Raw genomic sequence first — 57,671 nt, forward strand, 5'->3', positions numbered from 1 at the left:
ATATATAGAGCGTATTGATTTGTTGCCGGGCATTTTACAAGCCGCATTAACGCATCTCATTCTGACCAAAGCATTGTTTGATATTAAGACTAAAAAGTCAATCAATCTTAACTTTCGTCTGATTACCAGCTCATTGAAACCGTTAGAAGATTTAGTGCATGAACGACGCTTTTGCCCATCACTTTACTATTACCTAACTAGAGCATCACTCTGTCTACCAAATCTACAAAATCGTACTGAAGATATTGCTTTATTCGTTGACCGTAAACTGACGGAGCTCTACGGAGGACAAGACTTTGTCGATGAGAACTTTCGTCACTTTCTACTAAATCATGCACAAAATAGTATCTGGCGCGGTAATATTTCAGAGTTAATGAAATGGATTGAACATTCATTCTTAAATCGAGGCAATATATCGCAAAACACATCGGACGCAGATTCGGTGCCTGCTGTTGTAAGGCCGATTATGACTCTTGAGGAGATGGAAAAAAAAGAAATTGATAACGCACTTACATTACTTAATAGAAAGCATATTGATGTTGCATTTCACCTTGGCATTAGTCTTTCTACCTTGAGAAGGAAAATAGCCAAGTATGCGCTTTGATTAACTCCCTGTGAACTGTTAGTGCTATCTCTTCGAGAGTAGAAAAAGTCGCAAGTATCCAGTGGTTTCAACTTGAGTGAGTTGCAGGGCGGGAGCACGTTTTGCTTGTTATTTAACCAAAAGATAACTGAGCCCAGTAATTGGAGCCTGTAATTAAAATTGTGTAATTGCCTGTTTTTCTTATGTTCTTCCTAACAACGGAGACAGGCAAATTATGGACGAAAAGAAACTCAAGGCACTGGCTGTCGAACTGGTTAAAGTCATCCCAACTTGCCTTTTTTAGCTTATTTCTCTGACTCGGCGCACCACAATTGCTCTGCTTTATGATGTTCAGAACAAACTTCTGCCTCCGTGATTTTTCGGCTGAATACATCCTCCACCAGAAACAGATAATACCAACGGCCACGTACCACCGAAGGGATCCAGGTAATGTCCCAAGTCCACACCTAACAGGGCCCGGAAGCCGTGAATGTGGTCGGCGTTTTTACCCGGCTCGGCTTGAGGCGACGGCCACGGTGGTGAACTTCCCCATAACGGCGTAGCACTTGGTAGAAGGTCGACTCACTCGCCAGATAGACCCCTTTATCCGCCAACCGTGGCACGAGTTGTGACGGCGGCAGGTTGGCATACTCCGGTTGATGGCAGACAGCCATGTGTCGGGTGCTGTCAACAACAACCGAAAAGTGGGTCTTCCGCAACCTAGGTGGAAGAAAAACAATGAAACTTTTAGTTAACAAGGATCTAAGCTGTTTTAAGTTATGGATAACGAGATGCCCTCACTTAAGACACTTTTGCAGCTACCTTGTGGATGGCAATCCAGCCGACAAATTATTAGCTCTGATGGGCTCACCCTACATCTCCGTGCCACGCGTAAAACAGCGCAATGCCCTGAATGTCTTCAGCGCAGCAGCTCTGTTCATAGTTGCCGTCGACGACGGATACAGCATCTTCCATGCTCAGGCCAGACACTCTGGTTAATCTTTACCGTCCGGCACTGGTACTGTCGTAACCCATCCTGTTCACGCAAGATCTTTGCTGAATCGCTGGCTCCCTTTGCTGGCCCACAACAGCAGTCTTCGACATTACTGCAAAATATGCAGCATCAGTTGGGATTAATTGCTGGCGGAGAAGCCGGGAGACGAGCGGCAGTGGCATCAGGGATGCAGATCAGCGCAGATACTCTATTGCGCAGGGTTGTTCAGGCTCCAGAGCAGGTAGAGAACCGAACCCGGCATGTCGGTATCGACGAATGGGCATGGCACCGGGGCCACAGGTACGGCACGCTGATCGTTAACCTCGATACCCATCGTCCCCTGGTACTGCTGCCAGGCCGGGAGCAACGTACACTGGCGGCATGGTTCAAAAAATATCCGGAAATACAGGTCGTCTCACGCGATCGTGGCGGGATCTATGCTTTAGCCGCCCGCGATGGAGCACCACAGGCAATACAGGTGGCCGACCGTTGGCACCTGCTGAAGAATATCGGTGATGCGCTGGAGCGCATGATGTACAGACACATGCCATTGATACGGCTGGTTGCCGCTGAGTTGTCACCAAAAAAACAAAACTCTGAAGTGTCTACTGCACCAGCCTCAACGCTACGTCGTCCAGAAAAAATTAAACAACTTCGGCGTAACAAGCGGTATCAACGCTGGGCTCAGGTCGACTCTCTTCATAAAAAAGGTTGCGGGATCAGAGAAATATCACGTCTCACCGGGCTGTCCCGGGTGACGGTTCGTCGGTGGATACAGTCGAAAGCATTCCCTGAAATATCAACAAAACCACCAAAACCCGGGCTTCTTGGGCCATGGAAGGAATCGCTGGAGGAACAACGAATAAACGGCAACCATAATGCCCGGCAGCTATGGCGGGAGATGGTTGATGATGGTTTTACCGGGAGTGAAACGACTGTCAGGGATGCTGTAGCTAAGTGGCGTAGGCAGGTTAACGATCCGGTTGTCGCCCCAGGGCGGCTTCCCTCAGCATCCCGGGTCAGTCGTTGGTTGATGCCCTGGCGAATAATCAGAGGAGAAGAAAACTATGCTTCCCGCTTCATCGAATCAATGTGCCAGAAAGAACCGCAACTGAAAATGGCACAACAACTGTCACTCGACTTCTATCGGATGCTGAAGATGAAGAATAAATCCCAGCTAAATCAATGGTTCTTTGACGTCAGTCAGAGCGGTCTGGTTGACCTTCAGCGCGTTGCTGCCGGGATGGAGGCTGATGCAAAAGCAATACACGAAGCGATAAGCAGCAGATGGAGTAATGGTGTAGTCGAAGGCCATGTAAACCGACTGAAGATGCTGAAACGCCAGATGTATGGTCGAGCAGGGTTCGAGCTACTGAGGCGACGTGTGATGAGTCCCCTTGCATGAAAATCTCCACCCAAGTTGCGGAAGACCCAGCTTTGCATTGTTGGTAACAGGTGCTCCGTGTCGCCCGCAGTGGCTGGTATGCCTGGCGTCTACGTCATCATCAGATAACCCCGCGTCAGCAGTTCCGTCTTGTCTGCGATGAGGCCGTTGGAAAGGCATTCAGTGACGCAAAACAGCGGTATGGTGCGCCAAGTCTTTCTGATGAGCTTCCAGCGTACAACGTCAAAACCATCGCCGCTAGCCTACGTCGTCAGGGGGGGCGCGCAAAGGCCTCGCGCCGGTTCAGGCCGGTCAGTTACCGTGAGCATGGTTTGCCGGTGTCAGAAAACCTGTTGAAACAAGACTTTACCGCCTGTGGGCCGAATCAGAAATGGGCGGGTGACATTACCTACTTGCGTACAGATAAAGGCTGGCTTTACCTGGCGGTGGTGATTGACCTGTGGTCGCGAGCCGTCATCGGCTGGTCGATGTCCTCGCGGATGACGGCACAATTGGCGTGCGATGCGTTGCAAATGGCGTTGTGGCGGCGTAAACGCCCGGAAAATGTCATTGTTCATACAGACAGAGGCAGCCAGTACTGTTCAGCGGATTACCAGTCCTTACTGAAACGCCATAATCTGCGTGGCAGTATGAGCGCAAAAGGCTGTTGTTACGATAATGCCTGTGTTGAAAGCTTCTTCCACTCACTAAAAGTGGAGTGTATCCACGGCGAGCACTTTGCCAGCCGGGAAATAATGCGAACAACCGTGTTTAATTATATCGAGTGCGATTACAATCGCTGGCGTCGCCGCAGTGCCTGTGGTGGTCTTAGCCCGGAACAATTTGAAAACCAAAACCTCGCTTAGCCGTGTGTCCATTGTTCGTGGGTAAGATCACTTTTCTGCCCACCGCAAAAGGCCGTATCGCATTCTCGGCCAACGCATTGCTGATATTCGCATAGCCGTATTCACAATAACCAATCAGTGATGTCTGTTGATTTAACGTGTACTCCATCGCCTGGTGTCAGCGAGCGCGCCTCCTACATGGAGACGTGATTAGATCACAGACGATCTGCCCGTTCAAGTTTCATTAACAAAGTGCGATCCCGCCCTGGAGTGAGTTGCCTTATTGGTCAATCTGTTGGCGTTGGTTAAGCAAAGATATTTTTGTGAAGAGCAACAGTTCATCCAATTGGCCTTTCTCCCATGTTGGAAGATGGCTAAGAACGAAGTTTTACTTATACTTCGGCTGTTGTAGTCCGTCCTTAATCACTGAAAGGTTTCTTGGTCTTAAGTCCAACGCAGAGAAATGACGAGTGTTAGTACAATAAGCTGATTTTTTAGTCGAAGAGACAAAAAATGCGTTGATTACCCTTGCTTATCTCGGTTCGGTTGTATTATATTGCCGTCCGCGGAAATATAATGCCGCAAAAAATTTCGCCGGCTTAGCTCAGTAGGTAGAGCAACTGACTTGTAATCAGTAGGTCACCAGTTCGATTCCGGTAGCCGGCACCATATTAAAGAACCTCAGCAGATGCTGGGGTTTTTTTATGGGCGATTGGCACCGGATAGGGTAGTGATACTTTCAATTTTTGCACAAACGCCAGACATAAAAAAACCAACCGTAAAAGGTTGGTTTTTCTATAAAAAGTTGGTCGGCATGAGAGGATTCGAACCTCCGACCCCCGACACCCCATGACGGTGCGCTACCAGGCTGCGCTACATGCCGACGCAGTGGAAGCTATACTACCGTTTTTGGCACTAAATTCAAGTTGCCATCTTACTGATCGCTTTAGATTTAAGCAGTTAGTTAGCAATAAAGCGTTTGACATCGGTCAAGACCTGCAGCAGTAGGGCTAACTGTGGCTTTTCATCCTTGATTTCTTGATCGTCTTGGTCGTAAGCGTGATAACGCCCATTACCTTGTAATACCAGGGTTTGTGTCGGGGTGGTAATGACCAATTGGCTACCATTACCCGTGGCGACCCAGTTATTTTTACGCTGTGGGGTAAAGAGATCTTCACCTTGTGAGTAATCGTTAGCGCTGGTTTTTACATGTAGCAGGCGCAGCATCAGTGTGCGCATCACATCATTGTGGTTGGTGAGTTTATTGATGCTTTGTGCAGGTGTACCCGGCCAGCGGATCACCAACGGAACCTGTAATTGGTGGCGGTTAAAGCTATTGCCAGCCCCCCAGTTTCCTTTATCGGTATCATTGAACTCCATACCGTGCTCAGCCGTAATGACGATGACTGTGTTATCCAACATGCCTTTCTCATTCAGTGTCGTCAGCATCTGGGCAATCTGTGCATCAATCTTGTTTGCTCCAGTGCGATAGCGCTGGATAAAGGCATCTGCGGGTAAGGTTTTATTGGGCAATTCACTGCCACTGAAATTGACGTAAGAAAACCATGGGCTATCGTTGCTTCGATCGGCCAACCACTGTTGCCACTGGCGTGTGGTTTGCGCATCGCTCTGTGCCAATGGTGCGGGTGGTAATGAAAAGTCGGCAAACAACGCTTGGCGGTAAAGCGCGGCATTAAAGCCATCTGATGAGAACAAGCCAAATTGATAGCCTTGATCGCTTAATGCTTTAATCAAGGCGGAAGGTTTACGCCCAGCCAGAATACCATCCAGATAGGTAGGGGAAATGCCATAGAACAGGCCAAATAACCCGGTATCAGCTTGATTACCTGTGCTGTAATGATTGCTGAAGTGAATATTTTCCTGCGCAAAATGGGTTAGGGCTGGCATATCTTGCGCAATATCTTTATTGCGAATGCCATTGACCACAATCATCAGTAAGTTATAGCCGCTACCTTTATCCCTATAGGTTAAATCACTTAGCGGATATTCAACCGCCGCCGCATCTGGGTTGCCTTGTTGTATCAGACGACGTTGATACTCTTGTGGGTCGAGCAGACCATGCTTTTCCAGAAACTTACGCGCGGTCATCGGGTAAGAGAGGGGAAGGTTAGCGCGCTGCATGGTGATAGGACGGTAAAAATTAGCATCAGCCCAGATATAGAACAGGTGGGATGCAAAGAATGAACAGATAAACAATACCGCCAGGGGCTTGCCGAAGCTGTGTCGGTTAAGACTCCGTAATTTCTGCCAGCTCCAGGTGGCAAAGAGCATTTGGATCAGGAATATCACCGGGACGCTGATAAACATTAACTGCCAAGAGCGTGCCATTTCACTCTGCTCTGGGTTGATCACTAACTCCCAGACGACGGGGTTAAGGTGCAGGTGGAAGTGGGCAAAGATTGCACTGTCGACCAACAGTAGGGTGAGCCCGGCGGTAGCCAGCGCTGCAGAGATAAATCGCAATAGACGTTGCGACATCACGACAAAGGTCAGCGGGAAGATAATGAGCAGATAGGCCGCAAAAACAATAAAACTGAATTGCCCAATCAGGCTGACAAAGGCGTAGATTCGGCCCAGGAGTGATGACGGCCAGTCGCTGACAAACAGGTAACGGCTACCCAACCCAATGCTGAGCAAAATATTAAATAAGGCGAACCAGTGCCCCCAACTGATCATCTGGGAGACTTTTTCGCGATAAAGTTGACGGTTTGTCACCATAACTAACTATTAATGTGCTTTATCTTCATGGATAGAAGCCTGTAGAGCTTCAGCAAATGACCTGGCCAGCGACTGCCGCAGTGCGGGAGCGATACTGGTGTTGATCAAGTTGGTTACCATGTTACCCAGTACCATCAAGGAAAGGTCAGTGGGTGTATGATATTTTTCCAAAACATTGACCAGCTCAGAGAGCAGTAGTTCAACATGTTGGTCACTATAACGGGATGATTGTGGCATAAAGATTGAGCTCAAAGCCTGAAAATTTTTCTTATCTTACCGTATAGAGTCGTGATTTTCTGCTCTTTTATCAATGCTGCGCTCAAGTAGCCGCGGAGCAGGGCAAGTGGTATGAGGTTGAGTAGCGTGTTGAGGATTATTTAATGGCGTGGCTTTTGTGTTGCAGCGTAACCGCTTCAGTGCTTGAATACGCGCTCAAAGAACAGGAGAAATGATCATGAGTCTGGATATCGAGCAGATTGCACTGCACCAGTTGGTGAAACGTGATGAGCAGACGCTGGATGTGGTGTTGCGCGATTCCCTTCTTCCTACCAACGCGGCAGTGGAAGAGATGATGGCAGAGCTGCACCGCGTATACAGCGCCAAGAGCAAAGCCTACGGTCTATTCAACGAACAGAGTGAACTGGCGGATGCACTACGCCATTGCCGCAAGGGGGATGAGGATTTCCTGGCGTTTAGCCGTGCGGCCACAGGCCGTTTGCGTGACGAACTGGCTAAATACCCGTTTGCTGAAGGTGGTGTGGTGCTGTTCGGCCAATATCGTTACTTGGCCGTAGAGTACTTGCTGATTGCCGTGCTTAACAGCTGCAACAGTATGCATGTTAATGAAACGCTGGATATTAGCACCACGCACTATCTGGATATTAATCATGCAGATATTGTGGCTCGCATCGATTTGACCGAGTGGGAAACCAACCCAGAGTCAACCCGTTATCTGACGTTTTTGAAAGGTCGGGTGGGGCGTAAAGTTTCTGATTTCTTTATGGATTTTTTGGCAGCGGCGGAAGGGCTGGACACTAAAGCGCAAAACCGTGGCTTATTGCAGGCAGTGGATGATTATTGCACTGATGCACAACTGGATAAAAACCAACGCCAATCAGTACGCCAGCAAGTCTACAGCTATTGCAACGAACAATTGCAGGCGGGGGAAGAGATTGCGTTACAGGAGCTGTCTCAAGAGATTGCGCCTGTGGGGGACAAGGATTTTTTGCAGTTTTCCAGTGAGCAAGGTTACCAGTTGGAAGAGAGTTTCCCCGCTGATCGCAGCACATTACGCCAATTGACCAAGTTTGCCGGCAGTGGTGGTGGTATCAGCATCAACTTTGATGCCATGCTGCTAGGGGAGCGAATTTTCTGGGATCCAGCCACCGATACTTTGACGATTCGTGGTACGCCACCTAATTTGCGTGATCAGTTACAGCGCCGTTCTGGCAACGCTAAATAGGCTATCTCCCTGACTTCACACAATAAAAAACGCCGCGATTGCGGCGTTTTTTGCTTCGATATTCCGAAGGCACGACAATATGGCGATTAAGCGCGCATGAAGTCGATATGAGCCAGTTTAGGCTTGAATGGGTGACGCTGAACAGCCTGAACCTTAACTTTGGTTTCTTTACCATCGATAACCAGAATAATTGCTTCGTTGTAGAATTCTGGTTTTACTTCCATATTCTTCACTGAATCATGGTCTAATTCGATGGAGATTGCAGCTTCTTTACCACCGTAAACGATAGCGGGGAATTTGTTTGCTGCACGCAGGCGGCGGCTCGCACCCTTACCCTGGTCTTTACGTACTTGTGCATTGATAGTGAACATTGTTTTTTCTCTTTAAGAAAATGTATCCTGCTACAGGCGACCCAGTAACAGGCTCGATAACCTGCTTTTACCTTGGAAATAGCCAAGTAAAGCGGGCGGCATTTTAACGGAAAGCGGCGCTGTGGGCAATGGAAACCTGCCTGATGTCCTCAAGCTCAATCAAGCTGCCACCTGGGGATAACGAGAAGCAGTAAAGGTTAGAGCTCATTGGCACGGCGAAAACGCCCTTGATAATCAAAAATTTTTTCGCGAACTTGCCAAAACTGACCACGTTTGCGGGCAACAACAAAGTCAGGATGGCGTAATAAATCCTGTTTGCTGAGGATCTCCAGCGCGGTTTGCCAATGAAAGGGCACACCTGGGGCTCGTTGATGTGGGCGCAAGAACAGCTTATCAAAAACGTTACGCTGAGCCGGTGTTTGCAGGCGAAAGCGTTCGCTGGTGCTGCAGCCATCTTCATCATAATAGGTGGCTTGCAGCCATTCCCCTTTATTATCCTGACCGCTTTGTAATTCCATGCCGCTGCAGCGTAATACCAAGGCATCTTTCAGCTTGAGTGCGGCTTTCAGCATATCATCCGGGTCCACCAACAGCGCTTGGCACTGGCCGCAACGACGTGCGGCGATATCATTTTCTGCGCCACAGTGAGGGCAGCTTTTGAAGCGGAAGCGGTAATCACATTGTTCACGTTTCCCTTGGTCATCTTCAAACCACCCTTGGCAGCGGCGACCATAGTGCTCGATAATTTCACCGCTCTGGGTGCATTTGCCCCAAAACAGGTTGGCGAAGCCACAACCGGGGCAAAATACCTGAACAGGTTGGCTGTCAGCATGGGGTTTACTGCCACCTACTTCCGGGGTGAACAGATCATGGGGGTTACCCGCATAGTCGAGGATCAAACAATCGGTTTTGCCGGGAAACAGTCTCAACCCGCGCCCGACGATTTGTTGATATAGGCTGACCGATTCAGTTGGCCGCAAAATGGCAATCAGGTCGACATGAGGGGCATCGAAGCCGGTCGTCAACACGGCGACGTTAACCAAGTAGCGCAATTGCTGCTGCTTGAAGGCTTCAATCAAGGTATCGCGTTCGAGAGGCGGTGTTTCTGCGCTGACCAACGCGGCATCGCCATGGGGTAGCAAACCATATATTTCGCGCGCATGTTCCACCGTTGAGGCAAAGATCATCACCCCTTTGCGCGTTTGGGCATATTCCATAATCTGGTTGATGATCAGTGGAGTCACACGTTGTTGCTTTTTCAGTTCGCGGTTAAGATCGACTTCACTAAACAGACCGTGACTTCTGGCGGCTAATTGGCTGAAATCGTACTGCACGATAGGCATATCCAGCCGTTCCGGTGGCACCAGAAAACCGTGTTTGATCATATAACGTAGTGGTAGCTCATAGATACAGTCACGGAACAGGCTATTACTGTCTCCGCGTAGAGTGCCATGGTAGTGATATTGATAGATCCAGCCTTTACCTAGCCGATAGGGCGTCGCTGTTAGTCCCAGTAGGCGTAGCTGGGGATTGTTTTTTTGTAGGTGCCGGATAATTTGTTGGTACTGGCTGTCATCATCGTCGCTGATACGGTGGCATTCATCGATGATTAATAGCGAAAACGCATTATCAAATAGCGGCAGGTGGCGTGCGACGGATTGCACACTGCCGAAAACGACTTTGCCGTCACTCTCTTTTTGTTGCAATCCCGCAGCGAAAATGTCGGCTTCTAGCCCATAGGCGCAATATTTACTGTGGTTCTGTGCCACCAGTTCTTTAACATGAGCCAGCACCAACACTCGACCACGGGCGCGCTTTGCCAGCTCGGCAATCACCAGGCTTTTACCGGCACCGGTCGGTAGCACGATCAGCGCGGGTTCAGGGTGTTGGCGGAAGTGTCTGATGGTGGCGTCGACCGCCTCCAATTGATAAGGGCGTAGGGTAAAGCTCATGTATTAACACCATTGACGATAATGAGGAGTATACTCTTCATCCTTTAAGTTGCTTGGGGGTTGGCTGCGGTTACTCGCCTCGCTCCCGAGGTTCACCCTTTGGGCCAACGTTTGCCGCCAACAAGCAATTCGAATGATTTTGACTATAAATGTCCATTTAGCAACATAACCAATTGCAATATAACCAATTGCAATATAACAGCCGACTAACATTGTGACATTATACTTTCGGATGGGCGGAAAAGTTTCTATTATTATGCCCCTCGCGATAGCGTTGTCGCCAATGCTGCGGCAACGTGAAGAAAGAAGAGTATACCTCTCAAGCCTGTTTATCGGCCCTTGGCGCTGCATAAGCAGGACATCATGCTCAGACGAGCAACATGATCATAACAACCACAGGCAAAGCAGACTCAATGCGATTGGACAAGTTTTTATCTCAGCAGTTAGGTATCAGCCGAGCACTGGTAGTGCGTGAACTCCGTGCGAAACGTGTCACCGTAGATGGTGAGATAGTGAAGAGCGGCGCGATGAAACTCACCCCACAGCAGGAGGTGACGTTCGATGGCAACGTCTTAGTCCAACAGACTGGACCACGTTATTTTATGCTTAACAAACCGCAGGGTTATGTGTGCTCGACGGATGATCCCGATCACCCCACGGTGCTCTATTTTCTCGATGAGCCGGTGGCTTACAAGCTGCATGCCGCAGGTCGGCTGGATATTGATACCACCGGATTGGTATTGATGACCGATGACGGCCAGTGGTCACACCGTATCACATCACCAAAACATCATTGTGATAAAACCTATCTGGTGACATTGGAACATCCACTGGCTGCGGATACAGCAGAGCAGTTTACCCAGGGGGTACAGTTGCATAATGAAAAAGATCTGACCAAACCAGCCCGGTTGGAAAAAATCGAAGATAATCTGGTGCGTCTGACGATCAGTGAAGGGCGCTATCATCAGGTGAAGCGAATGTTCGCTGCTGTGGGGAACCGTGTAGTGGCATTACACCGGGAACGCATTGGCGGTATCGTGTTGGATGAAGATTTGGCACCGGGAGACTATCGCCCACTGACGGAAGAAGAGATTGCCAGCGCAGTAGCCCCGTAACAACCCAATTGATATTTTTATGCCAAGGAAGTGTTAAATATGCAACAAAACCGGCCGTCTCACCTCGGTTTAATTTTTATCCTGGGCCTGCTTTCCATGCTGATGCCATTGGCGATCGATATGTATCTGCCCAGCATGCCGATTATTGCCCAGCAATTTGGGGTGAGTGCAGGTCAGGTGCAGATGACGCTCAGTGCTTACATGTTCGGGTTTGCTATTGGTCAGTTGTTCTATGGGCCGATGTCAGACAGTCTCGGTCGTAAGCCGGTGATCTTGTGGGGAACCCTGGTTTTTGCTATTGCGGGTGGTGCCTGTGCGATGGCTCAATCGATAGATCAACTGATCATTTTGCGTTTACTGCATGGTTTGTCTGCCGCAGCGGCCAGTGTGGTGATCAATGCGCTGATGCGTGACATGTTCAGCAAGGATGAGTTCTCACGCATGATGTCGTTTGTCATTCTGGTGATGACGATTGCCCCTCTGTTGGCACCGATGCTCGGTGGTGCTTTGCTATTGTGGTTTAATTGGCATGCTATTTTCTGGGCCATGGGGGCGGCTGCATTGTTGGGCTCGGTGCTGGTGGCGTTCTTTATCAAAGAGACATTACCCAAAGAGCGGCGGCAAAAATTCCATCTGTACACCACACTGAGAAATTTCGGCTCACTGTTCCGCCACAAACGTGTACTGAGCTATATGCTGGCCAGTGCATTCTCATTTGCTGGTATGTTCTCTTTCCTCAGCGCTGGGCCTTTTGTCTACATTGAACTCAACAACGTGTTACCGCAGCATTTTGGCTATTACTTTGCGCTGAATATCGTATTTTTGTTCCTGACAACCTGGTTTAACAGCCGCTATGTCCGCCGAGTGGGGGCACTTAAAATGTTCCGACTGGGGTTGTTTGTGCAACTGGCAATGGGGCTGTGGCTGTTGCTAGTCAGTGCAGGTGGGTTCGGTTTCTGGGCATTGGTGCTAGGTGTTGCGGTTTATATCGGCTGTATCGCGATGATCTCTTCTAATGCGATGGCGGTTATTCTGGATGACTTCCCACACATGGCAGGGACTGCGTCTTCGTTGGCTGGTACGCTGCGTTTTAGTATTGGTGCATTGGTGGGGGCGATATTGTCACTGGCACCGGGTAACAGCGCATGGCCGATGGTCTCCTCTATGGCATTGTGCGGCATTATTGCCGTGTCGTTGTATTTATATGCTTATCGCTCCGGTCAGCACCCTGCCTGATTTGGCTAAGGTATTAAAGTCCTCCCATTGACTTGATTCAATGGGGGGATTTGCTTATCGATGGTCTGCCAGTCATTTGGTAGCCCCGAAGGCACAATAACAGTAAATAAATTGTGGGTTTATTGTTAATTTAACTCGATATTCCAAGTGAGAAGCTGTGTTTTAACCCGGAGGATATTGACAATTCTTTATCATGGTATTGATTTAATTTTGTTTTAAATCAAAGGGATTTATCATTCCAAATTCTGGGAGTAATTCAATTAATGACAAAATGTAAATATATTAAGTAATTTACGTGTCCATTTTGAAATAAAAATGTTGCCATGCGGGCTTAAAATAGGTAAATATAACGAAAAAATGTGTTGAAGATCACAAACATGATAAGGGTTTTTTTGCCGCCAGGAAAGCTCAGCCAGGGATAATCTGTCGAGTTGCTGCTGGTACATTGTACGTTTTAGTAACGATTTTGGCGGTGAAGCCTGGTGATTAAAGCTATAACTAGATAGCGTTTAATGTAAACGAAATGTTTAATTTTGAACTTGGGAATTCTATGTGAACAGTGTTCAGCTTTCGGTGGTACATCGCTTACCGCAAAATTATCGTTGGCTATCAGGGTTTACCGGCGTCAAGGTTGAGCCCACGGCACAGAGTGGCTCAAATGAAGGTAACCATTTGATTGGCCTGAAATTGCTCAGCCCTGATGGGCTGGATGCAGAGCAAGTCATGCAACAACTCAAGTTGTCGTTGCAAACGATTAAGATCGATTGCGCGGTGGTTGAATGGGAAGGTGAGCCTTGCCTGTTTGTTCACTGTCGTGATGAAAGTGCCGCGCTATGTCGGCTAAAAGATATCGGTGCCGCAATTGCCGAACAGATCAGTGAGATCTACCCCTTCTAAATGATGTTGTTAATCCACCAATTGTAACAATTGCTGTGTATAGCTCGCCGCAGGCGTATTGAAAATGGCTTGGCAGTCACCCTGTTCCACCACTTCACCTTGGCGCAAGACAATCACCTGATGGCAGAGTGAACGAACCACTTGCAGGTCGTGACTGATAAATAGATAAGCTAGATGATGTCGCTGTTGTAACGATTTCAGTAGCAGCAATATCTGCGCTTGTACTGATTTATCCAATGATGAGGTCGGCTCATCGAGGATCAGCAGTTGCGGTTGCAGGATCAAGGCGCGCGCAATGGCGATCCGCTGGCGTTGCCCACCAGAGAATTCATTGGGATAACGGTGCCGCAGTTCAGGATCCAGCCCCACTTCCTGTAGCGCTTCAATGACTCGTTGTTCACGTTGCTCGCTGGTTAACTGTTGGTGTACGGCCAATCCTTCGGCAATGATCTGCAGCACGTTCAAACGTGGATTCAAGGCGGAATAAGGGTCCTGGAAAACCATTTGTATTTGACTGCGATAGGGCAGCATTTGCTGGTTATTGAAGGTATGCAGTGGCTGGCCATTAAACCAGATGGTCCCTTTGGCGCTTATCAGGCGTAACAATGCCAGAGCTGTAGTGCTTTTACCGGAACCCGACTCACCCACCAGCCCGATACTTTCACCGGGTTGTAAGGTAAAACTCAAGTTTTTCAGCACGGTGTTTTGATCAACAACGCGCTGCAATAAACCGCGTTTGATGGGAAAGCTGACCTGCAAATTTTCCACTTTTAACAAGGGAGGGGCCTCTTCCGGCGTTTCAACCGATGGCAGTGGCAGCGGCTCCCCCAAATCTTCAGCGGCCAACAGTTGCTGGGTATACCGATGTTGCGGCAACGTGAACAACCTTTCCCGGCTGCTTTGCTCCACGCAGTATCCTTGGTGCATCACCGCTACGTTATCTGCCAGGCGGCGAACGATATTCAGGTTATGGGTAATAAACAGCAATCCCATGCCCAGTTCCTGCTTTAGCTCTTTTAATAGCGTTAAAATTTGTGCCTGAATGGTCACATCCAATGCGGTGGTGGGTTCGTCGGCAATTAACAGTTTGGGGTTGGTGAGTACCGCCATCGCTATCATCACGCGCTGGCGTTCACCGCCAGAAAGTTGGTGCGGGAAATCCTTCAACCGCCCTTTGGCATTGCGGATACCCACCCGATCCAGGCATTGAATCAGTTCACTGCGGGCGCTGTCGCGGCGCATCCCCCGATGCAGTATCAAAACTTCGCTCAACTGTTTTTCAATGGTGTGCAACGGATTGAGTGAAACCATGGGTTCTTGAAAAATCATTGATATCTGGTTGCCACGCACTTGACGTAGTTCAGCTTCCGTTGCGTGCAGCAGTGAATGACCGTTAAACAGGATATCTCCACCGGGATAAATCACTGGTGGGGAGGGTAACAGGCGCAGTACCGACAGCGCGGTGACACTTTTGCCAGAACCGGATTCACCCACTAGAGCCAGTGTCTCGCCCTGTTCAATTTGCAGCGAAACGCCATTAACCACCTGATTAACTGTCCCCCCTTGGCGGAAGGCAATGCAGAGATCCTCAATGGTGAGCAGCGGGGGAGTCATATCAGTGCACCTTGCTGGGGTCGAAGGCGTCACGCACCGCCTCGCCGATAAAGATTAACAGTGAGAGCAACACAGCCAGAACCAGAAAGGCGGTAATCCCCAGCCAGGGTGCATGCAAATTGTTTTTACCCTGTAATAGCAACTCACCGAGGGAAGGGGAGCCAAGGGGTAAGCCAAAACCAAGAAAATCCAAGGAGGTGAGTGTGGTGATCGAGCCACATAAAATAAAGGGCAGAAAGGTCAAGGTGGCGACCATGGCGTTAGGCAGCATATGGCGATACATAATCACCCTGTCCGGTACGCCCAGGGTGCGCGCAGCACGAATGTAATCGTAATTGCGCGTGCGCAGGAATTCAGCACGTACAACCCCCACCAGACTCATCCAACCAAACAGAATCGTAATCGCCAGCAACCACCAGAAATTGGGTTGTATAATGCTGGAGAGCAAAATGATAAGAAACAGAGTCGGCATCCCAGACCAGACCTCGATTAGCCGTTGCCCCCAGAGATCAATCCGACCGCCGTAATAGCCCTGCGTTGCGCCGACACAGATGCCGATCACGCTGGAGAACAGCGTCAGTGCCAGCCCAAACAGCATTGAGATACGAAAACCGTACAGTACCCGTGCCAACACATCACTGCCATTACTGTCTGTGCCCAACAGATTGTGCCGTGATGGTGGCGAGGGGAAGGGCACCTCAGTGGCAAAATTGATGGTGTTATAGCTAAAACGGATCGGTGCCCAAATGGCCCAGCCGTGTTTTTCAATTTGGCTGAGCACAAAGGGGTCCTGAAAATCTGTGGTGGTCTTGAACTGGCCGCCAAAAGTGGTTTCGCTATAGTTGACCATCAAGGGGAGATACCAGCGGCCTTCATAGCGCACCAGTAAGGGTTTATCGTTGGCAATCAGGTCGGCGGCCAAGCTGAGTATAAAGAAAATCAAAAAAATCCACAGCGACCAATAGCCACGGCGATTGCTACGAAAACGTGCCCAACGGGCTTGATTGATGGGGCTTAAGCGGCTCATTGGCGGGCCTCGAAATCAATGCGGGGGTCAACCAAGGTATAGGTGATATCACTCAGGATATTGAGCAGTAGGCCGATGAGGGTAAATATGTACAAGGTGCCGAACATCACCGGATAATCGCGCTGCAAGGTGGCATCATAGCCTAGCAACCCAAGGCCATTGAGTGAAAACATCACTTCAATCAGCAGTGACCCGGTAAAAAACATGCTGATAAAAGTGGCAGGAAAACCCGCAATCACCAGCAGCATGGCATTACGGAAAACATGTCGGTAAAGAATTTTTTTCTCATCCAGCCCTTTGGCGCGGGCGGTGACCACATATTGTTTGCGGATCTCATCAAGGAACGCGTTTTTGGTTAGCATCGTCAACGCGGCAAACCCGCCGATAACGGTAGCCAGTACCGGTAACGTAATATGCCAGAGATAATCAAGAATTTTGCCATGCCACGACAGGGTAGCAAAATTGCTGGAAACCAGCCCACGTAACGGGAACCAATCCAGATAGCTGCCCCCGGCAAACACCACAATCAGCAGAATGGCAAACAGAAATGCCGGAATGGCATAACCGATGATAATCAACGCACTGCTCCAGGTATCAAAAGCACTGCCACTATGAATCGCTTTGCGGATCCCCAGCGGAATCGACACCAGGTAGATAATCAGCGTACTCCACAAGCCCAGGGTAATGGAAACCGGCAGACTCTGGCCGATAAGTTGCATTACCGAGGCACCACGAAACAGGCTTTCACCAAAATCGAGGCGCATATAGTTCCACAACATGGTGAAGTAACGCTGATACAGGGGTTGGTCAAAACCATAGCGTTTGGTTATTTCTGCAATCACTTCAGGGTCGAGCCCGCGGGAACCGCGATATTGGCCTTCACCAACGTTGCCCCCCCCGGCTTTGGCATGCCCAAGACCGTCACTAGCACCGCCGCCACTAAAGCCGCTGACTTGCCCCAGCTCAATGGTGGCAATAGCCTGATCAACCGGGCCACCAGGTGCGATTTGCACAATGAAAAAGTTGATAGTGATGATGGCCCACAATGTTGGGATCACCAGCAGTAATCTGCGTATCAGATAAGCGGCCACGGCGTCTCCTTATTGGTGTTGCGACGGCAGGCGGGCAGCCTTGTTGACGTCAAACCACCAGCTATCAAAGCCAAGAGAATAGGTTGGGCGTTGTGGTGGAGAAGAGAACTTATCCCAATAAGCGTAGCGGTCATGGTTTGAATACCACATGGGTAGCATATACATGTTCCAGGTCAGCACGCGGTCTAGCGCACGGCCAAGGGAAAGTAAGGCATTTTCATCCCCTTGATGTTTGATGATTTGTCGGACTAATTCGTCAACCGCAGGGTCATTAACACCCGGTGTATTCCAACTTGAATCAATATAATTTGAATCCCAGCGTACTTGTAACGACGAGTCAGGGAAAGGCATCGCAGAGTAGACGGTTGGCATCATATCGAAGTCACGGGTTCTCAGGCGTCGCGTGAACTGACCGGAGTCAACTTCACGGATCTGCATATCAATACCTAAGCGCTTCAGATTGTGCTGAAAGGGCAAGACATACTGAAAGTTGCTGCCACTTAATAGCATCAGCTCAAAGGTGAATGGTTTGCCGGTTTTATTGTTGATCAGTTGCTGATTTTTCACTTCCCAACCAGCTTGCTGCAGTAATTCGGTGGCTTTCAGCAGGTTTTCACGATCATTACCACTGCCATCAGAAGAAGGGGGCTGATAAATGGTGGTGAACACCTCTTCAGGAACTTTGCCTTTTAATGGTGCCAGCCAGGTTAACTCTGCTGCGTCGGGGTAGTTTGTTGCCGCATAGGGAGTATTCTGGAAATAGCTATTAGTGCGTTGATAGGCCTCATAATAGAGCGCTTTATTCATCCAGTCGAAATCAAAGGCTAAGGTAATGGCTTCGCGTACCCGGCGATCAGCAAAGAGGGGGCGTTGGGTATTAAAGGCTAACCAACGGGCATTTTGTGCCGCTTGGTTGGTATCGTCCTGTTTAATAATAAAGTTGCGGGCAAAATTCCCCCCCTGATACTGCGAGGCCCAATTTTTAGGTGAGCTTTCCAGGCGGAAATCATAGGCGCCAGCTTTAAATGCTTCGAGCGCGACGTTATCGTCGAGATAGTAGTCGTAACGCAGGGTATCAAAGTTAAAACGCCCACGGTTTACTGGCAGATTCGCAGCCCAATAGTCGCGCACCCGCTCGTAGGTAATATATTGGCCTAAACGATAACTCCCCACTTTATAGGGCCCACTGCCCAACGGTGGGGTGCTGAGTGGTTCATTCAGCGGGTGATTTTTCCAAAAATTCTCTGCCAGGATAGGTAGCGTGAAAAGGCCGAGTAACTTGTCTTTATCGGGCTCGGGTAGTTCTATACGTACGGTAAGCCGAGAAAGGGCTTTTACCGTGACACCTTTGTAAATTGAGCGAAATTGCGGTACACCTTCGGTCATAAATTTGTTAAAGGTGAAGGCAACATCCGCAGCAGTGATCGCGCTACCATCATGAAAGCGGGCATGTGGATTGATATCCAGCTCCATCCAACGCATATCGGCAGGAAACCGCGCTGATTCAGCAATTAGCGGATAATAGCTGGAAGGTTCATCGTAGGAGGTGGTGAATAATGTATCGTAGAGTTCACCCGTTCGCTCACCTGGCACACCGCGTGAAGCAAAACGGTTGAAGTTATCATAAGTGCCAATGGCCGCCAGGCGCACATCTCCCCCTTTCGGGGCCGCCGGGTTGACATAGTCAAAATGGCCAAAGTCGCTGGAATATTTGGGTTCACCGAGTGCGGCGAACGCATAGCTTTCATTCAGTGTTTCAGCCTGCAAGCAGAAACTGAGGGCTGAAAGGGCCAGCGCGGCAAAAATGCGGATAGACATCTCTACGGTAAGCTCCTGCTGCAATTTACCCGTGTTATTCAAACTGTGGGGATGGCGGCCCTCAGTTATTGGGTTCATCCATTAGCCTCGCTGCGTTGCCGTATTTCAATCGATACTTTTGCGCAGTCACCTGGATGAATCTGGGTGTTAACTTATTGATTTGGCCGCTAGCATACCATTTTGCCCAGCGTTGCAGGGTAAAGAAGTTTAAAGGTCTGAGCGCGATTCGCTATTATTCAAGTTCCCTACTCAGAGGTAGCCTGGCAAAAGGCCATCAGATCCTCAATGTTAAGCGGTTTACTGAAATAATAGCCCTGTAGAAAATTAACGCCACGCTCTCGCAGGAAATTGACTTGCTCGATGGTTTCCACCCCTTCGGCGATGGTTTGCATTTTTAGTTTTTTAGCCAGTGAAATGACCGCATCTAATACTGGGACGGTAACGGTATCATGACCGATAAAACGGACGAAACCCTGGTCGATTTTCAGGTAATCCAGGGTGAAATGTTGCAGGTAGATCAACGCACTGTGACCGGTGCCAAAGTCGTCTACCGCGATCTCGACGCCATGGCGATGTAGCCAGTCAAATTCATCTTTAGCATTCTTCTCCTCTACCATGCCGCGTTCCGTAATTTCCACAACCAACGTCAAGTGCTCGCGCGGTAATTGTGCCAACAGGTTGAGAATATCATCACGAAATGAAGCGACAGCGAGATGAGAAGGGGCGAGATTGAGGCTGATTTTGGCCCCTTTGGGCAAAATTTCCACCAACTGCGGGGTGTCCGCCACGATCAGGCTGAACAGATGGCGCGTTAGCGGAATGATTAGCCCGGCACTTTCAGCATAGGGAATAAACAGCTCCAACGGGATCCGCCCTTCCGTAGGGTGTTGCCAGCGGATCAATGCCTCCAATCCAGCAAGAGAGCCCGTTTTACTGTGGTAGACCGGTTGGTACTCCACAAAGAACTCATTACGCTTGATGCCTCTGCGCAGTGCTCGGTCAGGGCTCTGGTTGAGTATCTGCAGAAAGTAATACAGTACGCTGACCAGCAAGGAAAGCGCCAGGCTACCGAGAACCGTAAAACGTATATTGTCAGCGGTTAGTTGCTGGTGGTAGAAAAGGAGGGTCAAGGGGTATTTTTCAATGTGCAGACTACTGGCATGGGTGGTGGGTAATTGCGTTACCGGCATCAGGTCTGGGCTGAAAGTGGTCATGGCATTTTTGCCCATCACAATGGCTAGTCCTTGAGCATCATCTTGATGAGCAGTGAGCAGCAGATAAGGGGTCAGGCTGAGATCCAGCGTTGCCAATACGCCAGTATTACCTGCACCTGGCTGCTGTAGCCACAACGCTATGGCGGGTCTTTCCGGTACAAAGGCGGTACCTTGTCGCAATTTTAGGTCCAGTGGTTTTTGCCAGTCGACTTCAGGGTAAAGAACCTGTGTCTCCAGCATCATGTTTCCGATGGCGGAAGAGCAGTAAGCAATACCATTACGTACCAGAACAAACGTGCGAACACCCGAAGTGAACGCAGCACGATAAGAGAGATCGTCTTGAGCGGTAGGGCAGGATTTATCCGCGAGTGGCATCAACTGCTGCATGATTTCTATCAGGTGATCGAAATAATCAACCGTAAATTTCTCTATGCGCATTTCAAGTTCATGTTGATATTGACTGCGCTGATGGCTAATCAGAAATAGCGTTGTGAACGTAAAGACAACAAAAAAAGCCAGAGCGGCAATACTGCTTTTAATCAGGCTACGTCGTTTGTGTGAAGCATGGCGTGCAAACGCCCGCTTTAAGCCCATAATTTGCTCCTACAGCCCCGGGTATTAAACCATCATTCTTCTATTGTCTGTATTATAGTCACCGCGGCTTTATAATTTGCAGCTAATATGCATGCAACGGGAAGTTTGACGAGTATAACTGCTGAATGGTCAAATTGAGTATAGCAAGGGGAGGCTTACAAAAAAAACGCCACCATAGGGTCGCGTTTTTATCTCGTTTGTTCGGGATTTAGGACTCAATCTGGTATGCCGCTATTAGCTAGAGCTCTTACTTAATACTCTACGCCCTTCATGATAGCGCTTGTTCCAATAGCTGTCATTCATACTGGAGATTGTCACACCAATGCTGGTAGAGGCATGAACGAACTTGTCGTTGCCTAAATAAATACCCACATGGCGGCCCGTAGAGCCAGCACGGAACAACACTAAATCGCCGACACGCAATTTAGCACGCTGGATTTTCTTACCCATGTCACTTTGTTGGTAAGTTGAGCGGGGCAAATCCATACCAAATTGTTCGCGAAAAGTACGCTGTACAAATCCAGAACAATCAATGCCGCGCTTAGTCTCACCACCTAAACGATAACGAACGCCTTTCCAAGCTGCATATTGGGTCATAATCTTTGACTTGACGTCAACATTACGCACCATGGCTTCGAATTCATCCTGAGAGGCTTGCAGTAAAAGACCATTTTTGTCATTAACTGCATGCATCTCAGTTTGTGAGCTATCTAACTTCGAAGTGTTTGTTGAGCCACAGGCTGAAAGCATCATTGCTACTGTGATTGCAGGCACGACCCGCAAAAAATATCTCATAAAAGGTTGAGACTTGACCATTGTAGTTATATTCCCTTGAAATCCTTAGCGATGAATCCGCTATCTAAAAATACCAAACTTTACGAGGGTAGCCTTCACTCATAAGAAGAACAATCAGTTATCGTCCCAGATGTGCTACAACGCACATTTTTAATCAGCGGGTTACTGACGCTCTTAGTTAGGCATAACGCGCTGAGACTACCGGAATGAGGTGATGATTGCGAGTTTTTTTTGGGCTTGATTGAAAAAAATGTAAGTGTTTACATAAATAAAACAATATGTAGTGCTTATGTTGGCTTTGTGTTAAATGGCGGAATCGGTATCGTTCCGCCAAGTGTGATAGTCAATTACTCACTCAAACGAATCTTTAATAGGGCAGATTGTAGGCTATTCCAATCTGCTTCGGCGCTATGGATTAATTCTACCCGGCTGTCCAACGGTGGCACTGGGCGTGTTTCAATACTGAGGTCCTGCCCTTGTCGATTGATCAGCAAGCACCCTTCGGCAATGCGTACTACGGCTTTTGCCCGTTCAACGGGGGCCAAGCGGATCCACTCCATCATGCCAACGGTATCAAACTGGGTTTGATGATCAAAAATCCAGCCGCAACTGGTAAATCCCTGGCCATGGTTAAGTGCTCTGCGCCAACGATCATTTTTAGTGAGACGCAGGGCGGCCAATCCCTTGGATTGAGCAGGGTGATTATGCTGCTGTGCATCGGCTAATTCGATGTGATTGGTGCGTGGCAGGTCTAACAATTTCAGGTCTATACGCCCCTGTTCGAGGGGATAAACAGGTCGTTGTTGCCCCTGCTGTGCTTGCCACTCGCTGAGTGCCTGGGCATCCTGGGGTTGCCAGGTATCCATTTTATTGGCGATGATGATATCGGCAGCCGCCAATTGGTCACGGAAATTTTCATTTTCGTAGTAACGAGGCTGACCCAATTGGCGAGGATCAAGCAAACAGAGCGTTGCCCGCAGGTCAATCCATCCGCCATAGGTCTCTTGGGTTAACAGCGCCAGGATCTGCTTGGGGTGCCCCAGACCGGTGGGTTCTATCAATAATCGGTCGGGCTTTGCTTGCTGGAGCAGCAGGTTAAGCCCCAGTTGCATTGGCAGGCCATTCACACAGCACATGCAACCGCCGGGGATCTCTTTTAATACCGCACCGCTATCTGCTAACAGAGCGCCATCAATACCAATCTCGCCAAACTCGTTCACCAGTACCGCCCAACGCTCATTTTCTGGCTTATTGGCGAGAAGATGACGAATGGTCGTGGTTTTTCCACTGCCGAGAAAGCCAGTGATTAGATTGGTTTTTGTCATATTTTCCTCTCAATAAGTCAGAGTTATTTCAATGATTCTTAAGGCATGTTGATTTATTAAGTACATCAATACTGAGCTGAAATCTACAGCAATATAAATTTGCAATTGAAAACAGTTCTTATTTGAGGCATCTGATTTTTATTTTAACGATCAAGATAAAAATACTTTCCTGATCAGTGTATTAAATCAAATCGCACTTTTGGTTACATAATTGTAATAAAAAATCACCTATTGATGACTCGTATTCCTAAAGAATGCACTATGTTTAAAGAGACTTAACAATAAATGTTTAAAGGGACTTAACACATGAGTGTAAAGTAACTTAACAAAAGTTGAGGTTACCATGAACATCTTACGGTTATTCTTAATCGCAGGAGTGTTGTCTTCATGGATGGCTGCAAGTCAAGCTGGCACGACGGGCGGAGTGATTAACTTTGTCGGTGCCATTGTTGAAAGCCCCTGTTTAACCAACGTGGACAATTCAACAGCTAATACTCAATGTTATCGTAATGGTCATAATTACACGTCGGCGCAGACTCTGGCAAATGTTGATGGTCGTAGTAAAGAGTTGCCGTTGAATATCGGCACTACCGAAATGAAATGGATAGATCAACAGCAGAAACTGGCCGTGATGACAGTCGTATATCGTTAGTGTATTAACTCATACCATGCCAGCGGGAAGCCTGGCATGGTATGTTATGCGATATCAATCAGCGCGGCCCATATAGCGACGCTCAGCGATATGGATGCGGATTTTGTCTCCAGCACTGAGATATTCTGGCACTTGAATAACTAAACCGGTGGCCATGGTGGCGGGTTTATTGCGCGCACTAGCAGAAGCCCCTTTGATACCTGGGGCGGTGTCAACTATTTCCATGTCCACAGTTTGTGGCAGTTCCAATGCCAATACTTGACCTTCCAACGTCAGTACCTGCATTCCTGGCAAGCCTGCTTCCGGAATAAACAGCAGCTCGTCTTCAATTTGATCTTTCTTGAAGATATACGAGCTGTAATCCTCTTCATCCATAAAGACATACTCTTCACCGTCTATATAAGAAAAGCTCACTTTTCGGCGGGATAGACTGATGGTATCGAGAATGTCATCACCTTTAAAACGCTCTTCTACCTTCAGCCCGGTACGAACGTCGGAAAAACGCATTTTATACAAAGTACTGGCCCCGCGGGCGCTTGGGCTCTGGATATCAATATCTTTCACCAACAGCAATTTGCCATTGTAGTTGATCGCCATACCACGCTTGATTTCGTTTGCTTTTGCCATGAAAAAAACCTGTCGATAGTGACCCGTTGTGATTCAAATGGCCAGGGCGCTATTTGTTCTTAATGCGCCTCTGGTTGCCAGTTGAAATCCGTAAGGGTAGAAATTTTTAAAAGTTGTCACACGTTACTCGTACCCTGCTTTTCAGGCAAGAGTCTGGTGTAAAAAGAGTGCGACAAATGGGCGGTGAGTACCGCCCTTGGTTTCTATTTAAACACTGGCAGTAAATTAAACAGCGTTAGCCCATGAGCGATAGCATTAATCAAACCAAAGAGCAGGATAAACAGGATCATACCCTGGCCACCTGGAGCACGGTATTTGGCTTGCGGGAATTGACGGCGGCTCGCCCGAGCCATCATTGCTGGCACAATCACCGCCCAAACCGTGGCCGCCAGGCCAGCAAAACCAATGGCATACAGGAAACCGTTAGGAAACAGAACTGCAGCTAACGCTGGAGGGACGAAGGTGAGCAGTGCAGATTGCGTGCGGCCAACGGGACTATCGCTAAATTTGAAGAAATCGGCGAGGAAATCGAACAAGCCGAGTGATACGCCAAGGAATGAACTCGCCAGTGCCATATAAGAGAACGCATTGAGTAACTGGCCGACAGCTTGGCTACTTGACGCATGCCCCATTTGTTTGAGCAGATTGCCAATATTACCGCCTTCAGCAATCACTTGTTTAAAGGCATCGCGGGGAATATTGCCTTGAATCACATACTGCCACAGGATGTAGATCACCAGAGCCAGTAGCGTGCCATACACCAGACTACGCACTACCGCGCCACTGTCTTTATGGTAATACTTCACTAACCCCGGGACGTTGCCATGATAACCAAATGAGGTCAGCAAATAGGGCATCGCAGCCAAAGCATAGGGCAGATAGCTGGGGTGAGTCTCATTGCGATTAAATAATAGGGTTGATTGAACATGAGTAAACATATCCCCAACGGACAGCACAAAAGTGATCACCATTCCACCGATCAGAATGGTGCTGAGGCGATCAACGGCACGAGTTGATAACCAGACAATAAAGGCCACGACCATGGCAAACACCAAGCCAGACACCGCCTGAGTGGTACCGATGATGTCCTCCAGAGTATGGGCAATGATCGAGCCGCCTGCCGAGATATAGGCGTAAGTCAAAATATATAAAACAAAGGTGATGGATAAACTATTAAGCGTATTCCACCCCTTACCCAGTAGGCTTTTTACCATCGTGGGGAAGCTGGCACCGGTAGGGAAATTAAGCGTCGCTTCCAGGATCATCAAGCCGGAAATGAGCATACAGGCCCAGGTATAGACCAGCAGCACGACGGAGCCACTGAACCATACACCAGAAGTGACAATAGGAATGGAAAACATCCCTGCGCCGACAGCGGTACCGGCAATAATCATCGCACCACCAAGGACAGAAGGGCGGGAAGGTTGATGAGTGGTGTTGGTTGGCATGGTGACTCCTGGCTAGCCATTGAAGAAGTATTGTTGTACTAGCTCAATAGTACATGCGGGAATTGTGCATGTAAAGCCGGTATATTGCTGTTTTATATCCATGGTTAGGGGAGTTACTGCATTACTTGGTTATCCGTACCTTCAGTCACCCAATCAAATCAACTTGGCTGCCATCTGTGGTGTGGATTGGTGTGGTGCGGATTGGCCCTACAAGTTAGCGCGGCATAACTGATTAACCGCACAACCGGGTGGTAACAAGCGCAGTGGACTGGTATGGTTCGCTACCTGCTTTTGCTGGCTTGCCAAGGGAATCGTTAATGGAATGCCGCTCTGACTGTGGTGCTTGCTGTATCGCACCCTCTATTTCCAGTTCGTTACCCGGCATGCCTGATGGCAAACCGGCCAATATTCGTTGTATTCATCTGGATAGCCAATGGCGTTGCGAATTATTTAACTCGCCGCTGCGTCCAAAAGTCTGTGCCAGTTTGCAGGCCTGCACAGAGATGTGTGGTACCCACCGTAATGAGGCCTTAATTTACCTGGCCCAATTGGAAGTGGATACCGCCCCTTAAGCTTTTTTGAGAAGCCATAAACATTGCGTGGCTGCCAGCATCATTGCCAGTGCGAAGTAAAACACCGCGTGGTAACTCCATATTTCGGCCACCGAACCGGCGATTGAACCGGCAATAATCCAGCCGACGCGCGTGGTATTGGTAAATAAGGTGGTTGCCGCGCCTGCTTGCCCGGGCATCAGATCCTGGAAATAGAGCATACCGATACCTGCCAGAATACCAATAAACAAAGCATTGAACAGTTGCAGAGCGATTAGTGCTCCACTGCCATTGATAAACAGCAATCCGGCATAGAACAGAACCCCGGCAATTACGGCACAGCGCATTAACAAGCGTTTGCCAAAGCGTTTGGCCACCATACCTGCGAGCAACATCATTGGGATCTCCAGCCCGGCAGCGGTCCCCATCAGTATCCCGGCCAGTTTCTCGGGCAGATTCAGTTCCCGGACCAGGTACAATGGCATATTAATCAAATACATCCCATTGGCTGTCCACATCAATGTGCAGGCGAAAAATAACAGTAGCGTATCGCGACGATTCTGGCGTGGGGCTTCTAATACTGCTGCGTCTTTGGCGGCGGGCACTTTAGGCATGGAAGGCAACATTTTCCAGACCAGCCCACCACAAAGAATAAAGGTCGCCGCTGCAGCCAGATACATCACCTTGAAGCCAAAACCCAGCGCCAAGGCAAACGCAATCGGCGGGCCAATCACCCAGGCTAGTGAGACCTGGGCACGCAGTATCGAGCTGAACATGACGGCTTCACGCCCGGTGTGTTCGGCGTGTTCTCGTGCCAAGGCAAACATCTGTGGATTGGCGGTAGAGCCAAAGCTACTTAACAACACACCAATAAACAGCAAGATATAATAGTTACGGTTCCAGGCAAATAACGCGCAAGCCAATGCGCCCAGTAAGCAGCAGACAAAAATCAGTGATTTCCGATCGCCTTGTTTATCCGAACGAGTAGCAAGAAATTGGCTGACTAAAATACCGATGACCGCGCTGCCGGTAAAAAACAGGCCAACCATTGCTGGGCGTGCATTGACTTCAGTGGACAGAAATAGACTTAGCGTGGGCATTTGTAAGGCACCGGTAATACCCGTGAGGAAAGCCACAATCAGGAAAGCCAGCGAAGTCGAATTAGGCAAAAACCGCGTTATTACTGAGAAGGTACTCATATAAACTGCCAAAGAGTGAGAGGTCGCCGGCATAATACGTGAAATGCAGGTTTAAAAAAACAAAACCATGACAGTCAGGTTGTTTCATTTGCCAGGTACCCATAGAGCAGAGTAGGGGGTATTCCCAGAACCTGAAGAACCAGAACTTGAAGAACAAGAACCGCGTGATTAATCAAGGCACCGCGAGTAACGGCAAATAAGTGAGTTGGTTACGCCATAAGTAAATTGCCGTTTTGCTGGCTTCAAAATGGGGTTCAGGGAGTTCATCGGGTGAACACCAGCGCCATTCAGCACACTTTTCCGGCTCTTTTAATTCAGCTTTGCCACCAGAATGATGAACCAGCATACAGATGGAGACGGTGTGCTTTCCCTCGGATTGCCAGGTTTGTAGATTATTGCTGATACCAATAAAGCACGGCGGTGCAATTTCTAGCCCGGTCTCTTCAGCAACTTCACGCTGAGCACATTGTTCAAAGGTTTCACCGGCCTCCAGATAACCACCGGGAATTGACCAGAAAGGGGCGTGGGAGCTGCACCGTTTCCCTAACAGGATTTGCCCTTGAGGATTAACGATGATGACACCCACACCGGTCAGCACTGCCATAATTACTCCTTCAGCTCGATTTCAGCAAAGTATGCCACTCTTCTTTTTATTCGCAGGTTTCTTACAATAAAGTGTGCGCAAGGTCAAAAATTTATCACCAGAGCAGTAACGGACCTTGCTTTTGTTCATCGCTAATCACAGACTGATTGAAACGTTTCAGCGCTGTTCCCCTTTGTAGAAAAAGAGGGGCAGCGCTCCTTTTAGTCGCTATAACTGAAACGATTCAACTCAGTAGGGGAGGAGAACTATGCTCCAGTTGTCACAGCAAAATATTCACCTGGGAGCCGCTGCCAGCGGTAAACAGGATGCCATCCGGCAGGTTGCGGCAGCGCTCGCCGCTGCCGGGAATGTCAGTGCCGGTTATGTGGACGGCATGCTACAGCGAGAACTGCAAACATCCACCTACCTGGGCAATGGCATCGCCATTCCACATGGTACGACGGAGACACGTGATCTGGTGTTGAATACTGGTGTCCAGGTATTTCAATTTCCACAAGGTATTGAATGGGGTGAAGGGCAAACCGCCTATGTGGTTATCGGTATTGCAGCCCGTTCCGATGAGCATTTGGGATTATTGCGTCAATTGACCCATGTGCTGAGTGATGACCGTGTTGCTAAATCATTAGCCACTACCACGTCAGCAGAAGAGCTGCGTAGCGTGCTGATGGGTGAGCAACTGACGGCTGAATTCCAGTTTGATGCTGCGTTGGTTGCCCTGGATGTTGCGGCAGATTCTTTGATGACACTGCAAGCGTTGAATGCCGGCCGTCTGCAACAAAGAGGTGTCGCCAATGCGCAGTTTGTCAGCGAGGTGATCACCCATAAACCCTTGAACCTGGGGCAGGGGATTTGGCTAAGCGACAGCACAGAAGGCAATTTGGTCAGTGCCGCTACCGTTAGCCGCCCCACGCAGCCATTTGATGAAAATGGTGAAAAAGTTGCGCTGTTACTGACGGTGTCGGTTGCCGATCAACAACCGCTGGAAGTACTGAATTACTTAAGTGATCTGCTACAGAGTCATAAAGCTGAAAGCTTGCTGAAGGCGGATGTCTCAGGGGTACTGGCCTTGTTAACTAGCGCCGTGGCTGAAGAGAATGATTTACTGAGTGCAGAATATGTGGTGCGCAACGAACATGGTTTGCATGCCCGCCCAGGTACCGTATTGGTGAATGTGATTAAGCAGTTTAATAGCGAAATTACCGTCACTAATCTCGATGGGAGTGGTAAACCGGCAAATGGTCGCAGCTTGATGAAAGTGGTGGCATTAGGGGTGAAAAAAGGCCATCGCCTACGCTTTACCGCCAGTGGTGAGGATGCGCAAGCCGCCCTAACAGCAATCGGTGAAGCGATCAGTGAAGGGCTTGGCGAGGGTGCAGCATGAGCAGAAGAGTCGCCACTATTACCTTGAACCCGGCTTACGATCTGGTGGGATTTTGCCCAGAGATTGAGCGTGGCGAAGTCAATCTGGTAAAAACCGCTGGGTTACATGCGGCAGGCAAAGGGATTAACGTTGCTAAAGTGCTGAAAGATCTGGGTATCGATGTCACTGTTGGGGGGTTCCTGGGTAAAGACAACCAGGATGGCTTTCAGCAGCTGTTCAGCGACCTGGGCATTGCCAACCGTTTTCAGGTGGTACCCGGGCGTACTCGTATCAACGTCAAGCTGACGGAAAAAGAGGGTGAAGTCACCGATTTCAATTTTTCTGGTTTTGAGGTGACCCCACAGGATTGGGAACGCTTTGTTACCGATTCTCTGACTTGGCTAGGGCAGTTCGATATGGTGGCGGTTAGCGGCAGTCTACCTAGCGGTGTGGCTCCAGAAGCCTTTACCGAGTGGATGATTCGCCTGCGTGCGCTTTGCCCGTGCATTATTTTTGATAGTAGCCGTGAAGCACTGGTTGCCGGTTTGAAAGCCTCGCCTTGGTTGGTGAAACCCAACCGTCGCGAACTGGAAATCTGGGCTGGGCGTTCGTTACCGACATTGGCAGATGTGGTTGAAGCGGCTCATGCACTTCGTGATCAAGGTATTGCCCATGTGGTGATCTCGTTAGGGGCTGAAGGCGCATTGTGGGTGAATGCTTCTGGGGCCTGGATAGCCAAACCGCCAGCTTGTGAAGTGGTCAGTACCGTAGGTGCAGGTGACTCGATGGTGGGTGGTTTGATTTATGGCTTGCTGATGCGGGAATCCAGTGAACATACCTTGCGTTTAGCCACTGCGGTGGCTGCCATTGCTGTTAGCCAGAGTAATGTTGGTATCTCTGACCGTCCACAACTGGCCGCGATGATGGCGCGTGTCGATCTGAAACCTTTCAATTGATAGCAGGAGGCAGAATGAAAACGCTGCTAATGATAGATAGTTCGCTGGGTCAGGCACGTAGTCACCTGGCGAAACGTATGCTCGAGGCCGCTGCGGCCAAAACTGGCCTGATACTGGTTGAGTCACTAAATAATGCGGAACTGGTGGTTGTCGCTGGGAATTCAATACCTGCTGAAGCCGAGCTGAACGGCAAGCGGGTTTATCTTGGTGATGTGGAACAGGCGGTGCGTGAAGCTGAGGCGTTTCTGGCCACTGCACAGGCAGAAGCCAAACCGTACCACGCCTCGGCGGCAGTACCGTTAAGCCCCGCTAGCCAAAAGCGGGTGGTGGCAGTCACCGCCTGTCCAACTGGCGTGGCACATACCTTTATGGCTGCAGAAGCGATACAAGCGGAAGCTAAAAAGCGTGGTTGGTGGGTGAAGGTAGAAACTCGCGGCTCAGTGGGAGCGGGTAATGCCATCACGGCGGAAGAAGTCGCGGCTGCTGATCTGGTGATTGTTGCAGCAGACATTGAGGTGGATCTCGATAAATTTGCTGGTAAGCCGATGTATCGCACTTCAACCGGTTTAGCGTTGAAGAAAACGGTACAAGAGCTGGATAAGGCCCTGGTTGAGGCAACGGTTTTCCAACCTCAGAAAAGCGGTGCCGCTACTAGCGCGAGCAAGAAAAAAGAGAGTACCGGGCCCTATCGCCACTTGTTGACTGGCGTTTCCTATATGTTGCCGATGGTGGTCGCGGGCGGTTTGTGCATCGCGCTGTCATTTGTGTTTGGTATCAAAGCGTTTGAAGTCAAAGGGACACTGGCTGCCGCCCTGATGCAAATTGGTGGTGCTTCCGCTTTTGCCCTGATGGTGCCGGTACTGGCTGGCTATATCGCGTTTTCTATTGCTGATCGTCCAGGTCTGACGCCGGGCATGATTGGCGGTATGCTGGCGGTTAGCACCGGGGCGGGTTTTCTTGGCGGTATTATTGCTGGGTTCCTGGCAGGTTATGTGGCTAAAGCCATCAGTGGCAAGTTACAACTGCCACAGAGTATGGAAGCGCTGAAGCCCATACTGATTATTCCGCTAGGTGCCAGTTTAATCACCGGCCTTATTATGATTTACGTGGTGGGCACGCCGGTCGCGAAAATTATGGAGGGGTTGACCGATTGGCTGCAATCTTTGGGCACCGGCAATGCGGTGCTGCTGGGGGCGATCCTGGGTGCCATGATGTGTACCGATATGGGGGGACCCGTGAACAAAGCGGCCTATGCCTTTGGGGTAGCGCTGTTAAGTTCATCTGTCTATGCACCAATGGCGGCGATTATGGCCGCAGGGATGGTACCACCGTTGGCGATGGGCCTGGCAACGATTCTGGCACGCCGCAAGTTCGAGAAATCTGAGCAGGAAGGTGGCAAAGCGGCGTTGGTACTTGGTCTTTGCTTTATCAGTGAAGGTGCGATTCCGTTTGCCGCACGTGACCCAATGCGAGTGCTACCGTGCTGTATTGCTGGTGGTGCGCTGACAGGGGCACTGTCGATGTATTTCGGGGCAAAACTGATGGCACCTCACGGTGGTTTGTTTGTTCTGCTGATTCCTGGCGCGATTTCACCGGTGCTGTTGTATCTGCTGGCGATTGTTGCCGGAACCTTGCTGGCTGGGGGATGCTATGCCGTCCTGAAGCGTTCTGAGGTATCGGCAGCGGCATAATAGCAAATTAATACCAGTCACCATCAAAACCGGCACTGAATCAGGTGCCGGTTTTACTTGAGGATAGTGGCGACTTATTGCTGCGCTTTTAACCAGGCGATTTCTTCAGCCCAGATATCTGGGTTTACGGTTTCCAGAATCAGCGGAATATTATCGAAGCGTGCGTCGCGCATAATATAACGGAACACGGTTTTGCCAATGTTGCCTTCGCCCAGGCTGTGGTGGCGGTCGACATGGCTATTAAATTCGCTCTTGGCATCATTAAGATGCATGCCACGCAAATAATTAAAGCCGACGATATCCCCCAGTTGCTGAAATGTGCGCTGGCAATCCTCTTCACTACGCAGATCATAACCCGCGGCAAAAGTATGGCAGGTATCGATACAAACACCGACGCGGCTTTTATCTTCCACTCCGTCAATGATCGCGGCCAGATGTTCAAATTTAAAACCCAGATTCGTTCCTTGACCGGCGGTATTTTCGATCACCGCCGTCACCCCTTGGGTTTTATCTAACGCAATGTTGATAGATTCCGCGATCCGCGCCAGACATTGCGCTTCATCAATCTGCATTAAATGACTGCCAGGATGGAAATTAAGTAGCGTCAGCCCCAATTGTTCGCAGCGCTGTATTTCGTCGAGAAACGCCTCGCGGGATTTTTCCAGCGCTTCGTTGTCCGGGTGGCCAAGATTAATCAGATAACTGTCATGTGGGAGGATCTGCTGTGGACCATAACCATATTGTACACAGGCACGCTTGAACTTATCGATAACCTCAGTGGTGAGTGGTGCCGCTTTCCATTGACGTTGATTTTTAGTGAACAGGGCAAATGCGGTTGCCTCTAGTTCATGGGCACGGAGTACCGCCTGGTCTACCCCACCTGAAGCACTGACATGTGCACCGACAAATTTCATTTTCATTCTCCTTTAGTATCGCAATCATTATGGCATTGATAACCGAAGGATTGAATGATTGCTTAAATCAGCGCGCAATAACGGCACACTGGATAAACAGTTAGCCGAGCGGTAAGGGTAAATCTTGCGGTAATTCACCGCTGTCACTGGGTTTTTCCCTTGTCTGTGGTACAGTTTATTCACTGTTGACCCTAAATAGCGGCGCGTAATAGTGCTAAAGGTGAGAATGAGGCAGGTTAGCCGACCGTTGAGCGCATGGACGCGCGATACGAGCCCCCAGGGAGGGGTTTACGGCGTGTCGGCGTTCCTGACCATTCCCACCGACCAAAAGCTTAAAGTGTAGCGGTATTAGGAACACTTATTTAGGTAATGGGAATTAACCTGGGTATAGCGGCTACCTTTTTACTCACTGAAACGTCGAAGGTTTTCTATGACATCACAACCTCAGGCGAAGTTTCGCCATGATTATCGTGCTCCAGATTACACCATTACGGATATCGCTTTGGATTTCGAACTGGATGCCGAAACTACACGAGTAACGGCAATCAGCCAGGTCAAACGGCAGAACAGTACTGATGGTGCTGCGTTGGTCCTTAATGGTGAAGAGCTGACGCTGGTGAGTATTCTGGTGGATGGGCAGCCATGGCATGCTTATCATCAACAGGATAATCAACTGGCCATTGAACAGTTACCGGCACAGTTTACCCTCACTCTGGTTACCGAGATTCATCCGGCAAAAAATAGTGCATTAGAGGGGCTATACCTTTCTGGCAGCGCATTATGCACTCAGTGTGAGGCCGAAGGCTTCCGCCATATTACTTACTATCTGGATCGTCCTGATGTATTGGCGCGTTTTACCACCCGAATCACCGCCAATAAAGCCGCTTACCCCTTCCTATTGTCAAATGGCAACCGCGTTGCTGCCGGGGAACTGGGCGATGGGCGTCACTGGGTAGAATGGCAGGATCCGTTTCCTAAACCCAGTTATTTGTTCGCCTTGGTAGCCGGTGATTTCGATGTGTTACGTGATACCTTCACCACACGTTCTGGTCGCCAGGTCGCGCTGGAACTGTTTGTTGATCGCGGCAATCTGGATCGTGCTGATTGGGCGATGACCTCACTAAAGAGTGCCATGAAGTGGGATGAAGTGCGTTTCGGTCTGGAATATGACCTGGATATCTACATGATCGTCGCGGTAGATTTCTTCAATATGGGCGCGATGGAAAACAAAGGGTTAAATGTCTTTAACTCGAAATATGTGCTGGCGAAGGCGGAAACTGCCACCGATAAAGATTACCTGAATATTGAAGCAGTCATTGGTCACGAATATTTCCATAACTGGACCGGCAACCGGGTGACTTGCCGCGACTGGTTCCAACTGAGTCTGAAAGAGGGGTTGACGGTATTCCGTGACCAGGAATTCAGTTCCGATCTGGGGTCTCGTTCGGTTAACCGTATCGATAATGTTCGAGTGATGCGCGGGGCTCAGTTTGCCGAAGATGCCAGCCCGATGGCCCATGCCATTCGGCCAGACAAAGTGATCGAGATGAACAACTTCTATACCTTAACGGTGTATGAGAAGGGGTCTGAAGTGATTCGTATGCTGCATACACTGCTGGGGGAACAACAGTTCCAGGCGGGGATGCAGCTCTATTTTGAACGTCACGATGGCAGTGCCGCCACTTGTGACGACTTTGTTCAAGCAATGGAAGACGCCTCCAACGTTGATTTATCGCTGTTTCGCCGTTGGTACAGTCAATCTGGTACACCTCAGTTGACGGTGCGCGACGAGTATGATGCCGAACTGCAGCAATACCGTTTACATGTCAGCCAGAAAACTGAACCGACAGCGGACCAGCCAGAAAAACTGCCATTACATATCCCGCTGGATATTGAGCTTTATGATAGCCAAGGCAAGGTGATAGCCCTGCAAAAAGCCGGCTCACCGGTGAAGAACATCTTGAATGTCACTGCGGCTGAACAGACTTTTGTGTTTGATAACGTGGCGGAGAAGCCCGTCCCTTCATTGTTGCGTGAATTTTCTGCGCCAGTGAAGTTGGATTATCCTTATAGCGATCAGCAGTTAACTTTCCTGATGCAGCATGCACGCAATGAGTTTGCCCGTTGGGATGCGGCGCAGAGCTTGCTGGCGATTTATATCAAGCTGAATGTGGCGAAATATCAGCAAAAACAACCGCTGTCATTGCCACATCATGTGGTGGATGCGTTCCGTGCGGTGTTGTTGGATGAGAAACTGGATCCAGCGTTGGCGGCACAGATCCTCACCCTTCCTGGGGAAAACGAAATAGCGGAATTGTTTACCACCATTGATCCGACGGCGATTGCAGCGGTGCATGAATCGATCACCCATTGCTTGGCACAGGAAATGGGTGATGAGTGGCTGGCGGTCTATTATGCCAATAAAACGCAAGGTTACCGAGTTGAGCATGGTGATATTGCCAAACGTTCATTGCGTAATGTCTGCCTGCATTATCTGGCCTTCGGTGAGGCGACGTTGGCAGAGCGATTAGTGACTCAGCAGTTCCATCAGGCAGATAATATGACTGATTCACTGGCTGCCTTAGCCGCGGCGGTTGCTGCACAATTGCCTTGTTGTGAGGCGTTAATGACCGAGTTTGACCAACGTTGGCATCAAGATGGCTTGGTGATGGATAAATGGTTTGTACTGCAGGCCACCAGCCCAGCAGCCGATGTGCTCAGCAACGTGCGCGCCTTATTACAACACCGTTCATTTAGCCTCAGTAACCCTAACCGCATCCGTTCGCTAATTGGTGCTTTTGCTTCGGCCAATCCTGCGGCTTTTCATGCGGTAGATGGCAGTGGTTATCAATTCCTGGTGGAGATCCTCAGTGATCTTAATCAGCGTAATCCTCAGGTCGCCGCTCGTTTGATTGAACCGTTGATCCGCTTGAAACGCTATGATGCTTCGCGTCAGGCACTGATGCGTCAGGCGTTAGAGCAATTGAAAGGGCTGGACCAGCTCTCAGGGGATCTGTACGAGAAGATCGCCAAAGCGTTAGCCGCATAAAAAAACAGGGCGGCGATGGTCGCCCTGCAATTAAAAACACGATTTATACCCTTCTTACTTCAAACTGCTTGGGTGTTAGCTGCGCGCTCTCACCCTAGTCACATAGTTGGCTATGCTCCTAGGGCTTCCATCGCTTGCTGCGTTACTCGGCCCAAGTAGGGCCTCGCCCTAAAGGGCCAGCGCAAGCGCTGTTCAAAACACGCAGCGTTTTGTCAAGCAACTCGAATTATTTTGGGTATATGCGGTTAATCAATTCCAATTACTGCCAGGATACCGGATAATATGCCCCCGGTTTGCAAGACTACTCAAGTTCATTCCAGTTTCATCCAGAAGCCCAATGATTCGGTTAAGTAGACACTGCCAACACCTATGCCACTTGACCAGTCTAACCGGAGAGCCTATGTACTATCCCATCATCAGGAAGGCGTTGTTTCAGCTCGACCCCGAGCGTGCGCATGAATTGACCTTTAGCCAACTCCGCCGTATTACCGGCACCCCATTAGAGTTCCTTATCCGTCAGTCAGTGCCGAGTAAGCCGGTGAACTGCATGGGGCTCAGTTTTAAAAATCCGTTAGGTTTGGCGGCAGGGCTGGATAAAAACGGAGAATGTATTGATGCTTTAGGTGCTATGGGTTTCGGTTTTGTCGAAATAGGGACCGTCACGCCACGTCCGCAGCCAGGTAATGACAAGCCGCGTCTATTCCGTATTATTGAAGCTGAAGGGTTGATCAACCGTATGGGTTTCAATAACCACGGGGTAGATAATCTGGTTGAAAACGTTAAAAAATCCCATTTTGATGGTGTGCTAGGGATTAATATTGGCAAGAATAAAGATACCCCGGTGGAGCAAGGAAAAGAGGATTATCTGATCTGTATGGATAAGGTTTATCCTTATGCTGGCTATATCGCAATTAATATCTCTTCACCCAATACGCCAGGATTAAGATCGTTACAGTATGGTGAAGCGTTAGATGATCTTTTGGCGGCGATTAAGAATAAGCAGAGCGAATTGCATGCCCGCCATCATAAATATGTGCCAGTGGCGGTAAAGATCGCGCCGGATCTTTCTGAAGAAGAGTTGATCCAAATTGCCGATAGTCTACTTCGTCATAATATAGATGGGGTGATCGCCACCAATACCACCCTTGATCGTAAACTGGTTGAGGGGCTGAATAATTGTGAACAGGCGGGAGGATTAAGTGGCCGCCCGATACAATTACGCAGCACTGAGGTTATCCGTCGTTTAGCGCAAGAATTACAAGGGCGCCTGCCCATTATTGGTGTCGGTGGGATTGATTCTTTGACCGCCGCCAGAGAAAAAATGGCCGCTGGGGCAAGTTTGATACAGATTTATTCCGGATTTATCTTCCATGGACCGGGTTTGATTAAAGATATTGTTAGCCACATCTAATATTTTTGCTCATTTTCTAGCCGGGGGTTTATTTCTTTCCCCGGCTAGTCTATATTTTGTTCGTTGGCACAAATACCGTTTTCAGACTTATCTGGTATTTAGGTTTTCCATGATGAAAGGTATATTGGGTAATACCACGTTTGCATGTGGCGGCAAGGATAACAAATGAAGATAAAACCTGATGACAATTGGCGTTGGTATTTCGACGCTGAGCATGATCGGCTGATGCTGGATTTAGCCAATGGTATGATCTTTCGTTCGCGTTTTCCGGCAAAAATGTTAACTCCGGATGCATTCGGTGAATGTGCTTTCTCCGTTGATGATGCCGCCCTCTATTTTAATTATGAAGAGCAGTGCAAGCAGATAAAACTCAGCCATGAACAACGTGCCGAGCTGGTATTAAATGCGCTGGTGGCTTTCCGTTTTCTGAAACCACTGATGCCTAAGAGCTGGCATTTTGCTCAGCAGCATTATCCATTGCGGCCAAAGAACGGTGAACTGGCCTTGGTGAAAGTGATGGAAAGCGGTGAAGATGCCTGTTTGCTGGTGGTGGAAGCCGGGGATAATGCCAGCCTGTGTTTGCTGGCACAGAATCAATTGTTACTGGCTGGCCGCAATATGCAACTGGGGGATGCCATCAAAGTGATGCATGACCGTTTGAAGCCTTGCATCACCGATGAGTTCTCAGCGCAGTTTTACGCCAAGGCGGTATAATAACCGCGATAGCACTAGGCTAATTGCAAATCGCTTTTGGGAATACAGCTACAGCAGAAAATGGAGCCATTGCTGTTCGCCGCATTCCCTTTTAATGCTGCCACTTCCCCTGCCATCAGGGTTATTTTGCAGCTACCACACAACCCTGCCCGGCAAGAATAGGGGATGCGGATCCCTTGTTGTTCCAGTTGCTCCAATAATATTTGCTGGTTATTACCGGTAAACACTTTCCCTTGATATTCAATCGTTACACTCTTGGCACTCTCTTTTGGGGGCGATAGGCTTTCGACTACCGCGCCTGCACCATAAGATGGCGGTGATTGGCGGGACAGTATCTCGACGTGATCGCCAACGCGGATAATACCACTGTTACAGGCAATCATATTTTGGCCGAAGTCGATAGCGCCATTCTCGGCTGTACGGAACTGTTGCAGCGTATTGAGTGGTTCGCCCTGTGGATGCTTGTGGCCACGCTCGGTGCTGACGGTGGTTAATACGCAGCGGCTGCAGGGCTTCACCAGTTCAAATACCACACTCCCAATGCGGATCGTTTGCCAGCTATCTTCTGCCCAGGCGGGGCTGCCGGTGACCACCAGATTGGGGCGAAATTGCTCTAGTTTGATACCAGCAGGGCAGCGTTTTTGCAGATCCTGGAATGAGGACTCATTAACCAGCAGATACGGGTAACCATCAGCAAAGGAGAGTGGAATCTCTGGGTGTTTTTTTACCCGACGAGTTAATTCCGGCCCCACCCAACGTAGTTGCACATCGCGCTGGAAATAGCCACTTAACCAGTGGTTGATTGCTTGTGGGGCAATTAACGCCGTGAAATGGTTACCCCAAACTTCGGTTGGCTGCGCGGAGGCGCTAAAATCGTTGAAACGGATGGTAGCACTTTCACCATCCGGGGCGGTTAAAAACAAGCCGTCGGTTAGCAACGCCGGGGTGAATAGCACCATCTGCGGATATTGGCGGGCGGTGATAAAAGTACCGTCAGGCTCAGTGATCATGAAAATACGATCGAAAGCGAGCCCACTACTGCCTACCTGGGCGTGGGATAACTGTAAGGCGCGTAACGATTTAACCGGATGAATATAGAGCCGAGAAAGGGTGGTCACTGTTACCTCCATGCGATAAATCAATTCAATAGCTGCGGGTCATCGCGCGACTGGTATGAGCGATACCGCTAGCCCATGGGGAATTACTCAGCGACATCTTGCAAGAAGTGGCTGACAGAATCGAGCAACTTTATGACAAGCGGCCAGGATTAGCTATAATGCGCCACTATTTTCTTTTTGGTGATAAGCACGATATGAACACTCTGTTTGCCAGCACATCCCGTGGACTGGAAGAACTATTAAAAAGCGAACTGGAGCGGCTTGGTGCCCATGACTGCAAAGTGGTGCAGGGCGGGGTCCATTTTCAGGGTGACGATCGTCTTTTGTACCAGAGTTTGCTATGGAGCCGCTTGGCTTCACGTATTCTGTTGCCGTTGAATGAATTCCGTGTGCACAGTGATTTGGACCTGTATCTGGGGGTTCAGGCTATCGATTGGCCTAGCGTATTTGGTGTCGATAAAACGTTTGCCGTCCACTTCAGTGGGGTGAATGAAGAGATCCGTAACAGCCAATATGGCGCGTTGAAGGTTAAAGATGCCATTGTCGATAGCTTCACCCGTAAGATCAATCAACGGCCCACGGTGGCCAAACAGCAGCCAGATATCCGGGTTAACGTCTGGCTGCAGCGTGATATGGCCAGTGTTGCCCTTGATCTGAGTGGTGACGGGTTACATCAGCGTGGTTATCGTGATGAGACTGGTTTGGCTCCGTTGAAAGAAAACCTGGCGGCAGCCATCATCTCGCGCTCTGGCTGGCAGCCAGGAACACCGTTGCTCGACCCGATGTGCGGTTCCGGTACGTTATTGATTGAAGCAGCGATGATCGCCGCCGATCATGCTCCTGGGTTACAACGCCATCGTTGGGGTTTTACAGCCTGGAGTGGTCATCAGGCTGAACTGTGGCGTGAAGTCCTCACCGAGGCTCAGGTGCGTGCCCGGCGAGGTTTGCAGGAAACAACGTCGCGTTTCTTCGGTTCGGATAATGATCGCCGGGTACTGGAAATGGCGCGCAGTAACGCACGCCGTGCGGGTGTTGCGGAGTTAATCACCCTTCAGGTTAGCGATGTCAGTAAATTGACTAATCCTTTGCCGCAAGGCCCGGTAGGTACGGTGGTCAGTAACCCACCGTATGGCGAACGTCTGGAGAGTGAACCTGCCTTGGTTGCCTTGCATAACATGCTGGGGCGTATCATGAAGAGCGCTTTTGGCGGTTGGCAGCTCTCACTGTTTAGTGCCTCACCTGAATTGCTCAGTTGTCTGCAATTGCGTGCTGAGCGCCAATTCAAGGCGAAAAATGGCCCATTGGAATGTGTGCAGAAAAATTATCAGTTGGCAGAAAATCCTCAGGGGATGGCTGCCGTGCAGGTGGCGGAAGATTTTGCCAACCGGCTGCGGAAAAATCTGAAAAAACTGGATAAGTGGGCAAAACAGCAGGGTATTGAATGTTACCGCTTGTACGATGCTGACCTACCGGAATATAACGTGGCAGTGGATCGCTATGGCAGTAAGGTGGTGGTGCAGGAGTACGCGCCACCCAAGCAGGTGGATGCACAAAAAGCGCGGCAACGCCTGTTTGATGTGATTAATGCCACTTTGGCGGTGCTGGATTTGCCCTCAAACCAACTGGTATTGAAAACCCGTGAGCGGCAGAAGGGTAAAAATCAGTATGAAAAATTGGCGCAGAAGGGCGAGTTCCTGCAGGTGACGGAATTCAATGCCAAATTGTGGGTTAACCTGACTGATTACCTTGATACGGGCCTGTTTCTGGATCACCGTATCGCGCGGCGTATGCTGGGGGAGATGAGTAAAGGCAAGGACTTCCTCAATCTGTTTGCCTATACCGGCAGCGCCAGTGTCCATGCCGGGTTGGGCGGGGCGCGGACTACCACCACGGTAGATATGTCACGTACCTATCTTGAATGGGCAGAGAAGAACTTGCGGGTTAACGGTTTGACTGGCAAGCAGCACCGGTTGATTCAGGCAGACTGTCTATCATGGTTGCATAACAGCGATGAACAGTTTGATGTGATCTTTATTGATCCCCCGACCTTCTCCAACTCCAAACGTATGGAGAATAGCTTTGATGTGCAGCGTGATCACCTGGAGCTGATGAAAGATTTAAAACGGTTACTGCGCCATAACGGGACCATTATGTTCTCGAATAATAAGCGTGGTTTCCAGATGGATTTGGCGGGTTTGAGTGCGCTGGGTCTGGAGGCGCAAGAAATTACGGCCAAGACGCAGTCACAAGACTTTGCCCGTAACCGTCAAATCCACAACTGCTGGCTGGTGACCCATGCTGGCGAAGGGAAATAATTGCTATGTCGTTAATCAGTCTGTCTGGTGCCTGGCTCTCTTTCAGTGATGCACCTTTGTTAGATAACACCGAACTTCATATTGAAGACAATGAACGCGTCTGCCTGGTGGGGCGTAATGGGGCCGGTAAATCGACCCTGTTGAAGATCTTGGGTAAAGAGACCCCGCTGGACGACGGGCGTATTATTTATGAACAGGACCTGATTGTGGCGCGTCTGCAACAGGATCCGCCGCGCAATATTGGCGGTACGGTATTTGATTTTGTGGCAGAAGGGGTGGCTGAACAGGCCGAGCACCTGAAGGCTTACCATGCTATTTCCCATCAAGTCGAACAGGATCCGAGCGAAAAGAACCTGGCAAGGTTGGCGAAGGTGATGGAAATTCTCGATCATCAGGGCCTGTGGCAGCTTGATAGCCGTATCAGTGAAGTGCTATTACAACTTGGCTTGGATGGTGATGCGGAGCTCTCTTCCCTTTCTGGTGGCTGGTTACGCAAGGCGGCCCTTGGCCGGGCTCTGGTCAGTTCTCCACGGGTGTTATTGCTTGATGAGCCTACCAACCATCTTGATATCACCGCCATCGATTGGTTGGAGGGCTTCCTGAAAGAGTTTCAGGGCAGCATTGTATTTATTTCCCATGACCGCTCATTTATTCGCAATATGGCCACACGGATTGTCGATCTGGATCGCGGCAAACTGGTGTCGTGGCCAGGGAACTACGACCTGTATCTGGAAAGTAAAGAAGAAGCATTGCGGGTGGAAGAGCTGCAGAATGCTGAATTTGACCGCAAATTGGCGCAGGAAGAAGTGTGGATCCGCCAAGGGATCAAGGCGCGACGTACCCGTAATGAAGGGCGCGTTCGCGCATTGAAAGCCTTGCGCAATGAACGCTCAGAACGGCGCGAAGTGATGGGCAGCGCCAAGATGCAGGTGGAAGAAGCGGTACGTTCCGGTAAGATTGTTTTCGAAATGGAAGCGGTTAATTACCGGATCGACGACAAAGTGCTGGTGCGTGATTTTAGTGCTCAGGTGCAACGTGGCGATAAAATTGCGCTGGTGGGGCCCAATGGTTGCGGCAAAACCACCCTGCTGAAACTGATGCTCGGTCAGTTACAGGCTGATAGCGGGCGAGTACATTGCGGTACCAAATTAGAAGTCGCCTATTTTGACCAACACCGCGCTGAGCTGGATCCAGAACGCACGGTGATGGACAACCTGGCGGAAGGCAAGCAGGAAGTGATGGTCAACGGTCGTTCACGCCATGTGCTTGGTTATCTGCAGGATTTCCTGTTTCATCCCAAACGTGCCATGACGCCAGTAAAGGCGTTGTCAGGGGGCGAGCGTAACCGCTTGTTATTGGCGAAATTATTTCTGAGGCCCAGCAATTTATTAATCCTCGACGAACCGACTAATGACCTTGATGTCGAAACACTGGAACTGCTGGAAGAACTGATTGATAGCTATCAGGGTACGGTGTTGCTGGTGAGCCACGATCGTCAGTTTGTAGATAACTCGGTGAGTGAGTGTTGGATCTTCGAAGGTGACGGTGTGATCGACATTTATGTCGGTGGCTATTACGATGCACATCACCAGCGGGCGACGGCCAAGCCGTTGCGCCAAACCGATGTGGAAAAACCGAAAGCCGCGGTAGAAAAGGCGGTTGAGCAGCCGAAGAAATCATCAAGCAAATTGAGCTACAACCTGTTGCGTGAACTGGAGCAGTTACCACAGCGTCTCGAACAGTTGGAAGCGGATATTGCGGCTTTGCAGGTGCAAGTTAATGATGGGGAGTTTTTCTCCCGTCCACATAACGAAACACAGCAGGTGCTGGCCGATCTCGCCAAGGCAGAACAGAGTCTGGAAGAGGCTTTTGCACGTTGGGAAGAGTTGGAAGCAATGAAAAACGCTTAATCGGTAAAATGTGATGCTAACCTTGTTGCATGAATGGCGACAGGGCGTTACCGATAGGCAGCACTATCAAGGAGTTATAGGGTGCCTTCCCAAGAAAATAGACTACAACATAGTCAACAACGACACAGCCAACAACATGGCCATGCGGTGCATCGCCCGCAGTCAGCAGATCGTCTGATGTTGTGCCCGCAATGCGATATGTTAGTGGCGCTGCCGCCTTTAGCCTTTGGCTTAAAGGCAGTTTGCCCCCGTTGTAAAACAACACTGAGTACTTGCTGGGCTGAACCACGTAAACAACCGGTTGGCTATGCTATCAGTGCATTGTTTATGCTGTTACTGGCCAATATATTCCCGTTTATTAATATGCGCGTTGCAGGCATAGTCAGCGAGATAAAACTGCTGCAGATCCCCCAAGTGATGGTGGCGGAAAATTACACCAGTCTGGCGACGCTGTTTTTGGTGTTGGTGCAGCTGGTTCCGACATTTTGCATGTTGGCGATTATTCTGTTGTGTACCAGAGCGCCGTTACCACTGAAACTGAAAGTATGGATGGCCAAGATCCTGTTCCAGTTTAAAACCTGGTGCATGGTGGAAATTTTTCTGGCAGGTGTGCTGGTCAGTTTTGTCAAACTGATGGCCTACGGTGATATTGGTATTGGCACCAGTTTTATTCCCTATTGCCTGTTTTGTCTGCTACAAGTGCGAGCTTTTCAGTGTATTGACCGGCGCTGGCTGTGGCAAGATATCGCCCCAGCACCCCAATTGGCTCTACCGTTACAGGTTGGCCGCACGGGTTTACGCCAAGGAGTGCGATCTTGCTCCTGTTGTACAGCCATTTTACCGGCAGACCAAACAAGATGCCCCCGTTGTGATAGCGTGGGGTATGTCCGCCGTCGCCATAGCTTGCAATGGACCTGGTCGTTATTGGTGACCGCGATAATGTTATATATTCCATCCATGCTGATGCCCATTATGATCACCGAAGCTTTGGGCAATAAAATGCCCTCTACGGTGATGGCTGGGGTGATCCTGCTATGGGGGGAGGGCTCGTATCCGGTGGCGATGGTGATTTTTATTGCCAGTGTGATGGTGCCTTCGCTGAAAATGCTGGCGATTGGTTGGTTATGTCTGGATGCCAACGTTAAAGGTAAGAGTAGAGCGGATAGTGAGCGTATGCACTTAATCTATGAAGTTGTCGAATTTGTTGGCCGCTGGTCGATGATCGATGTCTTTGTTATCGCTGTGCTTTCAGCGTTGGTACGTATGGGGCAACTGATGAGTATTTATCCTGATATTGGTGCACTGTTATTCGCCATGGTGGTTATCTTCAGTATGTTTGCAGCGATGACGTTTGATCCCCGTCTGACTTGGGATCGTGCAAGTGAAATAGTCAACAAGGAGTCACAAGGTGACTGAAAGTAATCATAGCGTCGCGGAAATCGAAAAGATCAAACGCTGGTCGCCGGTATGGATTGTTCCCATTGTCACCGCTTTGATTGGTGCGTGGATCCTGTTTTACCACTTCAGCCATCAGGGGCCGGAAGTTACTTTGGTTACCACCTCAGCGGAAGGTTTGGAGGCGGGGAAAACCAAGATCAAGAGCCGTAGTGTTGATGTGGGAACGGTAGAAAGTGTCTCGCTAAGCGATGATCTGAGCAAAGTGGTGATACAGGCTCGCCTCAATGATGGTATGGAAAAACTATTGCATGACGACACTGCTTTTTGGGTGGTGAAACCGCAGATTGGTCGTGATGGGATATCGGGATTGGGTACTTTGCTCTCCGGTGCCTATATCGAATTGCAACCTGGTAGCAAAGGCAAGGAGGGGCAAAACCATTTTCAACTGTTGGATGCTCCACCGTTGGCTCCCCCCGATGCCAAAGGGTTGCGTATCGTGCTTGATAGTACGCGAGCGGGTCAGTTGACGGCGGGCGATCCGGTGTTGTTCCGCGGGTATCGTGTCGGTTCGGTAGAAACCAGTTATTTCGATCCCAAGTTACGCTCTATGCGTTATCAACTCTTTATTGCTGCCCCTTATGACCAATTGGTCACCAGCAATGTGCGCTTCTGGAAGGACAGTGGCATTGCTTTTGATATGTCAGCCCAGGGAATGCGCATGGAAATGGGCTCACTGGCGACGCTATTTAGTGGTGGTGTCAGTTTTGATGTACCGGAAGGCTGGGAACGAGGAGAACAGGTTAAAGAGATGGTGGATTTTGCGCTATTCGACAATCAGCGCAGTATTCAAGATTCTCTGTATACCATCCACCAGGATTATCTGGTGTTCTTCTCTGAATCGGTGCGTGGTTTACAGCCGGGCGCGCCGGTAGAGTTCCGTGGTATTCGCCTGGGTACGGTGGGGCAAGTACCGTTCTACAAAGAGGGAATGCAGCAGCGTCTTGATAGTGATTTCCGTATTCCAGTGCTGATTCATATTGAGCCTGAACGCTTAAAACAGCAGTTAGGAAATAACTTCAATATTGCGCAGTATCTCAAGGATACAGAGTCTCAAGGTCTGCGTGCATCGCTGAAATCCGCTAACCTGTTAACGGGTTCGCTGTTTATCGACCTAGACTTCTACCCGCAAGAGAAGCCGTGGAAAGGGCCGCATGAGCTCTTTGGTTATCCGGTGTTACCAACAACCAATGGTGGTTTGGCCCAAATCCAACAGAAACTGGTGCAGATGTTGGATAAGATCAACGCATTGCCGCTCAATCCAATGATCAATGAAGCCACTAAAACGTTGTCCGAAAGCCAGAAAACCATGCGTGAAGTGCAGAAAACTATCCAGTCGCTTAATGACATCATCGGCAGTAAAGAGATGAAGGCATTGCCTGCAGATATGCAGAAAACGTTGCAGGAACTGAGTCGCAGTATGAAAGGGTTCCAACCTGGTTCGCCGGCTTACAACAAGATGGTGGCAGATATGCAACGGCTGGATCAGGTGTTGCGTGAGTTGCAACCGGTGCTTCGCACTTTGAACGACAAGAGTAATGCCCTGGTATTTGAAGCCGCGGGCAGTGATGACCCTCAGCCGAAGAAGGCCAATAAATGATGAAATGGATTACGTTCGCCCTGGTATTGTTATTGAGTGGCTGTAGTAGTACGCCAAGTAAAACCTACTATCAGTTACCGGCGTTAGGTACGCCGGTACCGGTGAGCAACACGCTACCATCGCGCCAACTATGGATTGAGCATGTTAATGTGGCGGATTTTCTGGCCCAAAATGGGGTGGTATATCAGACTAACGATGTGCAACTTGTGATGGGGCAGAATAACCTGTGGGCCAGTCCGTTGGATCAGCAGTTACAGCAGACACTGCTGAGCAATCTGGGCGGTGCGTTGCCGGGGTGGGTGGTTTCATCACAACCGATGAACAGTGAGCAGGCGGTACTTAATGTCACTATTAACGGTTTTCATGGCCGCTATGATGGCAGGGCAATTGTTCGCGGTGAATGGGTGCTAAGTTATCAAGGTAAGTTGATTAAGCAGCCATTCAATCTGGAATTGAAGCAAAGTGAGGATGGCTATGATGCGTTGGTCCGTACCTTGGCTCAAGGCTGGTTGCAGGAAGCTCAAGAGATCGCCACGCAGGTTACGCGTCTCTAATTTCCTTTGTCACAAAGTGTGTTAACGCAGACCCGGTAAGGCATACCATGCTTTTCCGGGTTTTTTGTTTTATATCATGACATTACAACCAAATTAGACTTATCAGCCACTTAGCAAATTCTTCGTGCATAGCTCACAAATATGACATTGCTGTTAAATTTGCACATTGACCTTCCAGCAAAATAGCGCTATTTCTTAAATGTGACTGTATTTTATACAGGCATGTGTTTTCTTTCCAGCAGTGTAAAAATGAGGGAAACGAGGCATGAAAAGACAGAAAAGAGATCGTCTGGAGCGGGCTCAATCGAGAGGTTATCAAGCAGGTATTGTCGGGCGCTCAAGGGAGCATTGCCCCTATCAATCTTTAGACGCTCGGGCTAATTGGCTGGGAGGGTGGCGACAAGCTATGGAAGACAGGGCTGTGACCGCTTAAGCGGCTCTCTGTAAGAAAGAACAACCTCCGCCTTAGGCGGAGGTTTCTGTTTAGAAAGCTTCCGTATCTTTAAACAAGCCCACTTTCAAGTCGTTAGCTGTATAGATCACCTTGCCATCAACCAGCACTTCACCATCCGCTACACCCATAATCAATTTACGGGTGATAACGCGTTTGAAGTTGATGCGATAGGTGACTTTCTTGGCGGTTGGCAGGATTTGACCAGCAAATTTCACTTCACCTACGCCTAATGCACGGCCTTTACCTTTACCACCGAGCCAACCTAGATAGAAGCCCACTAGTTGCCACATGGCATCCAGACCCAAGCAGCCAGGCATTACTGGATCACCAATAAAGTGGCAGCCAAAGAACCACAAGTCAGGATTAATATCCAGTTCAGCTTCAACATAACCTTTGTTATGACTACCGCCGTCCTCGGTCATTTTAATTACGCGGTCCATCATCAACATATTACCTGCTGGCAACGGCGGACCACCCGCACCGAACAACTCACCACGACCCGATGCTTCAAGGTCTTCTTTTGTATAGGACTCGCGTTTATCTACCATGTTCTCAGTCAGCCTTATATTAATGAAGGATGCAGATTAGCTTACACGTGTACGCTGAACAACTCCGATCAGCCGTGGTTAAACCAGTTAAGCCAACGTAACGGCCATGGCCATTGACGTCGTTCATGTGAATTCACCTGTGCAATGCGCTCTTGGATAGCCGCCAGTAAACTCGGTTGTTGCTCATCGCTATAGGGATATCCTGTTAATAAGTGTAGCGCTTGACCTGCATTGTCGACCGCCCATAAATGAAATTGTTCATTACGCACCGCTTCGATAACGTCTGCTCGTAGACAAAGATGACGCACGTTGCATATGGGTAAAATGACGCCTTGTTGTCCCGTCAGGCCTCGGCGCAGACAGACTTCGAAGAAACCTTCGATCTTCTCGTTGATACCACCAATGGGCTGCACATTGCCAAATTGATCCACAGAGCCGGTTACTGCAATCTGTTGTGTCAGAGGTTGCTGTGACAGGGCGCTGATCAGCGCACAAAGCTCAGCTAACGATGCGCTGTCACCATCAACTTCACCATAAGATTGTTCAAAAACGATTGACGCTGAAAAGGGGAGTGGTTGATCCAGTGCCAGCTCAGAAACCAGAAAAGCCTGCATGATCATCATGCCTTTAGCATGCAGATTGCCCCCTAGTTCGGCTTTACGTTCAACGTCGGTAAACTCACCATCGCCCAAGTGGACAACACAACTGATGCGTGATGGTTCACCCATACTCCGAGGATGCCCTGGATAATCCAGTACCGACAGGCCATTGATCTGACCGATGACCTCACCTTCAGTATCGATAATGATTTGACCCAGTTCAATATCGTCATGCATTCGCTCGGCAAGATAGCTTTCACGCCACTCTCGGGCATTCTGGGCTACTTCCAACGTGTTAGCCGTGATCTGCTGTTCCTGAGTGTAGAGTTTCGCTTCAGAAAGCAACTGACTAATCCATAATGGGGAGAGGGGTAAATTACCCTGATCACCAGAATAGCGAACCGCTTGAACCATCAGTGGGTACCAGGCATCAGCAGCCAACGGAGGTAACTGTTGGTCGGCAATAATACTATTGATGTAACCACACCATTGCGCCATATCATCGGGTTCGGTAAGTTGCAGATCGTCTTCATACTCACCGTAGACAGCCTGTTCACATAACTCGGGTTCCATATCGTCAAAATCAGCCAGACTATGGCGATCACCGACGATAATCAGGCGTAACGCCAATGGCATGGGGGGGATATAAATCGGTAATGGCCGGGTTTCATCGGCAGCAAACCACTGAAATTGGCGCTGAATGATCATCTGTTTTAGACGTAGCCACATTAGCGGTTGTGCTAACAAAGCTCGTGCTGACAGGATCAACACCCCACCGTTAGCCTGGTGAATTAAACCTGGCTGTAAGCTAATTTCACCGTTATAAATTCTGACACAACCAAACAACTGTTCAGGCTCAACCCACTGCTGAAAAATGCAGTCGCCATGAGTGGCAAAAGGTTCATCATCATTAACTGCAGTTTCAATGTTGGCTTTACCTCCTGCAATCACATAGCGGCTGCCTTTAATCATATGCGGAGGTTGCAGCTGTTTTGTTACTTTGGCGATCAGCGCAAGATGCTCATGGGTTTCTTGCGCTTTTAACAGCATAAAACATGGCTGAGATTGAGGGTGCAGAAATAGAGCCAGCGAATTTTCCAGACGAGGCTGGATAGCAGCAAAGGCGACAGGGGCCAATTGAGCAGCTGAGTCAAAGATAGCCTGGTAAGGCGCAGCACTAGGCAACAGAGATTGCCATTCAAGTCGGTTAATGGTCAAAGTGTTAGATGTAATCGTCAAATAATAAGTGAATAGGGGATTATACAAGAATATGACAGCTTGATACATGCTGAGTCATGGCTGAGTGTGAGGAATTTGATATTGCGAGGTGACTGTCTAAAAAAACAGCTAAAAAGAGTTTATTGGCCGGGGAAAAATGCTATAAAACTGTTATGCTTACTAAAGTTACACGGTCACAGAAGAGTTCACCATGAAATATCAGCAATTGGAAAATCTGGAGAGCGGTTGGAAATGGAAATATCTGGTGAAAAAGCACCGTGAAGGTGAATTGATCACGCGCTACCTTGAAATCAGCGCTGCTCAACAAGCCATTGCTGAATTGCTGAAACTGGAAAATGAACCTGTAAAAGTACTGGCATGGATTAATGAGCATATGAATCTGGCGTTAACTAACCGGATGCAGCAAACTATTCGTGCTCGGCGTAAGCGCCATTTTAATTCAGAACATCAGCATACACGTAAAAAGTCTATTGATCTGGAGTTTCTGGTCTGGCAGCGGTTGGCCGCTCTGGCGCAGCGCCGAGGGCTTACTTTGTCGGAAACCATTGTTCAATTGATTGAGGATGCTGAACACAAAGAGAAATATGCCAGCCAGATGTCACTATTGAAACAAGATTTAAAAGCGATTTTGGGTAAGGATAACGGCTAAGTCGGTTAGAAATGAAAAATCTGAATTAAAATCAGAAAAAAAAACCCTGCAGAGCAGGGTTTTTTATCAGAAGTTGACACTTAGCCCTGAGGCTGAGCTACCACTTCTTTAATGCCTTTCACTTCGATCTCTACACGACGATCTGGAGCCAGGCAAGCGATTTGTGCTGGGGTAGCACGGCCAGAACGGTAGCCACACTTGTCACCAGTAATTGGGTTAGCTTCACCCATGCCACGTGCAGTGATCTTGTCTGCTGGGATACCTTTAGAGATCAGGTAGCTGACAACACTCTGGGCACGGTGTTCAGACAGACGCAGGTTAGATTCAGCAGAACCTACTACGTCAGTGAAGCCGACAACAACAACAGAACCATCTTTTGGATCCAGTGAGCTCAGTTGGCTGTACAGTTGATCCAGAGCTTGTTGACCTTCTGCTTTCAGCGTTGATTTACCGAAAGCAAACAGAACGTCAGAAGTCAGAGTGAACTTCTTGGTTTCAACGGTAGGCGCTGGAGTTGGTGCTGGAGCAACAACTGGAGCCACTGTATCCTGACCAAAACGGTAAGCTACGCCAACACTCAGCTGACCATTGTCTGGACGTGCACCAACGGTTTGTGCATCACCGATGTTGCTGGTCCATTGATAATCCAGGCGAGTAGCCCAGTTCTGATTCAGAGCATACTCAAAGCCGATGGCTGCCAGTGGAGAAACTCCGGTATCATCACCAGATACGCGCTCATTGATATTACCACCGAAGTAAGCGGTGGAGTCTACACGCCAAACCATACCACCCAGACGGGTATAGATATCCAGATCGTTCATGATCGGATAGCTCAGTTTAGTGGTCAGTTGAACGCCTTGGGCTTTTAACGCACCGTTGTTCACATTGCCTTTATAAGCCATGCGACCAAGCCAGTCGTAACCCATTTCAAAACCCATGTACTGGTTAGCTTGGTAGCCGAAAAACGCACCAGCACCCAGTTGAGAATCGCGAGTAGGGCCGTTACCTATAGCTCCATCAACGAAACCAGTGTCATGGTACTGGGACCAACCCAGTTTAGCACCGGTGTACCAGGTGTTATCTTTTGGTGCGGCTTGCGCTACGGTAGCGAAACCAGCCAGTGCCACTGCTAATGCGATAGCTGTCTTTTTCATTTTTTACGCCTCGTTATCATCCAAATAGGCAATGAGCTTAACGCTATGTTATGCCTTTGGTTTAAAATTCCTGCGCCAAGATTCTAGCACTCATTTGTTATTTTACCAGTATTAGTGGCGGTGTATAACAATCTTAGCAGAGTAAAGTTTACAACTTGGCGCGAAAGTTACAAGCGTCATGTGCCCATGCTTTAAAAAATATTGTGCTAGACACATTTTTTAACACATTCAAGGAAGAATAGGGCTTATTTTGTCGAATTACTTATTGCAAAAGTGCATCTGATCACATTTTGTGCACCAATTCCCTGGGGTATTATTCCCAGGGAGAGAATGCAAGAAAAGTCTTAAAATGACTTAATGGTATAAAGGCGAGTGAATTTTTACAGTGGAATGGTGCCGGTGGGGGGAATTAGTATCGCGTTGTGGGCGCATAATAAACCCGTAACTATTCCCCAATTCTGCTGCCCGGCTTAATTTTATACGGTCTTGTTCAGTTAATTCAGGCAACCAACCTAGAACGACACTGTAATTTCCAGTCAGTAACGCTTTCTCCATGGCATCAACAGTGGCGAGTGGCGATATCTGACTCAGTTGTACCACCTTACTGACCGGTAATTCAGCCTGCTGAAGCCAGGATTTACTGAGCTTTTGCTGTGGGGTGAGCCACAATAACCAACGTGATTGCTGACCTAGCTGCTGCAGCAACGGCACCAGTAACTGGGTGACAACGGATTGCTGCTCACTGTAGACCAGCTCACTGATAAGGCCATTTTTTTTGTCATCCTTGGCGTTTGCAACAGTTTGACCTGCAGGCAAAGGGACTTGGCTGAAGTGGCTTTGATTAAGTGATTGAGTACGCATTGTGTATTCCCCTGCACCATTACTGTGTTTATATACAGTATAGATATAAACACAGAAGATCAACACAAATTTTCGTAACGCATCGCATAATTGAGATCATTCCTCGCACTACTGCATTTTATGATTGGCACCTGTCGTGATAATGCGTATTTTCTTTAATTAGTTGTTCCGGTTACGTTTATTTCAACAGTGAATGTGATATCCGGGTCATTCAACTCGCCGCAGATGCCTCTGTCGAGTGAATGGGACTGGGTAATATTGCTTACTTATTAAAGGAGGACTTAATGAATGGAAGATCCGCAAAAAGAATAGTACAGGCAAAAATCTGCTTTGCTGCCTTGGGGAAAATTACGACTCGTTCGCAATTTGGTGGTTACGGATTACTTGCTGATGGCACGATGTTTGCGGTTATTGCAGAAGGGGAGTTGTACTTGCGTGCCACAGAAACGCTGGAGCCGGCTTTCCGTGCACGGGGAATGGTGAACATGACGTATTTAAAACGCGGAGCACCGATGACGATGCGTTATTATCGAGTCGATGACGGATTATGGGCTGATTGCCGTGAACTGTTGATCCTGGCCAGCCAGGCATTACATGAGTCTCGTAAAGAGATAAAAGTAAAAAGACGGAGTAAAGGGCGGTTAAAAGATTTGCCGAATATTGATGCGTCAATGGAACGCTTACTTTGGCAAGTGGGCATACAAAGTAGCTATGACTTACGCTTGCTGGGCGCAAAGCGGACTTACCTACAATTGCAACAACGGCATAAAAACCTGGGGGTGAAAGTGCTACTGGCACTGGCTGGCGCGATGTCTGGATACCATCATGCTGCTTTGCCCAACGTACAGCGTGCAACATTAACCACCTGGTTCGAGGAAACTGCAGCGGCTTCCTGTCTTGAAGCGCAATGGGGTAGAAGAGCCTATATTCAAGCGGTTAATAATTAATTCTCTTTGCCGATTTGTGCGCTGAGCCGTGTTAATTCAGGCAGCAACTCAAGCACCAAACCAATTTGTTGCAACACCAAGTGTTCCTTGCTCTCTGGTGCGGTAACCAGCATTTCAATACGCCCAGAGAGGTTTTTTAATGCATGAGTAAGACGCGAGTGCTCTTGTTCCGCATGGTGTAATGCACTATCGACATAACAGACGGCATCATTGAGCAACTCCAGTACAGTACTATTATCAAGGCGATCGCGATGTGCGCCCAAGGCAGAAATATAACTCAGCAGTGTGTGGTTTAAGCACAATAGACGGAATGCGGCTTCCTGAATATCTTTGTCTGTTTTCGGGGCGGCTGACATGTTGGATACCACTGAAGCCAGCTCTGCATCACTATTATGGGCATCCCGGCGGGCAATGCGATAGGGCAAGCTATTATCTCTGCCCTGATAGTATTGCACCAAAATAGCATCCAGATAACGGCAATCGCTGTTCAGTGTGTTACGAACGATGGACGATAATTGACGGAACTTCCAGTCAGGCCAGATAAAGCTCACTGCCGCCCAGGCGATGGCGCAGCCCAGCAACGTATCATAGACCCGTGGGGCCATGACCTCGAATCCTTCTCCCAAGAGATTAAAACAGAGCAAGACTAACAGGGTGATAAACATCGTGGCGTGGGCATATTGTACGGTGCGGAATGCGAAGAATAGAACGCCAGAGATGACAATCAACATCATTTGCCCTTCAAGGGAAGGAACAAAATAGAGAATCGGCAAGCTGAGCAAAATACCAGCAAGTGTACCGACGATGCGTAACGCCAGACGCCTACGGGTGGCATTGTAGTTGGGTTGGCAAACGAATAAGCAAGTCAGCAGGATCCAGTAACCGTGCTGCATACCGGTAATTTGAATCAATGCGTAACCCACACATAAAACCAAGGACATACGCACGGCATGGCGAAAAAGGGCGGATTGTGGTGTCAGGTGGCGGCTGATACGCAAGCGAATATCACTCCATCCGGTAATTCGCTCATCCGATAGCGTATCTTCTTCTGTTGGTCGGCGGAGCTGGCTCTGTTCTGATTCTATATTGGCCAATTGTGCATCGATAGCGCGCAAATTCTTCAGCAGGTGCGAAAGCGCCTGAAGTAAGTCACTGTTTTCTGGTGTCACCGTAACCCGGAGCAAGGCTTCTTCTATACGGTTAAACGTCGGTTCAAAACGCGGATTATGCAGGTACTTTTGCTTCAACAGTATTGATTGCGCCAATTGCTGGCATGCGCGGGCCTGCATGGTCAATAGACGTTGAAAGCGGAACAGAATATCGCTGTGGCGGAATTGTTCACTCAGCGCCTGATAATGTACGTGGGAAGAACTGGCACGTTCATGAATATCTTGCGCCACAAAATAATAGTGCAGCGTCCGGCGGGTACCTCGCTGACCTCGGTCACCCTTCAGCCGGGTAAGTAGCGACGTTTTGGTCTGGTTAAGCATCGCCACCAGCGTGCTGTTGGCCATGGCAACCTCTAACCAAGGGCGTTCGTCACGGTATTCGCCATCGGGATCAAACAGATTGGCTTTGGCATCTAAATAGTTCGCCAACTGTTGATAACAGCGGGCCAGGTTTTCCTGTAATGGTTTGATGGGAAAAAGTAAATGCCCCAGCAGAGCCAGCAGGTTATACCCGATGGCACCGATAAGCAGCAGAACAGGTTGCTGATACCAGGTGTCATACATTGATGTGCCGAGCATGGTATAGATAGAAATTAACAACGCACCAAAGGCGATGGTGGCATAACGTTGCCCCAAGGCTCCCAGCAGAATAAAAGCACAGGTTGAGGTGATTAACCCCAGAGCGAACCACCAGGGATAAGGGAAGAGTAATTCGATTGATGCTGAAGCAAGAAAAAAGCACAACAGCGTAATCAACAGATTACGCAGCCGCCCTGCCAGCCGATCATCCAGGTCCGTTAACGCGGCAGCGACCACCCCCAAAGTGAGAGGAATGGTCAGCTTCGGGCTGCCCAACCACCAAGGAACGGCGGAAGCACCTGCCAACGCAATAAAAATGCGCAGATTATAAAGCAGGTTGCTGTTATAGATATAACGGCGAATTGCCAGTGCTAAAGCGAGCACAACAAGCTCCTGAACGGCGAGCGATAATTAGCGCTGATGATACTGGCGGCGGGCATTTTCTGAACGTACGACTTGCGCCATCTCAACAGAAACCACACGACGACCTACCGGCCAAAGCGCGATGGCAGCAATCTTGAAATTAGTGATCCCAATAGGAATGCCAATAATGGTCAAGCACTGCGTGATACCCGCCGCAATGTGTAACAAACAGAGCCACCAGCCGAACAGGACAAACCAGAAAATATTTAATAACGTCCCCCCTGAGGCCAGCAGAATGTTGCGTTTTTCTGGGTATAACTCATCAACACTGATCACCTCGTTGCCAAACGGCAAGAAGGAAATTTTGGTGATCTCCCAACAAGAGCGGGTCAATGGCAGGGTAAAGATCAGAATAATGGTGAAAAAGGTGGCAATGAGCCAACCTAGCGTGGTTAAGACGCCACCCAAGACAAAGTTAAGAATATTCAATACAGTACGCATAATCGTCATTTTCCTCTAATGATGGTGCGATAAAAATGCGGAGATACCTGCTGCCAGCCAGATTCCTGGGGCCTGATGCGCTTCTGGCTGCAAGTAACCTAAATCTGCGTATATTTAGAGAGGCATTCTACTTTTTTTAACACTAGAGTGTCATGGCTTATCGCAGGTAAACTGGTGATATTAATCTCAACATAATCACGGCATCAGCATATGGAACTCAAAGCGACATCGCTGGGTAAACACCTGGCACAGCACCCATACAACCGAGTGCGGTTGTTGCATGCTGGTGTTGAGGTAAGTGGGGACAAGCATGAATACCTTATTCCCTTTAACCAGTTAATACAGGTTCGCTGTAAGCGGGGCATCGTCTGGGGTGAGTTGGAGTTTGAACTACCAGATGAAAAAGTCGTTCGCCTGCATGGGACTGAATGGCAGGAAACCCAGCGTTTTTATCATCATTTACAGCATTCCTGGCAGCAATGGAGTGTTGAGATGAGTGAGATCTGCGCAAGCGTATTGCAGGAACAGGTTGATCATATCCAGCATATTGAACAACAGGATAAGTGGTTCAAGCTGGCCGAATTAGGCAAATTGCAACAGCAGATCCGTCAGGCGTTTAGTGCGTTACCGATGCCAGTGGTGCGTCTTGAGGAATTTGAACTCTGTCGCGACAACTATCACCGGTGTCAGCAATGGTTACAGCAGGGGCGGCGCAAAGTGGAACAGCGCAATCTGCGCTGGAGCGAACGTATGCTGGTCACCCATCAAGATTTTTTCCAGACTATTGAAACATCCCCGTTGAATGAGTCACAACGCCGGGCGGTTGTGAATGGGGAAGATGCGGTGTTGGTGCTTGCCGGGGCCGGCAGTGGTAAAACCTCGGTATTGGTTGCTCGGGTGGGGTGGTTGCTGCTCAGGCAAGAGGCTGAACCGGAACAGATTTTGATGCTGGCATTCGGGCGTAAAGCAGCTGAAGAGATGAACGAGCGGATTGCGCAACGGTTAGGGAGTGTGGCTGTTCAGGCTAAAACTTTCCATGCATTGGCATTGCAGATTATTCAGCAGGGGAGCCGTAAAGCCCCCAAGATCAGTCAACTCGAGAGCGATACCCATGCGCGTCGTGCGCTGCTGATAAAAAACTGGCAGCAACAATGCAGCGACAAAAAAGTGCAGGCAAAGGGTTGGCGTCAGTGGTTAAGTGAAGAATTGGAGTGGGAAATCCCCGAGGGGGATTTTTGGCACGACACACATTTAGCGGATCGCCTGGGTAGCCGTTTGGAACGTTGGGTCGGGCTGATGCGTACCCATGGGGGTAGCCAAGCGGAAATGATTGAGCAGGCGGATGAAGAGAGCCGTGATCTCTTTACCAAACGTATCCGATTAATGGCACCATTACTCAAAGCGTGGAAAACTGCCTTAAAAGA

48 protein-coding genes, 2 tRNA genes and 2 pseudogenes (1 of these 52 running past the window's edge) are annotated in these 57,671 nt (G+C 49.2%); 25 read left to right on the forward strand and 27 right to left on the reverse strand.

Annotated features, from left to right (window positions below; all coding sequences use genetic code 11):
- On the forward strand, window positions 1-604 hold a 604-nt coding region (locus tag IO95_RS09835), incomplete at its 5' end, for a helix-turn-helix domain-containing protein (RefSeq protein ID WP_037385107.1).
- A gap of 284 nt (window positions 605-888) precedes the next feature.
- On the opposite strand, the gene IO95_RS26450 is transcribed toward IO95_RS09835, so the two are convergent.
- Together IO95_RS26450 and IO95_RS24735 are read right to left on the reverse strand one after the other, a co-directional pair.
- Entirely contained in the window at window positions 889-1,050 is a 162-nt protein-coding gene (locus tag IO95_RS26450; RefSeq protein WP_160165606.1) for a hypothetical protein, read from the reverse strand.
- Window positions 1,051-1,257: a hypothetical protein gene (locus tag IO95_RS24735; protein WP_081878504.1), complete on the reverse strand. Its 207-nt coding sequence runs from the start codon at window positions 1,255-1,257 to the stop codon at window positions 1,051-1,053. It abuts the gene before it with no gap.
- Window positions 1,258-1,362: 105 nt separating this feature from the next.
- Here IO95_RS24735 and IO95_RS09845 point away from each other — a divergent pair, with 105 nt between their 5' ends.
- The gene (locus tag IO95_RS09845) at window positions 1,363-2,982 is read left to right on the forward strand and encodes an ISL3 family transposase (RefSeq protein ID WP_037383825.1); all 1,620 of its coding nucleotides are present in this window, start codon (window positions 1,363-1,365) and stop codon (window positions 2,980-2,982) included.
- A gap of 47 nt (window positions 2,983-3,029) precedes the next feature.
- Window positions 3,030-3,827: pseudogene (locus IO95_RS09850) on the forward strand (IS3 family transposase); the annotation flags it as partial.
- Here the strand turns inward: IO95_RS09850 and IO95_RS26315 are convergent.
- Window positions 3,823-3,981 (reverse strand): annotated as a pseudogene (locus IO95_RS26315) (transposase); the annotation flags it as partial. The pseudogenes IO95_RS09850 and IO95_RS26315 overlap by 5 nt on opposite strands.
- A gap of 418 nt (window positions 3,982-4,399) precedes the next feature.
- Here IO95_RS26315 and IO95_RS09855 point away from each other — a divergent pair.
- Window positions 4,400-4,475, forward strand: a tRNA-Thr gene (locus IO95_RS09855).
- 137 nt (window positions 4,476-4,612) lie between these two features.
- On the opposite strand, the gene IO95_RS09860 is transcribed toward IO95_RS09855, so the two are convergent.
- From IO95_RS09860 to IO95_RS09870, 3 genes are all read right to left on the reverse strand, one after another.
- A tRNA-Pro gene (locus tag IO95_RS09860) sits at window positions 4,613-4,689 on the reverse strand.
- Between the two features lie 77 nt (window positions 4,690-4,766).
- The gene (gene yejM, locus IO95_RS09865; protein WP_023490736.1) at window positions 4,767-6,545 is read right to left on the reverse strand and encodes an LPS biosynthesis-modulating metalloenzyme YejM; all 1,779 of its coding nucleotides are present in this window, start codon (window positions 6,543-6,545) and stop codon (window positions 4,767-4,769) included.
- Window positions 6,546-6,554: 9 nt separating this feature from the next.
- Window positions 6,555-6,782 (reverse strand): YejL family protein, encoded by a 228-nt coding sequence (locus IO95_RS09870; RefSeq protein WP_023490735.1) that lies wholly within the window; start codon window positions 6,780-6,782, stop codon window positions 6,555-6,557.
- 217 nt (window positions 6,783-6,999) lie between these two features.
- On the opposite strand from IO95_RS09870, the gene yejK reads away from it, so the two are divergent.
- The gene (gene yejK, locus IO95_RS09875) at window positions 7,000-8,007 is read left to right on the forward strand and encodes a nucleoid-associated protein YejK (protein WP_023490734.1); all 1,008 of its coding nucleotides are present in this window, start codon (window positions 7,000-7,002) and stop codon (window positions 8,005-8,007) included.
- A gap of 86 nt (window positions 8,008-8,093) precedes the next feature.
- On the opposite strand, the gene rplY is transcribed toward yejK, so the two are convergent.
- Complete coding sequence (rplY, locus tag IO95_RS09880; protein ID WP_023490733.1) at window positions 8,094-8,378, reverse strand: 50S ribosomal protein L25; 285 nt, start codon at window positions 8,376-8,378, stop codon at window positions 8,094-8,096.
- A gap of 197 nt (window positions 8,379-8,575) precedes the next feature.
- Window positions 8,576-10,330: a DEAD/DEAH box helicase gene (locus IO95_RS09885; protein WP_023490732.1), complete on the reverse strand. Its 1,755-nt coding sequence runs from the start codon at window positions 10,328-10,330 to the stop codon at window positions 8,576-8,578.
- 413 nt (window positions 10,331-10,743) lie between these two features.
- Between IO95_RS09885 and rsuA the strand changes: the two genes are divergently transcribed.
- The 3 genes from rsuA to IO95_RS09900 all read left to right on the forward strand — a co-directional run bounded on the left by rsuA (window position 10,744) and on the right by IO95_RS09900 (window position 13,578).
- Window positions 10,744-11,445, forward strand: a complete 702-nt coding sequence (rsuA, locus tag IO95_RS09890) for a 16S rRNA pseudouridine(516) synthase RsuA (protein WP_023490731.1) — start codon at window positions 10,744-10,746, stop codon at window positions 11,443-11,445.
- A gap of 39 nt (window positions 11,446-11,484) precedes the next feature.
- Window positions 11,485-12,681 carry a Bcr/CflA family multidrug efflux MFS transporter gene (locus IO95_RS09895; RefSeq protein ID WP_023490730.1) on the forward strand — a complete coding sequence of 399 codons (1,197 nt, stop codon included), beginning with the start codon at window positions 11,485-11,487 and terminating at the stop codon, window positions 12,679-12,681.
- Window positions 12,682-13,233: 552 nt separating this feature from the next.
- On the forward strand, window positions 13,234-13,578 hold the full coding sequence (locus IO95_RS09900; protein ID WP_023490729.1) for a YejG family protein: 345 nt from the start codon (window positions 13,234-13,236) through the stop codon (window positions 13,576-13,578).
- A 9-nt stretch (window positions 13,579-13,587) separates the two neighbouring features.
- Here IO95_RS09900 and yejF read toward each other — a convergent pair whose 3' ends face one another.
- The 7 genes from yejF to IO95_RS09935 all read right to left on the reverse strand — a co-directional run bounded on the left by yejF (window position 13,588) and on the right by IO95_RS09935 (window position 23,056).
- Window positions 13,588-15,192, reverse strand: a complete 1,605-nt coding sequence (yejF, locus tag IO95_RS09905) for a microcin C ABC transporter ATP-binding protein YejF (RefSeq protein ID WP_023490728.1) — start codon at window positions 15,190-15,192, stop codon at window positions 13,588-13,590.
- A 1-nt stretch (window position 15,193) separates the two neighbouring features.
- Window positions 15,194-16,219, reverse strand: coding sequence for an ABC transporter permease (locus tag IO95_RS09910; protein WP_023490727.1), 1,026 nt, complete (start codon window positions 16,217-16,219; stop codon window positions 15,194-15,196).
- Window positions 16,216-17,310: a microcin C ABC transporter permease YejB gene (locus IO95_RS09915; protein WP_023490726.1), complete on the reverse strand. Its 1,095-nt coding sequence runs from the start codon at window positions 17,308-17,310 to the stop codon at window positions 16,216-16,218. The genes IO95_RS09910 and IO95_RS09915 overlap by 4 nt, the downstream gene beginning before the upstream one ends.
- A gap of 9 nt (window positions 17,311-17,319) precedes the next feature.
- Window positions 17,320-19,128, reverse strand: coding sequence for an extracellular solute-binding protein (locus tag IO95_RS09920; RefSeq protein ID WP_037385113.1), 1,809 nt, complete (start codon window positions 19,126-19,128; stop codon window positions 17,320-17,322).
- Window positions 19,129-19,373: 245 nt separating this feature from the next.
- Window positions 19,374-20,936 (reverse strand): cyclic di-GMP phosphodiesterase, encoded by a 1,563-nt coding sequence (locus IO95_RS09925; protein ID WP_037385116.1) that lies wholly within the window; start codon window positions 20,934-20,936, stop codon window positions 19,374-19,376.
- A 234-nt stretch (window positions 20,937-21,170) separates the two neighbouring features.
- The gene (gene mepS, locus IO95_RS09930) at window positions 21,171-21,752 is read right to left on the reverse strand and encodes a bifunctional murein DD-endopeptidase/murein LD-carboxypeptidase (RefSeq protein WP_023490723.1); all 582 of its coding nucleotides are present in this window, start codon (window positions 21,750-21,752) and stop codon (window positions 21,171-21,173) included.
- Window positions 21,753-22,078: 326 nt separating this feature from the next.
- Entirely contained in the window at window positions 22,079-23,056 is a 978-nt protein-coding gene (locus IO95_RS09935; RefSeq protein ID WP_023490722.1) for a GTP-binding protein, read from the reverse strand.
- A 343-nt stretch (window positions 23,057-23,399) separates the two neighbouring features.
- Between IO95_RS09935 and IO95_RS09940 the strand changes: the two genes are divergently transcribed.
- On the forward strand, window positions 23,400-23,708 hold the full coding sequence (locus tag IO95_RS09940) for a hypothetical protein (RefSeq protein ID WP_023491613.1): 309 nt from the start codon (window positions 23,400-23,402) through the stop codon (window positions 23,706-23,708).
- A gap of 54 nt (window positions 23,709-23,762) precedes the next feature.
- Here IO95_RS09940 and yeiP read toward each other — a convergent pair whose 3' ends face one another.
- On the reverse strand, window positions 23,763-24,335 hold the full coding sequence (gene yeiP / locus IO95_RS09945; protein ID WP_023491612.1) for an elongation factor P-like protein YeiP: 573 nt from the start codon (window positions 24,333-24,335) through the stop codon (window positions 23,763-23,765).
- Between the two features lie 203 nt (window positions 24,336-24,538).
- A complete protein-coding gene (gene mtr / locus IO95_RS09950) occupies window positions 24,539-25,783 on the reverse strand; it encodes a tryptophan permease (protein ID WP_023491610.1) in 1,245 nt (414 codons plus the stop codon).
- 317 nt (window positions 25,784-26,100) lie between these two features.
- Here mtr and IO95_RS09955 point away from each other — a divergent pair, with 317 nt between their 5' ends.
- Entirely contained in the window at window positions 26,101-26,355 is a 255-nt protein-coding gene (locus IO95_RS09955) for a YkgJ family cysteine cluster protein (RefSeq protein WP_023491608.1), read from the forward strand.
- On the opposite strand, the gene IO95_RS09960 is transcribed toward IO95_RS09955, so the two are convergent.
- Both IO95_RS09960 and IO95_RS09965 read right to left on the reverse strand, forming a co-directional pair.
- Window positions 26,352-27,533 (reverse strand): sugar efflux transporter, encoded by a 1,182-nt coding sequence (locus IO95_RS09960; protein WP_037385119.1) that lies wholly within the window; start codon window positions 27,531-27,533, stop codon window positions 26,352-26,354. The two genes, IO95_RS09955 and IO95_RS09960, sit on opposite strands and share 4 nt — an antisense overlap.
- Before the next feature lie 172 nt (window positions 27,534-27,705).
- Window positions 27,706-28,137: an NUDIX hydrolase gene (locus IO95_RS09965; RefSeq protein WP_023491605.1), complete on the reverse strand. Its 432-nt coding sequence runs from the start codon at window positions 28,135-28,137 to the stop codon at window positions 27,706-27,708.
- A 247-nt stretch (window positions 28,138-28,384) separates the two neighbouring features.
- Between IO95_RS09965 and fruB the strand changes: the two genes are divergently transcribed.
- The 3 genes from fruB to fruA are packed head-to-tail and all read left to right on the forward strand — an operon-like array spanning window position 28,385 to window position 32,144.
- On the forward strand, window positions 28,385-29,518 hold the full coding sequence (gene fruB, locus IO95_RS09970; protein WP_023491604.1) for a fused PTS fructose transporter subunit IIA/HPr protein: 1,134 nt from the start codon (window positions 28,385-28,387) through the stop codon (window positions 29,516-29,518).
- Window positions 29,515-30,453: a 1-phosphofructokinase gene (gene fruK / locus IO95_RS09975; RefSeq protein ID WP_023491603.1), complete on the forward strand. Its 939-nt coding sequence runs from the start codon at window positions 29,515-29,517 to the stop codon at window positions 30,451-30,453. The genes fruB and fruK overlap by 4 nt, the downstream gene beginning before the upstream one ends.
- A gap of 14 nt (window positions 30,454-30,467) precedes the next feature.
- Entirely contained in the window at window positions 30,468-32,144 is a 1,677-nt protein-coding gene (gene fruA, locus IO95_RS09980) for a PTS fructose transporter subunit IIBC (RefSeq protein ID WP_023491602.1), read from the forward strand.
- A 74-nt stretch (window positions 32,145-32,218) separates the two neighbouring features.
- Here fruA and nfo read toward each other — a convergent pair whose 3' ends face one another.
- Window positions 32,219-33,058, reverse strand: a complete 840-nt coding sequence (gene nfo / locus IO95_RS09985) for a deoxyribonuclease IV (protein WP_023491601.1) — start codon at window positions 33,056-33,058, stop codon at window positions 32,219-32,221.
- Between the two features lie 430 nt (window positions 33,059-33,488).
- Between nfo and pepN the strand changes: the two genes are divergently transcribed.
- The 3 genes from pepN to IO95_RS10000 all read left to right on the forward strand — a co-directional run bounded on the left by pepN (window position 33,489) and on the right by IO95_RS10000 (window position 38,232).
- A complete protein-coding gene (gene pepN / locus IO95_RS09990; protein ID WP_023491600.1) occupies window positions 33,489-36,107 on the forward strand; it encodes an aminopeptidase N in 2,619 nt (872 codons plus the stop codon).
- A gap of 400 nt (window positions 36,108-36,507) precedes the next feature.
- Window positions 36,508-37,518 (forward strand): quinone-dependent dihydroorotate dehydrogenase, encoded by a 1,011-nt coding sequence (gene pyrD, locus IO95_RS09995; protein ID WP_037385122.1) that lies wholly within the window; start codon window positions 36,508-36,510, stop codon window positions 37,516-37,518.
- Between the two features lie 165 nt (window positions 37,519-37,683).
- On the forward strand, window positions 37,684-38,232 hold the full coding sequence (locus tag IO95_RS10000; RefSeq protein ID WP_023490480.1) for a cell division protein ZapC: 549 nt from the start codon (window positions 37,684-37,686) through the stop codon (window positions 38,230-38,232).
- A gap of 14 nt (window positions 38,233-38,246) precedes the next feature.
- Here the strand turns inward: IO95_RS10000 and IO95_RS10005 are convergent, their stop codons facing one another.
- Window positions 38,247-39,350: a YcbX family protein gene (locus tag IO95_RS10005; RefSeq protein WP_023490479.1), complete on the reverse strand. Its 1,104-nt coding sequence runs from the start codon at window positions 39,348-39,350 to the stop codon at window positions 38,247-38,249.
- A 194-nt stretch (window positions 39,351-39,544) separates the two neighbouring features.
- Here IO95_RS10005 and rlmKL point away from each other — a divergent pair, with 194 nt between their 5' ends.
- From rlmKL to rmf, 6 genes are all read left to right on the forward strand, one after another.
- Window positions 39,545-41,665 (forward strand): bifunctional 23S rRNA (guanine(2069)-N(7))-methyltransferase RlmK/23S rRNA (guanine(2445)-N(2))-methyltransferase RlmL, encoded by a 2,121-nt coding sequence (gene rlmKL, locus IO95_RS10010; RefSeq protein ID WP_152554924.1) that lies wholly within the window; start codon window positions 39,545-39,547, stop codon window positions 41,663-41,665.
- A 5-nt stretch (window positions 41,666-41,670) separates the two neighbouring features.
- Complete coding sequence (locus IO95_RS10015) at window positions 41,671-43,575, forward strand: ABC transporter ATP-binding protein (RefSeq protein ID WP_023490477.1); 1,905 nt, start codon at window positions 41,671-41,673, stop codon at window positions 43,573-43,575.
- A 177-nt stretch (window positions 43,576-43,752) separates the two neighbouring features.
- Window positions 43,753-44,991, forward strand: coding sequence for a membrane integrity-associated transporter subunit PqiA (gene pqiA, locus IO95_RS10020; RefSeq protein ID WP_037385151.1), 1,239 nt, complete (start codon window positions 43,753-43,755; stop codon window positions 44,989-44,991).
- A complete protein-coding gene (gene pqiB, locus IO95_RS10025) occupies window positions 44,984-46,630 on the forward strand; it encodes an intermembrane transport protein PqiB (protein WP_023490475.1) in 1,647 nt (548 codons plus the stop codon). The genes pqiA and pqiB overlap by 8 nt, the downstream gene beginning before the upstream one ends.
- Window positions 46,627-47,184 carry a membrane integrity-associated transporter subunit PqiC gene (gene pqiC / locus IO95_RS10030; RefSeq protein ID WP_023490474.1) on the forward strand — a complete coding sequence of 186 codons (558 nt, stop codon included), beginning with the start codon at window positions 46,627-46,629 and terminating at the stop codon, window positions 47,182-47,184. Before pqiB ends, pqiC begins: the two co-directional genes overlap by 4 nt.
- Window positions 47,185-47,449: 265 nt before the next feature.
- Entirely contained in the window at window positions 47,450-47,617 is a 168-nt protein-coding gene (rmf, locus tag IO95_RS24045) for a ribosome modulation factor (RefSeq protein WP_023490473.1), read from the forward strand.
- Between the two features lie 50 nt (window positions 47,618-47,667).
- Here the strand turns inward: rmf and fabA are convergent, their stop codons facing one another.
- Together fabA and IO95_RS10040 are read right to left on the reverse strand one after the other, a co-directional pair.
- A complete protein-coding gene (gene fabA, locus IO95_RS10035; protein WP_023490472.1) occupies window positions 47,668-48,186 on the reverse strand; it encodes a bifunctional 3-hydroxydecanoyl-ACP dehydratase/trans-2-decenoyl-ACP isomerase in 519 nt (172 codons plus the stop codon).
- Between the two features lie 68 nt (window positions 48,187-48,254).
- Complete coding sequence (locus tag IO95_RS10040; RefSeq protein WP_200874168.1) at window positions 48,255-50,003, reverse strand: Lon protease family protein; 1,749 nt, start codon at window positions 50,001-50,003, stop codon at window positions 48,255-48,257.
- Window positions 50,004-50,214: 211 nt separating this feature from the next.
- Between IO95_RS10040 and matP the strand changes: the two genes are divergently transcribed.
- Window positions 50,215-50,673 carry a macrodomain Ter protein MatP gene (matP, locus tag IO95_RS10045; RefSeq protein WP_023490470.1) on the forward strand — a complete coding sequence of 153 codons (459 nt, stop codon included), beginning with the start codon at window positions 50,215-50,217 and terminating at the stop codon, window positions 50,671-50,673.
- A gap of 80 nt (window positions 50,674-50,753) precedes the next feature.
- On the opposite strand, the gene ompA is transcribed toward matP, so the two are convergent.
- Both ompA and sulA read right to left on the reverse strand, forming a co-directional pair.
- A complete protein-coding gene (ompA, locus tag IO95_RS10050; protein WP_023490469.1) occupies window positions 50,754-51,827 on the reverse strand; it encodes a porin OmpA in 1,074 nt (357 codons plus the stop codon).
- 354 nt (window positions 51,828-52,181) lie between these two features.
- Window positions 52,182-52,688, reverse strand: coding sequence for an SOS-induced cell division inhibitor SulA (gene sulA / locus IO95_RS10055; protein WP_023490468.1), 507 nt, complete (start codon window positions 52,686-52,688; stop codon window positions 52,182-52,184).
- Between the two features lie 284 nt (window positions 52,689-52,972).
- On the opposite strand from sulA, the gene IO95_RS10060 reads away from it, so the two are divergent.
- Window positions 52,973-53,635, forward strand: coding sequence for a TfoX/Sxy family protein (locus tag IO95_RS10060; protein ID WP_023490467.1), 663 nt, complete (start codon window positions 52,973-52,975; stop codon window positions 53,633-53,635).
- Here IO95_RS10060 and yccS read toward each other — a convergent pair.
- Complete coding sequence (gene yccS / locus IO95_RS10065) at window positions 53,632-55,767, reverse strand: YccS family putative transporter (RefSeq protein ID WP_023490466.1); 2,136 nt, start codon at window positions 55,765-55,767, stop codon at window positions 53,632-53,634. The genes IO95_RS10060 and yccS overlap by 4 nt on opposite strands.
- Before the next feature lie 27 nt (window positions 55,768-55,794).
- The gene (locus IO95_RS10070; RefSeq protein ID WP_023490465.1) at window positions 55,795-56,247 is read right to left on the reverse strand and encodes a YccF domain-containing protein; all 453 of its coding nucleotides are present in this window, start codon (window positions 56,245-56,247) and stop codon (window positions 55,795-55,797) included.
- A 210-nt stretch (window positions 56,248-56,457) separates the two neighbouring features.
- On the opposite strand from IO95_RS10070, the gene helD reads away from it, so the two are divergent.
- Window positions 56,458-57,671 carry the 5' portion of a DNA helicase IV gene (gene helD, locus IO95_RS10075; RefSeq protein ID WP_023490464.1) on the forward strand. The gene runs 841 nt beyond the window's last position, so only the first 1,214 of its 2,055 coding nucleotides appear in the window; it begins with the start codon at window positions 56,458-56,460; the stop codon falls past the right edge of the window.

Source organism: Serratia sp. DD3, from assembly GCF_000496755.2.

Coding starts and splice junctions, on each gene's coding strand:
- fruK (WP_023491603.1), top strand. CDS start 29,515: ATGAGCAGAAGAGTCGCCACTATTACCTTGAACCCGGCTTACGATCTG.
- fruA (WP_023491602.1), top strand. CDS start 30,468: ATGAAAACGCTGCTAATGATAGATAGTTCGCTGGGTCAGGCACGTAGT.
- mtr (WP_023491610.1), bottom strand. CDS start 25,783: ATGCCAACCAACACCACTCATCAACCTTCCCGCCCTTCTGTCCTTGGT.
- IO95_RS09935 (WP_023490722.1), bottom strand. CDS start 23,056: ATGACAAAAACCAATCTAATCACTGGCTTTCTCGGCAGTGGAAAAACC.
- matP (WP_023490470.1), top strand. CDS start 50,215: ATGAAATATCAGCAATTGGAAAATCTGGAGAGCGGTTGGAAATGGAAA.
- rlmKL (WP_152554924.1), top strand. CDS start 39,545: ATGAACACTCTGTTTGCCAGCACATCCCGTGGACTGGAAGAACTATTA.
- pyrD (WP_037385122.1), top strand. CDS start 36,508: ATGTACTATCCCATCATCAGGAAGGCGTTGTTTCAGCTCGACCCCGAG.
- pqiA (WP_037385151.1), top strand. CDS start 43,753: ATGTTGTGCCCGCAATGCGATATGTTAGTGGCGCTGCCGCCTTTAGCC.
- IO95_RS09885 (WP_023490732.1), bottom strand. CDS start 10,330: ATGAGCTTTACCCTACGCCCTTATCAATTGGAGGCGGTCGACGCCACC.
- rmf (WP_023490473.1), top strand. CDS start 47,450: ATGAAAAGACAGAAAAGAGATCGTCTGGAGCGGGCTCAATCGAGAGGT.
- ompA (WP_023490469.1), bottom strand. CDS start 51,827: ATGAAAAAGACAGCTATCGCATTAGCAGTGGCACTGGCTGGTTTCGCT.
- IO95_RS09965 (WP_023491605.1), bottom strand. CDS start 28,137: ATGGCAGTGCTGACCGGTGTGGGTGTCATCATCGTTAATCCTCAAGGG.
- IO95_RS09870 (WP_023490735.1), bottom strand. CDS start 6,782: ATGCCACAATCATCCCGTTATAGTGACCAACATGTTGAACTACTGCTC.
- fabA (WP_023490472.1), bottom strand. CDS start 48,186: ATGGTAGATAAACGCGAGTCCTATACAAAAGAAGACCTTGAAGCATCG.
- IO95_RS09920 (WP_037385113.1), bottom strand. CDS start 19,128: ATGTCTATCCGCATTTTTGCCGCGCTGGCCCTTTCAGCCCTCAGTTTC.
- rsuA (WP_023490731.1), top strand. CDS start 10,744: ATGCGATTGGACAAGTTTTTATCTCAGCAGTTAGGTATCAGCCGAGCA.
- IO95_RS09910 (WP_023490727.1), bottom strand. CDS start 16,219: ATGAGCCGCTTAAGCCCCATCAATCAAGCCCGTTGGGCACGTTTTCGT.
- IO95_RS09895 (WP_023490730.1), top strand. CDS start 11,485: ATGCAACAAAACCGGCCGTCTCACCTCGGTTTAATTTTTATCCTGGGC.
- sulA (WP_023490468.1), bottom strand. CDS start 52,688: ATGCGTACTCAATCACTTAATCAAAGCCACTTCAGCCAAGTCCCTTTG.
- yeiP (WP_023491612.1), bottom strand. CDS start 24,335: ATGGCAAAAGCAAACGAAATCAAGCGTGGTATGGCGATCAACTACAAT.
- IO95_RS10070 (WP_023490465.1), bottom strand. CDS start 56,247: ATGCGTACTGTATTGAATATTCTTAACTTTGTCTTGGGTGGCGTCTTA.
- IO95_RS09845 (WP_037383825.1), top strand. CDS start 1,363: ATGGATAACGAGATGCCCTCACTTAAGACACTTTTGCAGCTACCTTGT.
- yejM (WP_023490736.1), bottom strand. CDS start 6,545: ATGGTGACAAACCGTCAACTTTATCGCGAAAAAGTCTCCCAGATGATC.
- pepN (WP_023491600.1), top strand. CDS start 33,489: ATGACATCACAACCTCAGGCGAAGTTTCGCCATGATTATCGTGCTCCA.
- pqiC (WP_023490474.1), top strand. CDS start 46,627: ATGATGAAATGGATTACGTTCGCCCTGGTATTGTTATTGAGTGGCTGT.
- fruB (WP_023491604.1), top strand. CDS start 28,385: ATGCTCCAGTTGTCACAGCAAAATATTCACCTGGGAGCCGCTGCCAGC.
- IO95_RS09955 (WP_023491608.1), top strand. CDS start 26,101: ATGGAATGCCGCTCTGACTGTGGTGCTTGCTGTATCGCACCCTCTATT.
- IO95_RS09960 (WP_037385119.1), bottom strand. CDS start 27,533: ATGAGTACCTTCTCAGTAATAACGCGGTTTTTGCCTAATTCGACTTCG.
- rplY (WP_023490733.1), bottom strand. CDS start 8,378: ATGTTCACTATCAATGCACAAGTACGTAAAGACCAGGGTAAGGGTGCG.
- IO95_RS10015 (WP_023490477.1), top strand. CDS start 41,671: ATGTCGTTAATCAGTCTGTCTGGTGCCTGGCTCTCTTTCAGTGATGCA.
- IO95_RS09925 (WP_037385116.1), bottom strand. CDS start 20,936: ATGGGCTTAAAGCGGGCGTTTGCACGCCATGCTTCACACAAACGACGT.
- IO95_RS24735 (WP_081878504.1), bottom strand. CDS start 1,257: ATGGCTGTCTGCCATCAACCGGAGTATGCCAACCTGCCGCCGTCACAA.
- mepS (WP_023490723.1), bottom strand. CDS start 21,752: ATGGTCAAGTCTCAACCTTTTATGAGATATTTTTTGCGGGTCGTGCCT.
- IO95_RS09940 (WP_023491613.1), top strand. CDS start 23,400: ATGAACATCTTACGGTTATTCTTAATCGCAGGAGTGTTGTCTTCATGG.
- nfo (WP_023491601.1), bottom strand. CDS start 33,058: ATGAAATTTGTCGGTGCACATGTCAGTGCTTCAGGTGGGGTAGACCAG.
- IO95_RS10000 (WP_023490480.1), top strand. CDS start 37,684: ATGAAGATAAAACCTGATGACAATTGGCGTTGGTATTTCGACGCTGAG.
- IO95_RS10060 (WP_023490467.1), top strand. CDS start 52,973: ATGAATGGAAGATCCGCAAAAAGAATAGTACAGGCAAAAATCTGCTTT.
- yejF (WP_023490728.1), bottom strand. CDS start 15,192: ATGACTCCCCCGCTGCTCACCATTGAGGATCTCTGCATTGCCTTCCGC.
- yejK (WP_023490734.1), top strand. CDS start 7,000: ATGAGTCTGGATATCGAGCAGATTGCACTGCACCAGTTGGTGAAACGT.